This window comes from Pseudomonas putida, from assembly GCA_041879295.1.
Lineage (GTDB): Bacteria > Pseudomonadota > Gammaproteobacteria > Pseudomonadales > Pseudomonadaceae > Aquipseudomonas > Aquipseudomonas putida_Y.
Window position 1 is genome coordinate 312109 of sequence record CP047152.1, and the last position, 56350, is coordinate 368458.

General features: G+C 60.9%; 54 protein-coding genes, 2 tRNA genes and 1 pseudogene (2 of these 57 running past the window's edge). 24 read left to right on the plus strand and 33 right to left on the minus strand.

What is annotated here, in order from left to right:
- A protein-coding gene (rfbC, locus tag GST84_01395) for a dTDP-4-dehydrorhamnose 3,5-epimerase (protein XGB11083.1) crosses the window boundary here: on the minus strand, window positions 1-5 show its 5' portion. It extends 541 nt beyond the left edge of the window; the window shows 5 of its 546 coding nt (coding positions 1-5); the start codon lies at window positions 3-5; the stop codon falls past the left edge of the window.
- Window positions 6-282: 277 nt separating this feature from the next.
- On the opposite strand from rfbC, the gene aguA reads away from it, so the two are divergent.
- Window positions 283-1389 (plus strand): agmatine deiminase, encoded by a 1107-nt coding sequence (aguA, locus tag GST84_01400; protein XGB11084.1) that lies wholly within the window; start codon window positions 283-285, stop codon window positions 1387-1389.
- 518 nt (window positions 1390-1907) lie between these two features.
- Here aguA and GST84_01405 read toward each other — a convergent pair.
- Window positions 1908-2014: pseudogene (locus GST84_01405) on the minus strand (TonB-dependent siderophore receptor).
- A gap of 472 nt (window positions 2015-2486) precedes the next feature.
- Here GST84_01405 and GST84_01410 point away from each other — a divergent pair.
- Window positions 2487-3806: an outer membrane porin, OprD family gene (locus GST84_01410; GenBank protein XGB11085.1), complete on the plus strand. Its 1320-nt coding sequence runs from the start codon at window positions 2487-2489 to the stop codon at window positions 3804-3806.
- A 151-nt stretch (window positions 3807-3957) separates the two neighbouring features.
- On the opposite strand, the gene GST84_01415 is transcribed toward GST84_01410, so the two are convergent.
- From GST84_01415 to GST84_01425, 3 genes are all read right to left on the minus strand, one after another.
- The gene (locus GST84_01415; GenBank protein ID XGB11086.1) at window positions 3958-5628 is read right to left on the minus strand and encodes an FMN-binding glutamate synthase family protein; all 1671 of its coding nucleotides are present in this window, start codon (window positions 5626-5628) and stop codon (window positions 3958-3960) included.
- Window positions 5629-5735: 107 nt separating this feature from the next.
- Entirely contained in the window at window positions 5736-7103 is a 1368-nt protein-coding gene (locus GST84_01420) for a HAMP domain-containing protein (GenBank protein XGB11087.1), read from the minus strand.
- A 1-nt stretch (window position 7104) separates the two neighbouring features.
- Window positions 7105-7824: a response regulator gene (locus tag GST84_01425; GenBank protein XGB11088.1), complete on the minus strand. Its 720-nt coding sequence runs from the start codon at window positions 7822-7824 to the stop codon at window positions 7105-7107.
- A gap of 140 nt (window positions 7825-7964) precedes the next feature.
- Here GST84_01425 and GST84_01430 point away from each other — a divergent pair, with 140 nt between their 5' ends.
- Window positions 7965-10262, plus strand: coding sequence for a TonB-dependent siderophore receptor (locus GST84_01430; GenBank protein XGB11089.1), 2298 nt, complete (start codon window positions 7965-7967; stop codon window positions 10260-10262).
- A gap of 164 nt (window positions 10263-10426) precedes the next feature.
- Here GST84_01430 and GST84_01435 read toward each other — a convergent pair whose 3' ends face one another.
- On the minus strand, window positions 10427-10633 hold the full coding sequence (locus GST84_01435) for a DUF3079 domain-containing protein (GenBank protein ID XGB11090.1): 207 nt from the start codon (window positions 10631-10633) through the stop codon (window positions 10427-10429).
- A 157-nt stretch (window positions 10634-10790) separates the two neighbouring features.
- On the opposite strand from GST84_01435, the gene GST84_01440 reads away from it, so the two are divergent.
- Window positions 10791-11168 carry a type II toxin-antitoxin system HigB family toxin gene (locus GST84_01440; protein ID XGB15693.1) on the plus strand — a complete coding sequence of 126 codons (378 nt, stop codon included), beginning with the start codon at window positions 10791-10793 and terminating at the stop codon, window positions 11166-11168.
- A 41-nt stretch (window positions 11169-11209) separates the two neighbouring features.
- Window positions 11210-11683 carry a transcriptional regulator gene (locus GST84_01445; GenBank protein XGB11091.1) on the plus strand — a complete coding sequence of 158 codons (474 nt, stop codon included), beginning with the start codon at window positions 11210-11212 and terminating at the stop codon, window positions 11681-11683.
- On the opposite strand, the gene GST84_01450 is transcribed toward GST84_01445, so the two are convergent.
- Window positions 11664-11885: a hypothetical protein gene (locus GST84_01450; GenBank protein XGB11092.1), complete on the minus strand. Its 222-nt coding sequence runs from the start codon at window positions 11883-11885 to the stop codon at window positions 11664-11666. The genes GST84_01445 and GST84_01450 overlap by 20 nt on opposite strands.
- Window positions 11886-12103: 218 nt before the next feature.
- Between GST84_01450 and GST84_01455 the strand changes: the two genes are divergently transcribed.
- Complete coding sequence (locus GST84_01455; GenBank protein XGB11093.1) at window positions 12104-12319, plus strand: hypothetical protein; 216 nt, start codon at window positions 12104-12106, stop codon at window positions 12317-12319.
- Here GST84_01455 and GST84_01460 read toward each other — a convergent pair.
- The 3 genes from GST84_01460 to GST84_01470 form a co-directional block, all read right to left on the minus strand.
- Window positions 12316-12639, minus strand: coding sequence for an XRE family transcriptional regulator (locus tag GST84_01460; GenBank protein ID XGB11094.1), 324 nt, complete (start codon window positions 12637-12639; stop codon window positions 12316-12318). The two genes, GST84_01455 and GST84_01460, sit on opposite strands and share 4 nt — an antisense overlap.
- 281 nt (window positions 12640-12920) lie before the next feature.
- A tRNA-Thr gene (locus GST84_01465) sits at window positions 12921-12996 on the minus strand.
- Between the two features lie 98 nt (window positions 12997-13094).
- The gene (locus GST84_01470; GenBank protein XGB11095.1) at window positions 13095-13337 is read right to left on the minus strand and encodes a hypothetical protein; all 243 of its coding nucleotides are present in this window, start codon (window positions 13335-13337) and stop codon (window positions 13095-13097) included.
- A 525-nt stretch (window positions 13338-13862) separates the two neighbouring features.
- Between GST84_01470 and GST84_01475 the strand changes: the two genes are divergently transcribed.
- Window positions 13863-14153, plus strand: coding sequence for a DUF3077 domain-containing protein (locus GST84_01475; GenBank protein XGB11096.1), 291 nt, complete (start codon window positions 13863-13865; stop codon window positions 14151-14153).
- Window positions 14154-14446: 293 nt separating this feature from the next.
- Here GST84_01475 and GST84_01480 read toward each other — a convergent pair whose 3' ends face one another.
- The 5 genes from GST84_01480 to GST84_01500 form a co-directional block, all read right to left on the minus strand.
- A complete protein-coding gene (locus tag GST84_01480; protein XGB11097.1) occupies window positions 14447-15652 on the minus strand; it encodes a methyltransferase in 1206 nt (401 codons plus the stop codon).
- Between the two features lie 127 nt (window positions 15653-15779).
- On the minus strand, window positions 15780-16469 hold the full coding sequence (locus tag GST84_01485; GenBank protein XGB11098.1) for an ABC transporter permease subunit: 690 nt from the start codon (window positions 16467-16469) through the stop codon (window positions 15780-15782).
- On the minus strand, window positions 16469-17161 hold the full coding sequence (locus GST84_01490; GenBank protein ID XGB11099.1) for an ABC transporter permease subunit: 693 nt from the start codon (window positions 17159-17161) through the stop codon (window positions 16469-16471). The genes GST84_01485 and GST84_01490 overlap by 1 nt, the downstream gene beginning before the upstream one ends.
- A 54-nt stretch (window positions 17162-17215) precedes the next feature.
- Window positions 17216-17968: a transporter substrate-binding domain-containing protein gene (locus GST84_01495; protein ID XGB11100.1), complete on the minus strand. Its 753-nt coding sequence runs from the start codon at window positions 17966-17968 to the stop codon at window positions 17216-17218.
- Window positions 17969-17979: 11 nt separating this feature from the next.
- The gene (locus GST84_01500; GenBank protein ID XGB11101.1) at window positions 17980-18753 is read right to left on the minus strand and encodes an ATP-binding cassette domain-containing protein; all 774 of its coding nucleotides are present in this window, start codon (window positions 18751-18753) and stop codon (window positions 17980-17982) included.
- A gap of 631 nt (window positions 18754-19384) precedes the next feature.
- Between GST84_01500 and gabP the strand changes: the two genes are divergently transcribed.
- Window positions 19385-20770: a GABA permease gene (gene gabP / locus GST84_01505; protein XGB11102.1), complete on the plus strand. Its 1386-nt coding sequence runs from the start codon at window positions 19385-19387 to the stop codon at window positions 20768-20770.
- A gap of 113 nt (window positions 20771-20883) precedes the next feature.
- On the opposite strand, the gene GST84_01510 is transcribed toward gabP, so the two are convergent.
- From GST84_01510 to GST84_01535, 6 genes are all read right to left on the minus strand, one after another.
- Window positions 20884-21327: a hypothetical protein gene (locus tag GST84_01510; protein XGB11103.1), complete on the minus strand. Its 444-nt coding sequence runs from the start codon at window positions 21325-21327 to the stop codon at window positions 20884-20886.
- Window positions 21328-21448: 121 nt separating this feature from the next.
- Entirely contained in the window at window positions 21449-22429 is a 981-nt protein-coding gene (ppk2, locus tag GST84_01515; protein ID XGB11104.1) for a polyphosphate kinase 2, read from the minus strand.
- 169 nt (window positions 22430-22598) lie between these two features.
- A tRNA-Phe gene (locus GST84_01520) sits at window positions 22599-22674 on the minus strand.
- A gap of 90 nt (window positions 22675-22764) precedes the next feature.
- Window positions 22765-23037 carry an oxidative damage protection protein gene (locus GST84_01525; protein XGB11105.1) on the minus strand — a complete coding sequence of 91 codons (273 nt, stop codon included), beginning with the start codon at window positions 23035-23037 and terminating at the stop codon, window positions 22765-22767.
- Complete coding sequence (mutY, locus tag GST84_01530) at window positions 23034-24101, minus strand: A/G-specific adenine glycosylase (protein ID XGB11106.1); 1068 nt, start codon at window positions 24099-24101, stop codon at window positions 23034-23036. Before mutY ends, GST84_01525 begins: the two co-directional genes overlap by 4 nt.
- A complete protein-coding gene (locus tag GST84_01535) occupies window positions 24098-26344 on the minus strand; it encodes an AsmA family protein (GenBank protein XGB11107.1) in 2247 nt (748 codons plus the stop codon). The genes mutY and GST84_01535 overlap by 4 nt, the downstream gene beginning before the upstream one ends.
- 268 nt (window positions 26345-26612) lie before the next feature.
- On the opposite strand from GST84_01535, the gene GST84_01540 reads away from it, so the two are divergent.
- The 6 genes from GST84_01540 (at window position 26613) to hisF (ending at window position 31498) form a co-directional block, all read left to right on the plus strand.
- Window positions 26613-28274, plus strand: a complete 1662-nt coding sequence (locus tag GST84_01540) for an MFS transporter (GenBank protein ID XGB11108.1) — start codon at window positions 26613-26615, stop codon at window positions 28272-28274.
- 184 nt (window positions 28275-28458) lie between these two features.
- Window positions 28459-29052 carry an imidazoleglycerol-phosphate dehydratase HisB gene (gene hisB, locus GST84_01545; protein XGB11109.1) on the plus strand — a complete coding sequence of 198 codons (594 nt, stop codon included), beginning with the start codon at window positions 28459-28461 and terminating at the stop codon, window positions 29050-29052.
- Window positions 29053-29691 (plus strand): imidazole glycerol phosphate synthase subunit HisH, encoded by a 639-nt coding sequence (gene hisH, locus GST84_01550; protein ID XGB11110.1) that lies wholly within the window; start codon window positions 29053-29055, stop codon window positions 29689-29691. It abuts the gene before it with no gap.
- On the plus strand, window positions 29692-29952 hold the full coding sequence (locus tag GST84_01555) for a DUF2164 family protein (protein XGB11111.1): 261 nt from the start codon (window positions 29692-29694) through the stop codon (window positions 29950-29952).
- Window positions 29953-29979: 27 nt separating this feature from the next.
- Window positions 29980-30717: a 1-(5-phosphoribosyl)-5-[(5-phosphoribosylamino)methylideneamino]imidazole-4-carboxamide isomerase gene (gene hisA / locus GST84_01560; protein XGB11112.1), complete on the plus strand. Its 738-nt coding sequence runs from the start codon at window positions 29980-29982 to the stop codon at window positions 30715-30717.
- Between the two features lie 10 nt (window positions 30718-30727).
- Complete coding sequence (gene hisF / locus GST84_01565) at window positions 30728-31498, plus strand: imidazole glycerol phosphate synthase subunit HisF (protein XGB11113.1); 771 nt, start codon at window positions 30728-30730, stop codon at window positions 31496-31498.
- 117 nt (window positions 31499-31615) lie between these two features.
- On the opposite strand, the gene choV is transcribed toward hisF, so the two are convergent.
- The 3 genes from choV to choX (GST84_01580) all read right to left on the minus strand — a co-directional run bounded on the left by choV (window position 31616) and on the right by choX (GST84_01580) (window position 34668).
- Window positions 31616-32794, minus strand: coding sequence for a choline ABC transporter ATP-binding protein (choV, locus tag GST84_01570; protein ID XGB11114.1), 1179 nt, complete (start codon window positions 32792-32794; stop codon window positions 31616-31618).
- Window positions 32791-33636, minus strand: coding sequence for a choline ABC transporter permease subunit (gene choW / locus GST84_01575; protein ID XGB11115.1), 846 nt, complete (start codon window positions 33634-33636; stop codon window positions 32791-32793). The genes choV and choW overlap by 4 nt, the downstream gene beginning before the upstream one ends.
- 84 nt (window positions 33637-33720) lie before the next feature.
- The gene (gene choX / locus GST84_01580; GenBank protein XGB11116.1) at window positions 33721-34668 is read right to left on the minus strand and encodes a choline ABC transporter substrate-binding protein; all 948 of its coding nucleotides are present in this window, start codon (window positions 34666-34668) and stop codon (window positions 33721-33723) included.
- 452 nt (window positions 34669-35120) lie between these two features.
- Between choX (GST84_01580) and GST84_01585 the strand changes: the two genes are divergently transcribed.
- Both GST84_01585 and GST84_01590 read left to right on the plus strand, forming a co-directional pair.
- The gene (locus GST84_01585) at window positions 35121-36497 is read left to right on the plus strand and encodes an L-serine ammonia-lyase (protein XGB11117.1); all 1377 of its coding nucleotides are present in this window, start codon (window positions 35121-35123) and stop codon (window positions 36495-36497) included.
- A gap of 502 nt (window positions 36498-36999) precedes the next feature.
- Entirely contained in the window at window positions 37000-38106 is a 1107-nt protein-coding gene (locus GST84_01590) for a helix-turn-helix domain-containing protein (protein ID XGB11118.1), read from the plus strand.
- Between the two features lie 121 nt (window positions 38107-38227).
- Here GST84_01590 and GST84_01595 read toward each other — a convergent pair whose 3' ends face one another.
- Window positions 38228-38485, minus strand: coding sequence for a hypothetical protein (locus GST84_01595; GenBank protein ID XGB11119.1), 258 nt, complete (start codon window positions 38483-38485; stop codon window positions 38228-38230).
- Window positions 38486-38824: 339 nt separating this feature from the next.
- On the opposite strand from GST84_01595, the gene GST84_01600 reads away from it, so the two are divergent.
- A complete protein-coding gene (locus tag GST84_01600; GenBank protein ID XGB11120.1) occupies window positions 38825-39076 on the plus strand; it encodes a hypothetical protein in 252 nt (83 codons plus the stop codon).
- 219 nt (window positions 39077-39295) lie between these two features.
- Here GST84_01600 and GST84_01605 read toward each other — a convergent pair whose 3' ends face one another.
- The 4 genes from GST84_01605 to choX (GST84_01620) all read right to left on the minus strand — a co-directional run bounded on the left by GST84_01605 (window position 39296) and on the right by choX (GST84_01620) (window position 42861).
- On the minus strand, window positions 39296-39766 hold the full coding sequence (locus tag GST84_01605; protein XGB11121.1) for a thioesterase: 471 nt from the start codon (window positions 39764-39766) through the stop codon (window positions 39296-39298).
- 10 nt (window positions 39767-39776) lie between these two features.
- The gene (locus GST84_01610) at window positions 39777-40742 is read right to left on the minus strand and encodes an L-carnitine dehydrogenase (GenBank protein XGB11122.1); all 966 of its coding nucleotides are present in this window, start codon (window positions 40740-40742) and stop codon (window positions 39777-39779) included.
- A gap of 166 nt (window positions 40743-40908) precedes the next feature.
- Window positions 40909-41793 carry a 3-keto-5-aminohexanoate cleavage protein gene (locus tag GST84_01615; protein ID XGB11123.1) on the minus strand — a complete coding sequence of 295 codons (885 nt, stop codon included), beginning with the start codon at window positions 41791-41793 and terminating at the stop codon, window positions 40909-40911.
- Between the two features lie 123 nt (window positions 41794-41916).
- Window positions 41917-42861, minus strand: a complete 945-nt coding sequence (choX, locus tag GST84_01620) for a choline ABC transporter substrate-binding protein (GenBank protein XGB11124.1) — start codon at window positions 42859-42861, stop codon at window positions 41917-41919.
- Window positions 42862-43006: 145 nt separating this feature from the next.
- Here choX (GST84_01620) and GST84_01625 point away from each other — a divergent pair, with 145 nt between their 5' ends.
- Window positions 43007-43954 carry a helix-turn-helix domain-containing protein gene (locus tag GST84_01625; protein ID XGB11125.1) on the plus strand — a complete coding sequence of 316 codons (948 nt, stop codon included), beginning with the start codon at window positions 43007-43009 and terminating at the stop codon, window positions 43952-43954.
- A gap of 3 nt (window positions 43955-43957) precedes the next feature.
- Here the strand turns inward: GST84_01625 and GST84_01630 are convergent, their stop codons facing one another.
- From GST84_01630 to GST84_01640, 3 genes are all read right to left on the minus strand, one after another.
- Entirely contained in the window at window positions 43958-44575 is a 618-nt protein-coding gene (locus GST84_01630) for a hypothetical protein (protein ID XGB11126.1), read from the minus strand.
- A 73-nt stretch (window positions 44576-44648) separates the two neighbouring features.
- The gene (locus GST84_01635; protein ID XGB11127.1) at window positions 44649-45341 is read right to left on the minus strand and encodes a hypothetical protein; all 693 of its coding nucleotides are present in this window, start codon (window positions 45339-45341) and stop codon (window positions 44649-44651) included.
- A 138-nt stretch (window positions 45342-45479) separates the two neighbouring features.
- Entirely contained in the window at window positions 45480-45896 is a 417-nt protein-coding gene (locus GST84_01640; protein ID XGB11128.1) for a DUF1311 domain-containing protein, read from the minus strand.
- A 285-nt stretch (window positions 45897-46181) separates the two neighbouring features.
- Between GST84_01640 and GST84_01645 the strand changes: the two genes are divergently transcribed.
- The 6 genes from GST84_01645 (at window position 46182) to GST84_01670 (ending at window position 53987) form a co-directional block, all read left to right on the plus strand.
- Window positions 46182-47159, plus strand: coding sequence for a peptidase M19 (locus GST84_01645; GenBank protein ID XGB11129.1), 978 nt, complete (start codon window positions 46182-46184; stop codon window positions 47157-47159).
- 76 nt (window positions 47160-47235) lie between these two features.
- Window positions 47236-47766: a hydrocarbon binding protein gene (locus GST84_01650; protein ID XGB11130.1), complete on the plus strand. Its 531-nt coding sequence runs from the start codon at window positions 47236-47238 to the stop codon at window positions 47764-47766.
- Window positions 47767-47781: 15 nt separating this feature from the next.
- Window positions 47782-49842 (plus strand): dimethylglycine demethylation protein DgcA, encoded by a 2061-nt coding sequence (gene dgcA, locus GST84_01655; GenBank protein XGB11131.1) that lies wholly within the window; start codon window positions 47782-47784, stop codon window positions 49840-49842.
- Between the two features lie 179 nt (window positions 49843-50021).
- Window positions 50022-51974, plus strand: coding sequence for a dimethylglycine demethylation protein DgcB (gene dgcB / locus GST84_01660; GenBank protein ID XGB11132.1), 1953 nt, complete (start codon window positions 50022-50024; stop codon window positions 51972-51974).
- On the plus strand, window positions 51974-53206 hold the full coding sequence (locus GST84_01665) for an electron transfer flavoprotein subunit alpha/FixB family protein (GenBank protein ID XGB11133.1): 1233 nt from the start codon (window positions 51974-51976) through the stop codon (window positions 53204-53206). The genes dgcB and GST84_01665 overlap by 1 nt, the downstream gene beginning before the upstream one ends.
- 10 nt (window positions 53207-53216) lie before the next feature.
- Window positions 53217-53987, plus strand: a complete 771-nt coding sequence (locus GST84_01670) for an electron transfer flavoprotein subunit beta (protein XGB11134.1) — start codon at window positions 53217-53219, stop codon at window positions 53985-53987.
- Window positions 53988-55228: 1241 nt separating this feature from the next.
- Here the strand turns inward: GST84_01670 and gbcA are convergent.
- Window positions 55229-56350, minus strand: the 3' portion of a protein-coding gene (gene gbcA / locus GST84_01675) for a glycine-betaine demethylase subunit GbcA (protein ID XGB11135.1). It continues 171 nt past the right edge of the window; 1122 of the gene's 1293 nt are visible here — the last part of the coding sequence; the start codon falls outside the window, past its right edge — the gene reads right to left on this strand; its stop codon occupies window positions 55229-55231.

Consider the following 56350-nt stretch of genomic DNA (forward strand, 5'->3'; position numbering starts at 1 on the left):
TTCATAGCGGCTCGCTGGCCCGTCGCTCAAGTATTGACCCTAGTCGGCCTTGCCGGAAATTTCCGCGCGTAGCTGTAACAGGATGCATAAGGGATGGCTATGGTAGACGGCAGGCAGTTCCTTTAACCAGACCAGCCCTAACGATTGCCGATTGTTATCGATTTAAGTTCGCCGTGAGGCAGCAAATTCTTAGGATTCCAGGCTTTAAATATCGATATATATCGGTTATAAATTGACAAACGCCCCAGCACACCCGGCTCAGGGCCATCACAGAGGTCACCCATGAAAACCCTCAACTCCACGCCCCGTGCCGATGGTTTCCACATGCCCGCCGAGTGGGCCCCGCAAACTCAGGTATGGATGGTCTGGCCGGAGCGCCCGGACAACTGGCGCCTGGGCGGCAAGCCGGCGCAGGCTGCCCACGTAACCCTGGCCAAGGCCATTGCCCGTTTCGAACCTGTGACCGTCGCAGTCTCCGCCGGCCAGTACGAAAACGCTCGACGCCAACTCGACCAGCCGAACATTCGTGTGGTTGAAATCAGCAACGACGATGCGTGGGTGCGTGACACCGGCCCGACCTTCGTCATCAACGACCATGGCGAAGTGCGCGGTGTAGATTGGGGCTTCAATGCCTGGGGCGGCTTTGATGGTGGCCTGTACGCACCCTGGAACCGCGACGAGGAACTGGCCGCCAAGGTGCTGGAAATGGAGCGCTGCCAGCGCTACCAGACCGAAGGCTTTGTGCTTGAAGGTGGTTCGATCCACGTAGACGGTGAAGGCACCGTGATCACCACTGAGGAATGCCTGCTCAATCGCAACCGCAACCCGCACCTGAGCCGCGAGCAGATCGAAGCGGTGCTGCGCGATCACTTGGCAGTCGACACCGTGGTGTGGCTGCCGGATGGCTTGTACAACGACGAAACCGACGGCCATGTCGACAATTTCTGCTGTTACGTGCGCCCGGGTGAAGTGTTACTGGCCTGGACCGATGATTCCAACGACCCCAACTATGCGCGCTGCCACGCGGCCATGGATGTGCTGAAGAACACCCGCGACGCCAAGGGCCGCGAGTTCATCGTGCACAAGATGCCGATCCCGGGCCCGCTGTTCGCCACTGCCGAAGAGTGCGCCGGTGTCGACCAGGTCGCCGGCAGCCAGGAACGTGACCCTTCGGTGCGTCTGGCGGGTTCGTACGTGAACTTCCTGATCGTCAACGGTGGCATCATTGCCCCAAGCTTCGACGACCCGGCAGATGCCGAAGCCAGAGCGATCCTGGCAAGGATCTTCCCCGACCACGAGGTGGTGATGATCCCGGGCCGCGAGCTGCTTTTGGGTGGCGGCAACATTCACTGCCTGACCCAACAGCAGCCGGCGCCGATCAAGCGCTGAACGCGTGATGAATAAAGAGGCCCGTCGTATGACGGGCCTTTTTTTGCGCGGGCGACGCCCGGAGGCCGAGCTGGCATACGTTTTGTATTGTTTTTCAAACAGATAGCGAGGTTGCACGGCCAGGCCGCGCCTCGGATCTGTAACAATAACTACGTAAATTAGCCACTCACGGGCCAGGGAGTACGTGTAGACATGAACGCAGCAAGTGAGTCGGCTTTGCGCCCATCGGCAGTTGATCGCCAATCGCTCAGGCTTGTGGCGAAGTGGTTGAAACACCATGGAAGCATCAGGGTCAGGACGACCGACCCACGACGTCTGCTTGCCGGGCGATACCCCCAAGGTTTGATCAGCGAAGCAGAGATGCAGGCGCTGATGGCGGTGTGGCACTGATTGATTGCAGCTGTACCTGCCTCTTCGCGGGCATGCCCGCTCCCACAGATATTTCACAGGTTCTGAAACATGTGGTGATCATGGGGGAGCGGGCGTGCCCGCGAAGAGGCAGGTACAGCCAACAAACATCAGAAGCTGTAGCTACCTGTCACTATCAGGCTACGCGGCCCCCCACTTCAAACTGCGCCGCGCCGGTCACCGAGCTGTAATAGGTCTTGTCGGCAATGTTGCTCAATACCCCCCGATCAACCCCCGATCATCCCAGCCATGGGTCCGATACCGCGTCGGACACCGTCATCGGACCATTGTGCTGCCGGCCTGCGCTTCGATGGTCGAGCGGCGATCTTGCTCCGGAGCCTTGCTGACCCTGCCCTCAGGAAATTGTCCGTTCGATCAAAAGGCAATTTCCCACACAAGATAAATTATCTGCTGATAGCGCAAGCTTGCATGGAAATGCACCAGATAGGCCGGTAATTTTGGTCATATAAACCTGCATTTCACGACTTTTTGACATTTGTAATCGCGCGCGGCTAGGATTCGGCCAACGCCTGCTGGCCATGGTATTGGCCAGGCTGCTGCCGAGGGCCGCCGTGAGCTTACCGGTAGGCCCGCCCGGCTGGATCCGCATAGCGTCGAACCTACGAAGGGGCGTTGGTTCCTGGCGTCATATTGCAGCGCGTTTTTGATTAAGAAATAAGGAAAACAACATGTTGAAAACCAGGATCAGTCTGGTCGCCCTGGCGATGATCGCCGCGACCCAGGCTCAGGCCAATGACCAGGCTGACAGCAAGGGCTTCATTGAGGACAGCCACGCCAACGTCCTTCTGCGTAACGCCTACATCAACCGTGACAAGAAGCATGGCACCGACGACCAGATCGAATGGGGCCAGGCGTTCATTGCCAACTTCTCCTCCGGCTTCACCCAGGGCACCGTTGGCGTCGGTGTTGACGCATTTGGCCTGTACGCCGTGCGCCTGGATGGCGGCAAAGGTCACAACGGTGGCGGCGGCGTCGACTTCTTCAAACCGCACGAAACCACCAATGCCGAAGGCAACGCCAGCTCGCCGCACAACCTGGCCCGTGGTGGTGCTGCAGTGAAATTCCGCATTTCCAACACCGTGCTTAAGTACGGTGACCAGATGCCAGCACTGCCAGTGCTGCAGTACGACGATGCACGTCTGTTGCCAGAAAGCTTCACCGGTACCCTGATCACCTCCAAAGAGATCCAGGGTCTGGAACTGAACGCTGGTCGCTTCACCCAGGAAGCGCGCAAGAGCGCCGAGCGCCGTGATGGTGGTGGCCTGAAGTCGATCAACGTCTTCGGTGCCAGCTACAAGTTCACCGACAACTTCACCGCTTCGCTGTACACCGCCGACAACGAAGACGTTATGAAGAAGCACTACCTGGGCTTGAACTACGTCTTCCCGATCGCCAGCGACCAGTCCCTGACCCTGGACTTCAACGGCTACAAGTCGGACATCAACAACAAGCATGTCAAGGCTGCCGAGCTGACCGGTGACTCCAACACAATTTGGAGCCTGGCGGCCACTTACGCTTATGGCCCGCACTCGTTCACAATCGCCCACCAGCGCAGCACCGGTAGCACTGGCTATAACTACGGCGGGTATCAGAACGCAGGCCGTCAGGGTGACGGTGGTTCCACCATCTACCTGGCCAACTCGTACTGGTCCGACTTCAACGCCGAAGACGAGCGCTCCTGGCAGCTGGGCTACGGCCTGGACTTCGGTGCCTATGGCATTCCGGGCCTGACCTACAAGCTGGCCTACGTGGTGGGTGACAACATCAACACCCGTAACGTCGCCAACCCGCAAGGCTTCGGCGAAGGTAAAGAGCGCGAGATCTTCAACCAGATCCGTTACGTGGTGCAGGACGGCCCGGCCAAGGACCTGTCCATCAAACTGCGTAGCTCGTTCTTGCGTACCAACAACGCCGTGCAGCAGAACGGTTACAACGACGACGGCAACGAAGTCCGCGTATTCGTCGAGTACCCGATCAGCATCTTCTGATCCGCAGTTCTTTGCATGAAAGCTGGGGCCGCGCTGCGGCCCTTCGCGGGCTTGCCCGCTCCCACAGGTAAAGCGCCGCCTTCGATGGCGCTGCAAATTGTGGGAGCGGGCACGCCCGCGAAGGGCTGCAGGGCAGCCCCAGTCATGTTTGTCATGCAGGTTCAGTCTCTTCGTGGCGCAGTCTTGATGCCACAGTTCGTGTTGCAGTCTCCCCCGTCTCCGGTGCAAAGCTGTCGCTACGCGCCATCCGCCACATCCGTGCATAAAACTCGCTTTCGATCGAGCCACTGAGTAGCTCCCCCGGCTTGAGGAATGTGTGCAAGTCTGAAAACAACCCGATTTCGCTGGGGCTGATGCGCCGTGCCAGGTGCTTGGGCCTGAGCTCCGAAGGGTGCTCCAGGCCTGCGGCAGCCAACATCTCGGCCAGCGCGTGCAGTGTGTTGCGGTGGAAGCTGGCCACCCGCTCGGCTTTGTCTGGCACCACCAGGGCACGCTGGCGCAGAGGGTCTTGGGTGGCCACGCCGGTCGGGCACTTGTTGGTGTGGCAGCTCTGCGACTGAATGCAGCCAATGGCAAACATGAAACCGCGTGCCGAATTGACCCAGTCAGCGCCGATGGCCAAAACGCTGGCAATGTCGAAGGCGCTGACGATCTTGCCCGCCGCACCAATGCGGATGCTGGAGCGCAGGTTCAGGCCGACCAACGTGTTGTGCACGAACATCAGGCCTTCGCGCATTGGCACGCCCATGTTGTCGCTGAACTCGCGAGGTGCCGCGCCGGTGCCGCCTTCCTTGCCGTCGACAACGATGAAGTCAGGAGTGATGCCGGTGGCGAGCATAGCCTTGGCAATGCCCATGAACTCCCAGGGGTGGCCCAGGCAGAACTTGAAGCCCACGGGCTTGCCGCCTGAAAGCTCGCGCAGGCTGGCTACGAAATGCAGCAACTCCACTGGTGTGCGGAATGCGCTGTGCGCCGCCGGCGAGATGCAGTCCTCGCCGGCGCGTACGCCACGGGTCTCGGCAATTTCGGGGCTGACCTTGTGCCCCGGTAAAATGCCGCCGTGGCCAGGCTTGGCGCCCTGGCTGAGCTTGATCTCGATCATCTTCACCTGTGCCGAACGGGCCTGTTCGGCGAAGCGCTGTGGATCGAAACGACCGTCCTCGGTGCGGCAGCCGAAGTAGCCGCTGCCAATTTCCCAGATCAGGTCGCCGCCGTGTTCACGGTGGTACGGACTGATGCTGCCTTCGCCAGTGTCATGGGCAAACCGGCCCATGCGCGCGCCGCGGTTGAGTGCAGCGATGGCGTTGGCGCTGAGGGCGCCGAAACTCATCGCCGAGATGTTGAAGATCGAGGCCGAGTAGGGCATTCGGCATTGCGGCCCGCCGATGGCAATGCGGAACGAGGCAGGGTCCGGCGTGGCCACCGGTAGCATGGAGTGGCTGATGAACTCGAAACCAGGTTTGTAGGCGTCGTTGAGTGTGCCGAACGCTTTCTCGGCGCTTTCGTTCTTGGCGCGGGCGTAGACCAGCGAGCGTTGCGAACGGGAGAACGGCAGCTTGTCGTCGTCACCTTCGATCAGGTACTGGCGGATTTCCGGGCGGATGGTTTCGATCAGGTAACGGATATTGCCCAGGATCGGGTAGTTGCGTCGCACCGCATGGTGGCTTTGACGCAGGTCATTAAGGCCGACCAGGCTGAGCAGCGCGGTGATCAGCGTTACCGGCCACAGCCAGGCATGCTGGGACAGCAGGGGCAGGCTGGCGAAGGTGAAGACAAGGCAGAGTACGAAGCAGGCGTAGCGGCTGGGAAGAGAGTGTTTCATGGGTCCATCGCAGGCAGGATGACCGGGCATAGGATAGGCAAACACAGGGGACGGAAAACCTGGGTAATCGGTAAAAGACTGTTACACGCCGGCCCCTGGATCAGCCTTTAGACGGGGAGCTGCAGGCTGACCCGTAACCCGCCGCCTGCTCGGTTCGCCAGCATCAGCTCACCCCCATGGCTGGTGGCGATCCGCTGGGCAATGCTCAGCCCCAGCCCATATCCGCCGGATGCCTGGTTACGCGATCCCTCACCGCGCACGAACGGGTCGGTGATGGTCGGCAGCAGCGCTGGCGAAATCCCTGGCCCGCGGTCGTCGATGTGGATGAACACTCCTGTGGTGGTCCGCTCCAGCGTGACAGAAACATCCTTGGCATAACGCAACGCATTGACCAACAAGTTCTGAAGACAGCGCTGCAGCAGCAGGGCATCCCCCCGCAAGCTGTTCACCCGGCCGTGCACCGGCAGTGGTTCCTGGTCAGTCGCCAGGTCCGCACACTGGCGCGTCACCAGCCGGTCCAGGTCCACCTGCTGCAAGTTCTGCTGCTCTCCGGCACGCAGGTAATCCAGAACCTGACCGATCATATCGTCCATCTGCGTGATGTTCTGCTGCAGGCGCTGGCGGTGTTCGTCATCGGGTAAGCGCTCCAGTCGCAGGCGCATGCGGGTCAGTGGGGTACGCAGGTCGTGGGACACGGCGGCCAGGAAGTAGGCCTTGTCGTTGACCATGGCAATCAGCCGCTGCTGCATCGCGTTGAACGCCTGCGCCGCCTGGCGTACTTCTTCCGGCCCATCCAGTGCCAGGGGAGGCTGTTCGAGGTTACTGCCCAGCCCGCGCGCAGCATCGGCCAGGCGATGCAACGGGCGCAGGCACAGGCGCACGGCAATCAGGCACACCAGCAACACGGCGACAATACGCAGCGCATACACCCGCAGCAGGTAATCGCTGATCAGCACCCAGGCCGACTCGCCGCTCCAGCCCTGCAGTTCCTGGCCCGCAATGGTCAGCCAGTGCCCATCGGCCAGCGGCAGCGCGAACTGGATATGCGCCTGGGCCGTGCGCAGGCCGAACAGGCTGCGCCAGACGATCGGTTGGCCCAGTTCGTCGGTGAGTTGCACGTTCATAAGGCGCACGTCCTGGGCATGCCCCAGTTCGTACTTCAGGGCCTGCTGCAGCAACAGCTCGACCCGCCTGCGCCCAGGGCGCTCGTCATGCTCTTGCCCAGGCAGGCTTTCGACGCAGCGAAGCTGGTAGTGGGCTGGCGCCTGCAATGTACCGCCGTGGCAGTCGATCTGGGCAATCAGGGGGGCGCTGCGTGCAGCAACCAGTCGCACGGGCACCTCTAGCGCCTGGGCGAAACGCACATCGAACCAGATGCTGCTCGACATCAACTGGATCACCAGCGTGCCACTGACCATGATCAGCAGCAGTTGACCAAACAAGGTGCGTGGCCACAGCCGGTGAAACCAGCGCATGTCAGGCCCCGGCCGTGAGGCTGGCGATACTCAGCAGGTAGCCTTCGTTGCGGATGGTCAGGATTTGCGCGGCCCCCGCCGGTGCCCGGCGCAGTTGCTGGCGCAGGCGGCTGACGCACATGTCCACCGAACGGTCGTCGGGCAGGTGGTCGCGGCCGAACGCGCTGCGGGTCAGTTGGTCACGGGAGACCACACGGTTGTTGGCTTCCAGCAGTTCGCGCAGCACGCGGTAGTCGGAGCGCGGCAGGGTCAGGGTCTCGCCATCCGGGCGGGTGAGCAGGCGCTTGACGTGTTCCAGACGAAAGCCTGCGAACAGCTGGGCGTCCACCACGGGTTCTTCGGCACAGGTGCCCAGGCGTTGCGGACGACGCAGTACGGCTTTGATCCGGGCGATCAGTTCGCGTGGTTCGAAGGGCTTGGCCAGATAGTCGTCGGCACCCACTTCAAGGCCGATGATGCGGTCCAGCGTGCTGCCCTTGGCTGACAGCATGATCACCGCCAACCCGGGTGTGGCCTGCAACTGCCTACACAGACTAAGGCCGTCCTCACCCGGCAACATCAGGTCGAGCACCACCAGCTCAACTTTGTGCCGGGCCAGCTGGTCGCGCATCTGTTCACCGTCGGCTGCGGCCAGCACGTTGTAGCCGGCATCGGTCAGGTAATCACAAAGAAGTTCGCGGATCTCGTCGTCATCATCGACAACCAGCAGGGTCGTGCTCATGCAGAAAAACACCTGTTAGGTGAGGGCCGGTGGCGCTCGTTACGTTCAATTACATCCCCGTACATGTCGGGGCTGGAGCCCGGAGGGCTGATCCCTAGAATCCTAACAAAAAATCATCTGCAAATACGAAGCCTTCCCAAATGAATCCCAAGAGCATCCCGACAGCGTTCACCCCCTTCAGTCAAAGTGGCAGTCGCCTAAAGCCGCTGGCCTTCTGCGTTGCCGTCGCCATCAGCGGTGGGGCAATGGCTGCCGACGGCAAACCCCTTGTACTGGACGCCACGCAGATCGAAGACAGCGCATTACTGCCTGCCGACGAGGCCGGCCAGTTGGGCTACACGGTCGAGAGCACCCGTAGCTCTACAGGCCTGGCACTGACACCACGGCAGACGCCGCAATCGGTTACCACCATCACCCGCCAGCAGATGGATGACCGCGACATCCACACCATCGAGCAGGCACTGGGAACCACCCCAGGCGTAACGGCCAACAAGTCCGAGGTGGGTGGGCGTACCGACTACCGCGCGCGTGGTTACTCGATCAGCAACTGGAAGGTCGATGGCCTGCAGACCCAGGGCGGTTCCGATTTCAGTGGCAGCGGCAATGCGCTGAACATGGACCTGTACGAACGCATCGACATCGTGCGCGGCGCCAACGGCCTGCTGGGCGGCACCGGCGACCCCTCGGCCACCGTCAACCTGATCCGCAAGGCACCGACCAAAACCTTCGGCGGCAGTGCTTATGCCACTTACGGCAGTTGGGACAAGCGTCGTCTGGGGGCTGACTTGAACTTGCCTTTGTCCGAAGATGGCCGCCTGCGTTCGCGTTTCGTGATGACCCAGCAGGATGCCAACTCCTTCCGCGACAACCAGTCCGAGCGCTCCCGCGCCGCCTTGGCCAATTTCGAGTTCGACCTGGACGACGCCACTACCTTGGGCGCCGGTTACCAATATGAGTACAACAAGGTTGTGGGCGGCGGCTGGGGCGCGAATATCCCGATCTGGTACCGCGACGGCAGCAAGACCGACTTGCCGCGCAGCACCAACCTGGTACCCAGCTGGAGCTTTGGCGAATACACCACCCGCACTGCGTTCGGTTCGCTAGAGCACCGCTTCGACAACGACTGGACCCTGGACCTGAAAGCCGCCCAGGCCACCACCGAAGCCCTGAACCACCGGGGCCTTGCCAAGGTAAACTCGGCAGGGCGCGGCAGCTACGGCGGCTATTGGGACCAGGACGGCAGCGGCGCTGTACTGAATGGTTTGCACAGCTCCAGCGACACCACCCAGCAGTCGGCGCAGATCGACCTGTCCGGCCCGTTCCAGCTGTTCGGCCGCACTCACCAGGCCATGGTCGGCTACAACGACAGCCGCACCGTCGGCTGGTCGCCCCAGTACACCTGCACCATGGTCGGCGACGGCATGGCCAGCGCGCCTGCACTGGGTTGCCAGTTCCGCGCCAACAACGGCTTCCCGGTGACCGACTGGCACAATGGCGTGGATGACGACTACGACCTCATCGCCTCGCGCACCGGCCTTCACAGCAAGACCACCACCCGCCTGCAGGGCATGTACGCCGCCACCCGCCTGAGCATCACCGACCCGTTGTCGGTGATCGTTGGCGTGCGCACCAGCAACTATTCCTCGGTCACCCGCAGCGTGGCCGGCGAGCGCAGCAGCCAGGAAGAAAACGGCATCGTCACCCCCTACCTGGGCGCGGTGTATGACCTCAATGACAACTACTCGGTATACGCCAGCTACACCGACATCTTTACCCCGCAAACCTCTGAAACCAGCAGCGGCAGCAAGGTCGAACCGATTCGTGGGCAGAGCTACGAAACCGGTATCAAGGGTGAGTGGTTCGATGGCCGCCTGAACGCCTCGGCGGCGTACTTCCGCACCAAGCAGGAAAACAAGGCCGTGCTGGACGGCGACCTGACCACCCCGACCGGCGGCAGCGCCTATAAGGCCGGTTCCGGGCAGGAAACCGACGGTATCGACCTGGAAGTCGCAGGCGCCCTGACCCCCAACTGGAACGTCTACGCCGGTTACACCTACCTGCACTTCCGCCGCGTCGACAGCGACGGCCGCAGCGACCCGTCGCACTTGTTCAAGGCCTCCACCACCTACCGCCTGAGCGGCCCGCTCGACCGCCTGACCCTGGGCGCCGGCGTGACTGCGCAGAGCAACATCCGCGCCATCTCCAGCCCGGCTGGCCAGCCCACCAACGGCGTGAGCAATGGCGCCACTGACGTGAACTGGTCCGGTTATGCCATCTGGAATGCCATGGCCAAGTACCAGTTGACCGATGAGACCAGCGTCAGCCTCAACGCCAACAACCTGTTCGACAAGCACTACTACAGCCAGTACGGGTTCTATGCCGGGGCGATTTATGGTGACCCGCGTAACCTGTCGTTGACGGTAAGCACCGCGTTCTGATCAGCTCTTCCACAAGGCCTGGCGCTGTACCTGTAGGAGCGGGTTCACCCGCGAACACCGGCGCAGCCGGTGCCTGCAACCGCATCGCCAGCGTCGCGGGCACGCCCGCACACGGAACCAGCGCTGGGTTCAAGGCCTGCGCTGGGCCGCCAAGCGGCCCTTTCTTACCTGGGCTCTGCCGCTTGCCTTGGATCAACCGGCTTCTCCAACTGGCCCTCGAAGCTATCCCAATCCTCGCCAAAAAGCTCCACCGGATGCATGGTCCGGTCTGCGCCATTACCACAGGCTAGCGCCTTGGCAGGGCAGTACAGGTCGCAACCCCAGCAGATACGCTCGGGGTGGCGAGGGTTTGTGGGGAATCTCTTGGCCATGTTCATCCTCCCTCAGGGCTGCCTGTTCTGAACGTAAACTCCTCGCCCAGCCCGTCGTTTGACGGGCATCAATCCATTGGCGATCGCCAGGTCACCGTACATCGCGCATCCAGATATCTGTTTGACAGATATCTGGATAAGAGATATTTTCCACCCTATGTTGGTGCGCCGGGACAACACAATGCGGGTCATAACGAAAGCGGCGGTAACCAAGGCGATTGAAGCCCACGGCCAGTGGAAAGCGCCCCTAAGCCTGTGGCTGACGACCTTCGACAGGGCGACGCTGCGGTTTGAATCTTTTGAACAGTTAAGGCAGACGTGGGTCACTGTGTCTGGCTGGAATGTTGATCGCATCCCCCACTCAAAACTTAGGCCCGCCAGCCGCAAAGGGCCGCTTGATATCTACGTGTTCGATATCAAGAAAAACGAATGCCGCCTGATCGCGTGGCTCAATGCGCGAACGGGCACTCTCTACATCAAGGCCATTCTGTCGCACGCCGAGTACGACAAATGGTGCAGAAGCGATATCAGGTAGCAACCTGGGCCGCGCGATATTTCAATTCGACAGGTGACAACATGAAGCGGGATAAAATCGAAGCCAATGGACTAGATGCCTTCATCGCTAATATTTCACCCATGCTCGATGGCCTGAACACTCAGATGGCAACCATGGCCCAGCTTCTAGCCGCCTGCCATGACCCCATCAAGGACGATGCCGAGCTTGAGGCACGCATGGCATTGATCGACGAGCTCTACTCCCATGCGGACAGCGAAGGCCACGCTGCGGCACGCTTTGCCGAGATGGTAGCGGACCGCGTCTACGAGTATGAGAGTGAGTCTGTATTGGTGCCGTTCGCGAGCCAGGCCGAAGCGTTGGCCTTTCTGCTGTCGGACAGGGGCGTGAAGCAGAAGGACCTGTCGGCGATAGCGACCCAGAGCGCGGTATCCGAGATTCTGAACAACAAGCGGAAGATGACGGTTGCCCAGATAAAGGGCTTTGCTGAGTTTTTCAGCGTACCGGTTGAGTTCTTCATGCATGGGGTGATTTGACAGGCTCGATAGCCGTCTCCGACCACAACCCAGGGTCGACCAGCGCACTGCATGCCATGGCTCGGAACCCGTGGCCGCAGATGTCCGCCTTGGTGTCGTAGCCATCGTCCTGAGTGCGGCAACCCCCGCGAACACCAAGTCGAATTTGCCAGTGATCGCGTAGATCTGCCCAAGCAAGGCCACTGCATGCGGCGGGGTACAACGTGAATGTAGCCGGCCCCAAATGAGGTCGAACTGATTTCAGCGGGCGAGAGAAACACGATATTTCAGGGTATACCGCGAAACATTTCTAATTCCGCCAACTGCAAGCCACTGCGCTAGATTCGCTCCTCTTGGCATCCATGCCGTCACCAATACTGCATCTCGCCGTGGCTGCGACGCATCCAGTATGGCCAGGACCCAGAGCGGCCGATCAAGTCGTTGACCGAGTCGGTAGGGGCGGGTGCGATTGAGCTCATCATCAACGGCAGCCCTGCATTCCGATGTGTGTATGTGGCCAAATTTGCAGACATGGTCGTCGTGTTGCATTCGTTCGTAAAAACGACCAACAGGTCCGACCGGCACGCGATGCAGGTCGCCGAACAGCGGATGAAGGAGTTGAAGCAAGAACTGAGAAAAATGGGATACAGGGTTTAGCTGCCAGGCGTTTGGGTGATCACGATCTGGGGCGGTGAACCGGCATCGTTCGAGGGCAGGGTCAGGGTTGTGCGAAAGCCGAGCTTGTCCAGCATGTCCATCATGGCGTCCAAGGTGAATTTCTCGATCTTGCCATTTGCAAGTTCGGATATGCGGGATTGGGTGACGTTCAGCTTGGCTGCGGCATCATGCTGTTTGAGGCCCATTTTTTTGATGCAGTCAGTGATGAAAATGGACAAGTCCATTTTCAAGGCCATTTTGCTGGCGGTATCTGCGTCGTGGGTGGCGTGGAAAGGGCTTTCGTGGAATTGAAGCGCCATCGGCTTGCCTCGGCAGAAATATCTAAAATTTGCGATAAGTCGTAGTGGGGATTGGTTGGCGAGTCAAAGCGTTTGTGTTGGAGGGAGTGTCTGTTTTTGAGCTGGGCTGTGATCAGAGAATTGCATCTGCTTGGGGGGCTGCTGCGCAGCCCATCGCAGGCAAGCCAGCTCCTACACCGATCGCGGTGGTTTCAGGGCATCTGTAAGGCAGGGGATTGGGGGCTGCGGGGGGGAAAACAAAAAAGGCCCACCTTTCGGTGAGCCTTTCTTGATACTGCGTATGGTGCCGGCACCAGGAATCGAACCCGGGACCTACTGATTACAAGTCAGTTGCTCTACCATCTGAGCTATACCGGCAATGGGGCGTCATTATAGCGATCGTTTGGCGCCTGTAAACCACTTCCTTGCGAATGTTCGCAAAAGACCTAAGTCACCGGCCCAAAAGAAGAATTTTCCTACCAGCCGCGGTGCATGGTGGTGACGCTAGGCTCGCTTTTGCCCGGGTTGAAGAACAGCTTGTCGTTGTCGCAGCCGCGCTTGCGGCAGGGGCTTTCGGTGCGCAGGGGCAGGCCGTTGTCGCCGCCCAGTTGCATGCCGGGGTGGTTCCAGTCCAGGTTGCTGCTGGGGTTGGGCGAGGTGCCGCCGGCACAGCCGGTCAGGGCGAAGGTCAACAGGGCGAGGAGTTTGGCTCGGGTCACGATGGTCAGGTCCGTTGGTCCATTGTCGGTTCTGGCGCAACGCCAGAAGGCCGCGGGGCTGGCGGGCAGCGCGCGACGTCACTTTTTAATGATTTGGGGGGTGGATGATACACCGTTGCGGCGGTGGAGCATTAGCCTTGTGTTGCCTGGCATGGCCTCTTCGCGGGTGAACCCGCTCCTACAGGGGGCCGGGTAAGCCGGGTTATCTGTGTAAGGCAATTCTGAACCATGGGGTCAAAAGCTTCAGGGTTTGGATGCTTCGGAAGTATCCTACGCGCGCCGCCGAAGTAACGCTGTTGTCGGGGAAGTGGCTCACGGATACCGTTTGCGGGTCGCTCTGGCGACCGGGTGTGAGAACCCGACTTTGAACGTATCGGCTGCGTAATGGCGACTGTGCGCGGGCAGACCTTGGTCTGGCCGAGCTTCCTACGTTCACTCGGTTTCTCACCTCGTGCACGGTTGCCGCCTTTGTTCCGTGAGAAAGAATGAACACGGCAACTCCTTTTGAACTAGGGAGTTTGAAAAGTGAAAACGATCGATTCTGATCCCAACACCCCCAAACCAATCACAACCGCAGGCGTGGAAACCTTCCTCGCAGCCGGTAACCCGTCCCTCAATCTGCTGCGCGTAGAGCCCGGCGTCCCCATCGATGCTGCCTACGAGCATGTCTCGATCCTGATGGGCTACATCAAGCACCTGGTGCGCGAGGGGGATATGGAGGACGACCATAAATTCCTGGGTGCAGCCGATTACCTGTGCGACATGGCCAAGGCGCTGATGAACGATATCGAGATCGCCAAGGGTAAGGCGAATTGAAAAAGTCAGACCGCCGGGGCTGCTTTGCATCCCTTTAGCGACGCAAGGGCCGCTCCCACAAGCGACCGTGCAAACAGCGCTTGCGCTAACCACAAGAAATCTTTATGCACAAGTGGCATCAGGGGCCTGAGCGAAAGGCATGCCGGATCGCTACGCCGCTGGTCTTTGCGCAAACGCCTGTTTTTACTGGGTTGCAGCTGCAAGGAGGAATAAGCCAAGCGCTTGAAATAGCGCTTGGATCCAACAGGTAATCACAAGCTTGTTCACAGACTTATCCACAGGTTGTGCTGCGGCTAACCGTCGCGTTCCGCGAGAATGAGCAGGTTGCGCGGGGTCAGTGGGTAATCGCAAAACAGGCCCAGGCGCACGTCATAGCCTTGTTCTTCGAGGAACAGGGCGCGATCGAGTACCAGCCACAGCTCCAGTGGCCGACGGAACAGGTTGCGTACGCGCTCCAGGTTCCGAACCTCGGCCAGGCGTTGCCAGCCCGCAGCTTCCAGCATTGCCCAGTCCGGGTTGCCGCTCACTGGCAATTGCTTCAGTTCAGCCAAGTCACGGCAGTATTGTTCGAAGGGCTTCTCCAGCCAGGCCACCGGCAGGGAAGGCGTCGGCAGGTATTCATCGGTCTGGCGCTGCTGGCGTTGCAGCAGGTCGAAGCCCAGGCGCCGGGCCATCGAGGTGTCGCGCTGGCGCCGCACGCGGGCGCCGGCAGTGACGGTTTCGCTCAAGGGCAGGCCCAGGTCGTCCAGCGACAGCTGCAGGCTCGACGCCTGCGCGGCTGTGGATAACGCCTGGTATTGCTGCACGGCGATGCGGTTGTAGCAGCAGGGGGCTACGGCCAGTTGCCGGCAACCTTGCTGGCTGGCCAGTTGCATCAGGCGTACATGCAAATCGCCACAGGCATGCAGGGCAACCACGCTTTTATCGTCAGCCAGGTGGCGAGCGCTGTCTGTGGCCATCACGTCCTGGTGTACGTGCTGTGCCGGTAGGTGATGGTGCGTGCTCAGGGCCTGGCCTGCGGTGACCAGTTCTGCGTCGTACTCCAGGCAGGTCAACTGCTGGCCGGGTTGTAGCAGGCGGCGGCCGAGGTGGCCTTTGCCAGAGCACCAGTCCAGCCAGTGGTGGGGCCGGGCACGGAATGCCAGGTGGCTGGCGAAGGCTTCGATCTGCTGCCATTTGCGGCCGGGGACGGCGACGTCCAGGCGGTGGGCGGCAGGTGGCAGGTCGGTTTGCGGAAGGCTGCCGAGCGTAACGAGCTGTCGGGCTTGCTCGGCCAGTTGCGGGAATGGGGCAGGCAAGCGGTCAGTGGCGCTGTCGGCTTCGGCGTCTGCCAGTGAACATTGGCGCAGGTGGGCGGCAAGCGCTGGGTGGGTGGTTTCCCAGGCCAGTTGCAGGGTGGTGAAGGGGCGGGGTTTCCACAGCCGTTGGTGCTCGATCAGGAACTGGTCGAGGGCCTGGAAGCGGGTGCTTAGGTGGTGGCTGTGGAGGTGGTTGGGCATGGGTAGACATGTGTTGGTTTTCGGGGCCTCTTCGCGGGCGCGCCCGCTCCCACAGGTATAGTGCACAGGCTAAGCACTGTGCAGTACTTGTGGGAGCGGGCGTGCCCGCGAAGAAGGCCAGGAGATGTCAGCGCCCTTGGCACGCATCCACGCGCAACCAGCGCTCCAGCAGCTTGAAACCTTGCACCAGCATGAACGAGATCACCAGGTAGAACACGCCTGCAGCGAAGAAGATTTCCACCGGCAGGTAGGTGCGGGCAATGATGGTACGGGCCATGCCGGTCAGCTCCAGCAGGGTCACGGTACTGGCCAGGGCACTGGCCTTGAGCATCAGGATCACTTCGTTGCTGTACGCCGGCAGGCCGATGCGTGCGGCGCGTGGCAGCATGATGTAGAACAGCGCCTTGCCCCGCGACATGCCCAGCGCCCGCGCCGCTTCGATCTCACCTTTGGGGATCGACTGCAGTGCGCCGCGCAGGATCTCGGCGATGTACGCGGCGGTGTGCAGGGTCATGGTCAGCACCGTGCACCAGAACGGGTCGCGCAGGTACGGCCACAGCGAGCTGGAACGAACTGCATCGAATTGCGCCAGGCCGTAATAGACCAGGAACAGTTGCACCAGCAGTGGCGTGCCGCGGAAGAAGAAGATGTAGCTGAACGGCACGGCGCGCACGTACCAGTGGCGCGAGGAACGGGCGATGCCCAGCGGGATGGCCAGGATCAACCCGGCAACCACGGCAATGGCCACCAGTTCCAGAGTAAGGACCGCACCCTCGGCCAGGCGTGGCAGCCATTTGAAGATGACTTCCCAATTCATTATTCAGCCCTCGCAAAGCCGCGAGCGGCGCGTTTTTCCATGAAATGCATACCGGTCATGGCAATGACGGTCAGGCCCAGGTAGATGCAGGCTGCAACCATGTAGAAAGTGAACGGCTCTTTGGTCACGGTCACGCCGATTTGTGCGTGGCGCATGATTTCTTCGAGGCCGATTACCGACACCAGGGCGGTGTCCTTCATCAGGATCATGAACAGGTTGCCAAGGCCGGGCAGGGCGATGCGCCACATCTGCGGCAGGATGATCCGCGAGAGGATGCGGCCCTTGGACAGGCCCAGCGCTAGGCCAGCTTCACGGTGGCCTTTGGGGATCGCCAGGATGGCGCCACGGAACACTTCGGTGGCGTAGGCACCAAAGCACAGGCCCAGGGCGATCACGCCCGCGGCAAAGGCGCTGAGCTCAAGGCCGGGCATGTTCAGGGCTTCGCCGAGGCTGCTCATGAGCCCGACGGTACCGAAATAGATAAGCAGCACCCACAGCAGTTCGGGCACGCCGCGAACCAGGGTCGAGTAGAAGCCGCCAAGCCATTGCAGCGGCTTGAGCGGAGAGGTCTTGGCCAGGGCGCCGAGCAGGCCCAGGACCAGCCCCAGCAGCAAGGCGCAAAGCGCCAGTTTTACGGTCATCAGGGTGCCGGCCATCATGGCCGGACCGAATCCGTGCAGGTCGATATTCATGGGCAGGTCATTTTAGGGACTGGCGCGCCGCAAGGGCGCGCCGGTCAGGGCGGATCATTCGATGCTGAACGGGAAGTACTTGTCGTTGATTTTCTTGTACGTACCGTCGGCTTTGATTTCTGCCAGGGCTTTGTTCAGGTCGTCGCGCAGCTTGGTGTCACCTTTGCGCACGGCAATGCCGATCTTGTCGCTGTCCATCACCGGCTCACCCTTGAACTCGAAGTTCGAGCCGTCTTTGCTTTTCAGCCACTCGTACTGCACGTACTTGTCGGCCAGGATGCCGTCGATACGACCGGAGACCAGGTCGAGGTAGGCGTTTTCCTGGGTGTCGTAAAGTTTGATATCGACATCCGGGTAGTTGTCTTCAAGGTAGGTGCCGGCCAGGGTGGCGCGCTGGGTGCCGATGACCTTGCCCTTCAGCGACGCTTTGTCGGTCTTGAAGTCGACGTTTTTCGGCGCGATGAACTGCAGCTTGTTGGAGTAGTACGGATCGGTGAAGTCCACAGCCTGCTTGCGCTCGTCGGTGATCGACAGCGACGACACCAGGAAGTCGAACTTCTTGGCGTTAAGGGCCGGGATGATGCCGTCCCAGTCGGAGGTAACGACCGAGCACTCGACTTTCATCTTGGCGCACAGGGCGTCGCCGATGTCTTTGTCGAAGCCAACCACGTTACCGCTGGCATCCTTGTTGTTGAACGGTGGGTAGGCGGCTTCGATGCCCATGCGCAGTTTTTCTGCGGCCATGGCGTTTGCCGACATCACCAGCGTGGCAGCAGCTGCCAGGAGAAACTTCTTGTAGGTGTGCATGTATTGCTCCGTTAGCGGTGGCTGGACATGAATTGCTTGCAACGCGCCGAGGTCGGGTTTTCGAAGACCTGCTGCGGCGATCCCTGCTCTTCGACCAGGCCCTGGTGCAGGAAGACGACTTCACTGGACACATGGCGGGCAAAGCTCATCTCGTGCGTCACCAGCAGCATGGTACGGCCTTCTTCGGCCAATGCGCGGATAACGTTAAGCACTTCCTGGACCATTTCCGGATCGAGGGCCGAAGTGGGCTCGTCGAACAGGATCACTTTAGGCTTCATGGCCAGGGTACGGGCAATGGCGGCGCGCTGTTGCTGGCCACCGGAAAGCTGGGCGGGGTAGCTGTGGCGTTTGTCGTAGATGCCGACCTTGTTCAGCAGCGCTTCGGCGGCTTCGATGGCTTCGGCCTTGCTTTGGCCGAGCACGCGGCGTGGCGCCTCGATGATGTTGTCGAGGATCGACATGTGTGGCCACAGGTTGAAATTCTGGAAGACAAAGCCGATTTCGCTGCGCAGGCGATTGATCTGGCGGTTGTCGGCTGCAATCAGGTCGCCATTCTTGGCGGCCTTGAGCTTGAGGGCTTCACCGGCGACCAGGATTTCGCCTTGGTGCGGGTTCTCGAGCAGGTTGATGCAGCGCAGCAGGGTGGACTTGCCGGAGCCGGACGACCCCAGGATGGAGATCACGTCACCGTCGCGAGCGGTCAGCGAAATGCCCTTGAGAATTTCCTGCTCGCCGTAGCGTTTGTGCAAATTGCGGATTTCCAGCGCGGGCGTGGCCTGAGCCATGTGCGGTCCTCATGTGTTCGGGTGCGTTCCCAGCTGTTGGCGGCCTTCCTGGCGTGCGCCAAGCTAGCATAGCGGCATTATGACGGCCAACAGGGTCGCCGGGGACTGGGGGCGCTGGTGGGGCAGTTTGTCGCATCGCTACAGCGTAACGTCGCGCAGATGTCCGCGAAGGTGTCGCCCAGCACCAGAGCCTTGATGAAAAAAGGCGCGATGGTGCCAGCTTTGGCCGGCTCATGGAAGCTGTTTTGGCCCATTGGAGGAGTAAACCCTACCTTTTACCTGTGGGAGCGGGTTACCCCGCGAATGCTTCGTTGGGGTCATAAGGTTGTACCCATGGGTTGCACTTCTCGGCATTGCAGTGGTGCAAAGGTGTTACCGAGGAGCACCTTTGGTGCATTTGTAAGTGGGTATTTCAGTAATCCGCCTATTTGGTGCCCTTTCGGTCAAGGAATGGCCGAAAGCCCTCCGGGCCGCATCCTAAAAGGCCTGCAGAGTTTTCTGATGAATGTATTCAGCACCTGGCGCGCTTATTGCCAGTAGGAAACCGCCGATTGCAGCGACGCCTAGGTCAACCCCTGGCGCGCTCTGTATCCGCAGTCGGCGTGGTCCACTCCTTACAAAGGTAGTTTCAATGAGCGGTAACAATTCCAATGACCTCGCTCAGGGGCTCAAACAACGGCATGTAACCATGCTGTCCATCGCTGGCGTCATCGGTGCCGGCCTGTTCGTAGGCTCCGGCCACGCCATCGCAGCTGCCGGCCCTGCCGTGCTGCTGGCTTACGCTGCCGCTGGTACGCTGGTCGTGCTGGTGATGCGTATGCTGGGTGAAATGGCAGTCGCCTCGCCTGACACCGGTTCGTTCTCTACGTATGCCGACCGCGCCATCGGGCGCTGGGCCGGGTTCACCATTGGCTGGCTGTACTGGTGGTTCTGGGTGCTGGTGATTCCGCTGGAGGCCAACGCGGCCGCGGCCATTCTGCATGCCTGGTTCCCCGCAGTTGATCTGTGGGCGTTCTCCCTCATCATTACCCTGGCACTGACACTTACCAACCTGTGCAGCGTGAAGAACTACGGTGAGTTCGAGTTCTGGTTTGCCTTGCTCAAAGTGCTGGCGATCATCGGCTTCATCGCCGTGGGCTGTGCTGCTTTGTTCGGCTTTGTACCGAATAGCCAGGTGAGCGGTGCCAGCCACCTGTTCGATACCCAGGGCTTCATGCCCAACGGTCTGGGCGCAGTGCTGGCCGCGATGCTGACCACCATGTTCTCGTTCATGGGTACTGAAATCGTCACCATCGCCGCTGCCGAGTCGAAGGACCCGGGCAAGCAGATCAGCCGTGCCACAAACTCGGTAATCTGGCGTATCTGCCTGTTCTACCTGGTGTCGATCTTCCTGGTCGTGGCCCTGGTGCCGTGGAACGACCCGGCCTTGGCCGAGGCTGGCTCCTACCAGACCGTGCTGAGCCGTATCGGTGTGCCGAACGCCAAGCTGATCGTCGACATCGTCGTGCTTGTTGCAGTAACCAGCTGCCTGAACTCGGCGCTATACACTTCTTCGCGCATGTTGTTCTCGCTGAGCAAGCGTGGCGACGCTCCGGCCATCGCCCAGCGCACCACCAAGGCGGCGACCCCGCACGTGGCGGTACTGCTGTCCACTGCGGCGGCGTTTCTCTGCGTGTTCGCCAACTTCGTGGCACCGGCCCAGGTATTTGAGTTCCTGCTGGCCAGCTCTGGCGCCATTGCGCTGCTGGTGTATCTGGTGATCGCCGTGTCGCAACTGCGCATGCGCGCCCAGCGTGAAGCCCGTGGCGAAAAGATCACCTTCAAGATGTGGCTGTTCCCGGGGCTGACCTGGGCGACCATTGCCTTCATCGTTGCCATTCTGGTAGTCATGGCGCTGCGTGAGGATCACCGTGTAGAGATCATTGCGACTGCGCTGCTGAGTATTGCTGTGGTGGCGGCTGGCTTGCTGGTTCATCGCAAGCGCGAGGCTGCCGGGCGGGTGGCGCTGGACAGCTGACCCGCGCTGGCTTAAATGAAAAGGCCGCGCCCTGTGAAGGGTGCGGCCTTTTCTGTCGCCTGTGATGGCCCTTTCGCGGGCAAGCCCGCTCTCACAGGTTCACCACAGGCCTGTCAGCCAAACTGCTTCTGCTGTTGCTGCTGCTTGGCCACGAGTTCGGAAGCTGCGATATAGGCTTCCTGGAATTCATCACTCTCCAGCCAGGCCATGGTGGTCTCTTCGTCAGCGCCGTCCAGCCATTTGCGGTAGGCGTTGAACACCAGCACGATGTAGTCGGTGGCGTGTTCTTCCTTGTGCCCCTTGAGCACGAGGGCGAGTAGCGGGTCCACCAGGAACACCGAGATCATTGGCACCAGGCCGCCTTCCTGGGCTTCCTTCATCTTGTTGAACATCGCGTCGTAGCTGCCCGACTCCATGGCCTTGTTGTACACCTGCTCGACGCTGGCGCTGTCGCCGGCGCTGGCCTTGACCGCTTGGCCGCTGCGTACCATGCGGTTCTGCTTGGCCTTGCTGGCGGCGCGCTTGGCGCGTTTCTGTTGCTTGGTAGGGGTGGCCATGGGCAAATCCTTGGGTGTGTCTGAAAGTGCGCGTATTGAAGCGCAATTGCCCGATAAACCCAAGCAGTGCTCCCGAGCGCTGCAGTGGAGAGGTCTGCGGGATGGTAGGCATGCCGAGCCTTCAGGTGGCTGGCTGCGGAGTCTCATCTTCTTCGAAGCCGCGTGAAGCTCGGCCTACCAGCAGAGGGTCGGGTGCATACGCCACCCGAGGGTCTTTACCCGGGTAGTCCAGCGAATGCAGGAAATGCCGGATGCAGTTGATCCGCGCCCGCTTCTTGTCATCGGACTTGATCACCGTCCACGGCGCATCGGCTGTATCGGTATGGAAGAACATCGCCTCCTTGGCCGAGGTGTAGTCCTCCCACTTGTCTAGCGACTTAATGTCGATGGGTGACAGCTTCCAATGCTTGAGCGGGTCGTCCCGGCGCGAAATGAAACGGCGCAGCTGCTCTTCGCGGTTCACCGAAAACCAGTACTTGAACAGCAGGATGCCACTGTTGCACAGCATGCGCTCCAAGTCTGGCGTCTGACGCATGAATTCCAGGTACTGCAGTGGCGTGCAAAAATCCATCACCTTCTCGACTCCGGCCCGGTTGTACCAGGAACGGTCGAAGAACACCATTTCACCCTCCGTGGGCAGGTGCTGGATGTAGCGCTGGAAGTACCACTGGCCTTTCTCCTGCTCGGAAGGCTTCTCCAGAGCGACGATGCGCGCACCGCGTGGGTTGAGGTGCTCCATGAAGCGCTTGATGGTGCCGCCCTTGCCTGCGGCATCGCGCCCTTCGAACAGGATCACCACCCGCTGGCCGGTTTCCTTCACCCAGCTCTGTACCTTCAGTAGCTCGATCTGTAACGCATGCTTGGCCTTATCGTAGTCCTGGCGTCGCAGGCGGGTACGGTAAGGGTAGTTGGCCGGCAGGCGCGCCGAGGTGCTGTCTTCGTTGCTGCCCTTGGGGGCGGTGGCAACCTCCAGCGCTGCGGGTTGCTGGCTGATGCTGGTTATTGTCGGCTCCGGCTTGCGCTGGCGTGGGCGGCGGGTGCGGATCGGTGTGAGTGCGGATTCGCTGGGGGAGGGGAGCAGGAGGGGTGATTCTTCGCTCATGGAGGTCCTTGCTGGTCGATACGGATGTCCGTATTCGATTATGAAGGTGAGCGAATAATGGCTATTTGATGCTGATCAATGAGAAAAATTACAGACAACAAAAAACCCGCACTAGGCGGGTTTCTTGTTGTCGCTTCGGGTAACTTTGCAACCACCAGAAGCTTGAAGGTGGTGCCCAGAGACGGAGTCGAACCGCCGACACGAGGATTTTCAATCCTCTGCTCTACCGACTGAGCTATCTGGGCGACGAGGTGAATTAAATAGATTTCCGGACCGCTCGTCAACGACTTTTTGAAAAAATTTTAAATTAATTCCGTCGCTTACGATTTTTGGGGTCATTCGGCCGGTGGAACGTAGCCTTCGGCCTGGGCGTATTCTTCGCCGGCGAAAAACTTGTCCATTTCGGCCTGGAGGAATTTGCGGTCCTCGGCGTTCATCATGTTCAGGCGTTTTTCGTTGATCAGCATGGTCTGGTGCTTCTGCCAGTCGGCCCAGGCTTTCTGCGAGATGTGTTCGAAGATGTCCTGGCCCTTGGCGCCGGGGTAGGGCGGGCGTTCCAGGCCTGGTAGTTCTTCTTGGTACTTGCGGCACATCACGGTGCGGGTCATCGGGCGTCTCCTGCAATCAGTTCGTCGGTCGCGCGTTCAAGCAGTTTTTTCACCGGGGCGGCGAGGCCCAGACGCGGCGGGGTGGCGAGGTTATACCAGAGCCAGTCGGCCTCGGCCACGTGCTCGCCGACCGGGTCGACGCGTACTAGCCAGGGTTCGATCGCCAGCTGGAAGTGGCTGAAGGTATGGGTCAGGCCGTCCATGGCGTGGCGGCCAGCCAGGCGCAGGCCGTGCTGATAGGCCAGGTCGTCGAGCTGGGTGATGTCGTCCAGTTCCGGGAGGCTCCACAAACCACCCCACAGGCCGCTGGAAGGGCGTCGGTAAAGCAGGATGGCGCCTTCGTGGTTGGCCAGCAGAGGCATCAGTGTGCGCCGTTGCGGCAGCGCCTTGCGCGGTTTGGGCTCGGGGTAGCGGGTTTCTTCGCCGTGCAGGTGCGCTTCGCAGCCACGCTGCAACGGGCAGATCAGGCAGCTGGGCTTGCTGCGCGTGCACAGCGTGGCGCCCATGTCCATCATCGCCTGGGTGTAGTGGTTGGCGCGTTGTTGCGGGGTGAAACGCTCGGCAGTGGCCCATAGCTGGTTGGCAACCTTGGGTTCGCCTGGGTAGCCCGCCTGGGCGGTGTAGCGTGCCAGCACGCGCTTGACGTTGCCGTCGAGGATCGGTGCGCGGATGCCCATGCTGATGCTGGCGATCGCGCCGGCAGTGGAGCGGCCGATGCCGGGCAGCTCGGTAAGCTGCTCGACACTGCGCGGGAATTCGCCGCCATGTTGCTCGACGACGACCTTGGCGGCCTTTTGCAGGTTGCGTGCGCGGGTGTAGTAGCCCAGGCCCGTCCACAGGTGCAGCACTTCGTCCTCCGGTGCCTCGGCCAGGGCTTGCACGGTTGGCAGGGCCTGCATGAAGCGGTCGAAGTAGTTGAGCACGGTGCTGACCTGGGTCTGCTGCAACATGATTTCCGACACCCACACGCGGTACGGGGTGATGCCCTGTTGCCAGGGCAGGTCGTGCCGGCCGTGCTCGTCATACCAGTCCAGCACAGCGCTGGAGAACTGCTCGGGGCTCATCGCTTGAATAGCCCCTTGAGCGCGTCTTTCAGTTCCGGGCTCACTTTGTCTCCAAGTTTTTCATCAAGCTTTTCATCGATCTTGTCTTTCAGGCGGTTGCCGGCCAGCTTGGCGGCAACCTTGCCCAGGCCGTTCTGGTCGAGGCGGCAGGCCTTTGCGCCGAGTTCCAGCGGGCCACGGCAGCGTAGGGGTACTTCAACACCCACATAACGTTCGTTGACCTGGCAGGCCGGGTCTGGCATGGCACGCTGGTCGCCTTCGACGATTACGCCGATGTTGTAGTCCATGCCCAGCACGCGCAGGTCGAGGTCACCATGGCCGTTGACGGTCAGGCCCGGGATGCGCGCCTTGAGGTCCGGGTTGCTGGCGACGCCATTGCGTATGACCAGGCTGCCGCGCAGTTCCTGGAACGGGGTGTCCTTGCCGCGTGGTTCGCTGCTCAGCGTCTTGCGATTGAGCGTGGCGATGGCCTGGCACAGTTGCTGTTCCAGGTTGGCATTGACCAGCACGCCATCGTTGATGGCGAAGTTTGCGCTGCCGTTCAGGGTGTCGACCAGTGCCTTCTGGCTGTTACCGGTGGCTGTCAGATCACTGGTCAGGGTCAGCAGGCCCTTGACTGGTGGCGTCTGTTCCTTGCCTTCGGCCTTGATGAAGTGCTCCACCGGCACCCGCTGGATGTTGGTGTTCACACCCAGCTGCGGCACGGCAGGGCGCACGTCGACCGTGCCCTTGGCTTCGAAGGTGCCGTTGTACAGCTCTCCGCGCAGGGTTTGCAGGGTCAGCAGGCCGCCTTGGCCAACGGCCTTTAGCTGGGCGTTTTCGATCGGCAGCTTATCCAGGGTCAACGAGCCGAAGGCCAGGTCGGCCTGCAGATCGAGGGCGCGCAAACGGTCGACCGGCAGCAGCTTGTCGTCGCTCCATGCCACTTGTGTCGGGGCACTGGGCAGTGGTGTGGAGCCGGCACTGGCTACGGCGCTGGCCTCTTGTTGCTTGACCTCGGCCTGGCGCGCAGCGGTGGCGCCCTTGGCCTCTTCGCTCTTGGCCGGCAGGTAGCGGTCGGCGTCGAAGGTGTCGCCCTTAAGCTGCAGGCGCAGGGCCTGTCTGGCGAAATCTTCGACGGCCACGCGGCCGCTGAAGGTGCTGTCGTCCAGCTTCACCGCCAGGTCTTCCAGGGCCAGGCTGTCAGGCGTGCCCTTCAGGCGAGTTACCAGTTCCAGTTTGGCGAAGGCGGCCGGGTCGTTGGTGGCCGGCAGCGGGCGGCCGATGCTTTCAAGGAAGGTGCGCAGGTTGAACTGGGCGATGGACAGGCCGCCGCTCAGCTGGGGTGCCTTGTCCAGATCACGCAGGTTCAGCTCACCGAGGGCGCGCAGTTGGTTGGCCGAAACTTTCAGGCCGTTCCACGTGGCGACATTGGCGGCCAGGTCGACCAGCAGTTGGCCTTGGGCGGCGAAAGTCACGGTCTTGCCGCCAGTTGGCTCACCCGAGGTCTCGCCCGACAGGCGCATGTCTTCGAAGTTGTAGCGCTTGAGCTTGCGGTCGAAGCGCAATTCGCCGGCCAGTTCGGTACGGGCCTTGATGTTCGGCTGGCTGGCGCTGATGAAGGCGCTGGCCTTGAGCGGGATGTTTGCGCCTTCATGGACCGGGCCGGTGCTCAGCTGGATGCTCTCGGCGCTGTAGCTGTGACCGGTCTTGGCATCGGTGTACTGCACGCGGGCGTTGTTCACGGTCAGGCTGTCGATGTCCAGCTTGATGGCGCGCTCGTTGCTGTCGACGGTCGCAGGCTTCTGCTCGGCAGGTGCCTGTGCCGGTGCATTGGTACTTGCGCCATTCTCCGCGGGCAGCGGCTTGCCGATGTCCTCCCAGTTGCCATGGCCCTGTTCGTCGCGCGTCAGGGTCAGGTTCAGGCCTTCGACACGTACGTCGCTCATTTGTACTTCGCGACGCAGCAGCGGCAGCACACGGACTGAAAGGCCAAGCATCTGCAGATCGGCGAACGGCTCCTTGGGTTTGTTCAAGGTAGCGATGCTGGCTTCGTGCAGCTCCAGGCCCAGCCACGGGAACAGGCTCCAGCCGATGTCACCGTTGAGGGTCAGTTCGATGTGAGCCTTGTCGCGTGCCAACTGGCGAATCTCGTCTTTGTAGTCGTTGGGATCAAAGAGGTGGGTCAGGGCGAAGCCCAGCGCCACGATGATCAGCAGTAACCCGAGAAGCCCCAGTCCCAGGATTTTGCCGAACGCTTTCATGGGCGAGTCCTTTTAGTCCGTTAGTGAGTTCAGGCGGCAGAGTATAACGCTGTAGCGGTTCCCCCTGCTTGTACGACTAGAGATGTAGGAAATTCCTACGCCTGTATCAGATGGTACGGCTTTCGACAGCTTAATATTGAGCTTGTGCCGGAACCATGACCGTTTCAGTCGGGCAGAATTGAACGATGGCAGATTGCTTTCATCCTGCTTGATGCTGCTACCCTTGCGCCGCTTCGCGAGCACCTTCCCAATAACAAGGATCAGATCCATGACCAGTACTGTCGCGACGGGAACCTCGGCCAGTGCGCCAGGTTTCCTGTCGAAGGAACGCATAATTGCCCGCCCAGGCTTCAACCGCTGGCTGGTTCCGCCAGCCGCCCTGGCTATTCACCTGTGCATCGGTATGGCCTACGGCTTCTCGGTATTCTGGCTGCCTTTGTCGCAAGCCCTTGGGATCACCGCCCCCGTCGCCTGTGCAGCAGACATGGGCTTCATGGCCCGAATGTTCAGCGCCGAATGCGACTGGCCAATCTCGATGCTGAGCTGGATCTACACCCTGTTCTTCGTATTCCTCGGCTGCTCGGCGGCGGTGCTGGGCGGCTGGCTGGAGCACGCCGGCCCGCGCAAGGCTGGCCTGGTGTCGGCGTTGTGCTGGTGCGGTGGCATGCTGCTTTCGGCGATAGGTGTGAAAACCCATCAGCTGTGGCTGATGTGGCTTGGCTCCGGCGTGATCGGCGGTATCGGCCTGGGCCTGGGCTACATCTCGCCGGTGTCGACCTTGATCAAGTGGTTCCCGGACAAACGCGGCATGGCCACCGGTATGGCGATCATGGGCTTTGGCGGCGGGGCCATGGTAGGGGCACCGCTGGCCACCGCGCTTATGGGGCATTTTGGCAATGAGCACGAAGTTGGGGTATGGCAGAGCTTTGTCGCCATGGCGGCGATCTACTTCGTGTTCATGACCGCTGGCGCCTTGGCGTATCGCGTACCACCGACCGGCTGGAAGCCTGAAGGCTGGGCTGCGCCGTTGAAGAATGCCAGTAACGCCATGGTCACCGACCGTCACGTGCACGTCAGTGTGGCCTGGAAGACCCCGCAGTTCGCGCTGATCTGGCTGGTGCTGTGCCTGAACGTGTCGGCGGGCATCGGCATTATCGGTATGGCTTCGCCGCTGCTGCAGGAAGTGTTCGCCGGTAAATTACTGGGCAACGAACTGACCTTCAGCCAGCTGAGCACTGCGCAGTTGGCGCAAATTGCCGCGATCGCCGCCGGCTTTACCGGCCTGCTGAGCCTCTTCAACATTGGCGGCCGGTTCTTCTGGGCATCGTTCTCCGACTACATCGGCCGCAAGAACACCTACTTTGCCTTCTTCGCTTTGGGTGTGGGCTTGTACAGCCTGGTACCGAACATGGGGCACCTGGGCAACGTGGCACTTTTCGTGGCCGCGTTCTGCATCATTCTGTCGATGTATGGCGGTGGCTTTGCAACGGTGCCGGCCTACCTGGCCGACCTGTTCGGCACGCAGATGGTGGGTGCCATTCATGGCCGCCTGCTGACCGCTTGGGCGGCAGCCGGGGTGCTGGGGCCGGTGCTGATCACCTACCTGCGCGAGTATCAACTGGCGGCGGGCGTGGAGCGGGCGGCGGCTTATGACATGACCTTGTACATCCTCGCGGGTCTGCTGGTGCTGGGCTTTATCTGCAACATGCTGGTGCGTCCGGTGGCCGACAAGCACTTCATGAGTGATGCCGAACTGACGGCCGAGCGCGCGTTGAGCCATGACAAGGGCGCCGATGGGGCGCGGTCGCTGGAGTGGAAAGCGGCGCCAGGCAGCCTGCCACTGGTGCTGCTGGCCTGGGCGGTGGTGGTTGTGCCGTTGGCCTGGGGTGTCTTGGTGACCTTGCAGAAGACCGCTGTGCTGTTCCATTGATCAGCAGGGGGCGCGTTGCGCCCCTTTCGCAGATGCAGGAGCGGGCCATTGTGGTTGTATAGACCTGTAGCGGTATTCAGTCCGTGTAAATCCTGGCTTTGCCATATGTCATCCGCGTTTCAAGCTGGCGCGTTCTGGGCCTATAATGAAACCCTTTTCGCCCAATGATTTTGCGGAGCTGGTGATGGTTGAACGTAAGGCTTCCGTCGAGCGCAATACCCTGGAAACCCAGGTCAAGTGCTCGATCAACCTCGATGGCAGTGGCAAGGCCCGATTCGATATCGGTGTGCCCTTCCTTGAACACATGCTGGACCAGATCGCCCGCCATGGGCTGATCGATCTGGATATCGAGTGCAAGGGTGACACGCATATCGACGATCACCATACCGTCGAAGACGTCGGCATCACCCTGGGCATGGCATTCGCCCAAGCCATCGGTGACAAGAAAGGTATCTTCCGCTACGGCCACGCCTACGTGCCGCTGGACGAAGCGCTGTCACGCGTGGTCATCGACTTCTCTGGCCGCCCAGGCCTGCAGATGCACGTGCCGTATACCCGTGCCAGCGTTGGTGGCTTCGATGTCGACCTGTTCCAGGAGTTTTTCCAGGGCTTCGTCAACCATGCCCTGGTAACCCTGCACATCGATAACCTGCGTGGTCACAACACCCACCACCAGATCGAAACCGTATTCAAGGCTTTCGGCCGCGCCCTGCGCATGGCCATCACTCTCGACGAGCGTATGGCCGGGCAGATGCCTTCCACCAAAGGGTGCCTGTAAATGCAAACGGTAGCCGTAATCGACTATGGCATGGGTAACCTGCACTCGGTGGCCAAGGCGCTTGAGCACGTAGGTGCCGGTAAAGTGCTGGTTACCAGCGATGCCTCAGTGATCCGCGAGGCCGACCGTGTGGTGTTCCCGGGCGTGGGCGCGATTCGCGACTGCATGGCCGAGATCCGCCGCCTTGGCTTCGACAGCCTGGTGCGCGAAGTCAGCCAGGACCGCCCGTTCCTTGGCATCTGCGTCGGTATGCAGGCGCTGCTCGAACACAGTGAGGAAAACACCGGCGTCGACTGCATCGGCCTGTTCCCTGGCCAGGTGCGCTTTTTCGGCAAAGACCTGCAAGAAGACGGCGAGCACCTTAAGGTGCCGCACATGGGCTGGAACGAAGTCGTCCAGACCATCGATCACCCGCTGTGGCACGACATCCCTGACCGCGCACGTTTCTACTTCGTGCACAGCTACTACATCAATGCCGGCAAACCAGGCCAGGTGGTGGGGCGCGGTCACTATGGCGTCGACTTCGCCGCAGCGCTGGCCGACGGTTCGCGTTTTGCCGTGCAGTTCCACCCGGAGAAGAGCCATACCCATGGCCTGCAGTTGCTGCAGAACTTCATCGCCTGGGACGGGCGCTGGTAAATGAGCAGGTCGAAGACCAAGGCCCCGAGCATCACCCTTGCCCCCGAACAGGAGCGCGAAGCGCTCGATACCTTGAAGCGCTTCCTCGAAGACCGCTTCGAGCTGCAGTTGGGGTCATTCGAGGTGGCCGAGGTCCTCGAGCTGTTCAGCAAAGAGATTGCACCCCATTACTACAACAGGGCGATTGCCGATGTTCAGCTGCACCTCAAGGAGCGGTTCGAGAGCATCGAAAGCGACCTGTGGGCACTCGAGAAGCCCTGAAACCCAACAAATAGACAGGTTCCCAAGATGCTGATTATCCCCGCTATCGATCTGAAGGACGGTGCTTGCGTGCGCCTGCGCCAGGGCCGCATGGAAGACTCTACGGTATTTTCCGACGACCCGGTGAGCATGGCCGCCAAGTGGGTCGAGGGTGGCTGCCGCCGCCTGCACCTGGTCGACCTCAACGGCGCCTTCGAAGGCCAGCCGGTCAATGGTGAAGTGGTTACCGCCATCGCCAAGCGCTACCCGAACCTGCCGATCCAGATCGGCGGCGGTATCCGTTCGCTGGAAACCATCGAACACTACGTCAAGGCTGGCGTCAGCTACGTGATCATCGGCACCAAGGCAGTCAAGCAGCCCGAGTTCGTCGCTGAAGCGTGCAAAGCCTTCCCGGGCAAGGTCATCGTCGGCCTGGACGCCAAGGACGGTTTCGTCGCCACCGACGGTTGGGCCGAAGTCAGCTCGGTGCAGGTCATCGACCTGGCCAAGCGTTTCGAGGCCGATGGCGTCTCGGCGATCGTCTACACCGACATTGCAAAGGACGGCATGATGCAGGGCTGCAACGTGCCCTTCACCAAGGCACTGGCTGAAGCCACCCGTATCCCGGTGATCGCCTCGGGTGGCATTCACAACCTGGGCGACATCAAGGCCCTGCTGGACGCCAAGGCCCCGGGCATCATCGGCGCCATCACTGGCCGTGCCATCTACGAAGGCACCCTGGATGTCGCTGAGGCCCAGGCCTTCTGTGACAACTACCAAGGCTGAGGACTGAACCATGGCACTGGCCAAGCGCATTATCCCTTGCCTGGACGTGGACAACGGCCGGGTGGTCAAGGGCGTCAAGTTCGAGAACATCCGTGACGCCGGCGACCCGGTGGAAATCGCCCGTCGATACGACGAGCAAGGTGCCGACGAAATCACCTTTCTCGACATCACCGCCAGCGTCGATGGCCGCGACACCACGCTGCATACCGTCGAGCGCATGGCCAGCCAGGTGTTCATCCCGCTGACGGTCGGTGGTGGCGTGCGTACCGTGCAGGACATCCGCAACCTGCTCAACGCCGGTGCCGACAAGGTCTCGATCAACACCGCCGCGGTGTTCAACCCGGAGTTTGTCGGCGAGGCGGCGGACCGTTTCGGTTCGCAGTGCATCGTTGTCGCCATCGATGCCAAGAAAGTGTCCGGGCCAGGTGAAGAGCCGCGTTGGGAGATTTTCACTCACGGCGGGCGCAAGCCGACCGGGCTGGATGCAGTCGAGTGGGCGAAGAAGATGGAAGGCCTGGGCGCTGGCGAGATCCTGCTGACCAGCATGGACCAGGACGGCATGAAGAACGGCTTCGACCTGGGAGTCACCCGCGCTATCAGTGATGCGCTGGGCATTCCGGTGATTGCCTCGGGGGGCGTGGGTAACCTGCAGCACCTGGCAGACGGCATTCTGGAAGGGCACGCCAGCGCGGTGCTGGCGGCCAGCATCTTCCACTTTGGCGAGTACACAGTGCCGGAGGCCAAGGCCTACATGGCTTCGCGCGGGATTGTCGTTCGCTGATCCATTGATCGGGGCTGCTTTGCAGCCCTTCGCGGGCACGCCCGCTCCCACAGAGATCTCAGCAAACCTGTGGGAGCGGGCGTGCCCGCGAAGGGCCGCGAAGCGGCCCCAATTGCCTCAACCGAGGTTCTTGCCGAGCAGCGCGTGGTAAAGCTCGGTATCCCCGAGAATCCCCACCACCTTGTCGTTATCCTGCAGCACCAGCTTGTTGCCGGTCTGATAACGAATCTGCAGTGCGTCACGCATGCCAATATCGGCGTGCACCACAGTCGGCCTGCGCTCCAGCAACTCCACATCTTGCCCCGGTGCCCATTTCTGCATGTCCAGACCGTTCTGGCCCTGGCGTGCACGCTTTAGCGCGCCGCCTTCGCCAAGGTCCAGCCACGAGTCGATACCTGGGTCCAGGCACACCGAGCCATTGACCCGTTTGCAGTTGTCCAGGCTGCGCATCAGGCTGCGGCCGCACAGCACGTTCAGCGGGTTGGTATGGGCGACGAAGGTGCGCACGTATTCGTCGGCCGGGTTCAGCACGATCTCCTCCGGTTTGCTGTACTGGATGATCCGCCCGTCTTTCATGATCGCAATGCGGGTACCCAGTTTCAGCGCTTCGTCCAGGTCGTGGCTGACGAACACGATGGTTTTGCTCAGCTTGGCCTGCAGGCCAAGCAGCTCATCTTGCAGGCCCTGGCGGATCAGGGGATCCAGCGCCGAGAACGGTTCGTCCATCAGCAAGATGTCGGCATCCATCGCCAGCGCCCGGGCCAGGCCCACGCGCTGTTGCATGCCGCCAGAAAGCTCATCCGGCTTCTTGTTGCGCCACTGGGTCAGGCCCACCAGCTCAAGCTTCTCGTCGACCAGCTTGCGCCGTTCCTTTTCCGGACGACCCTGCATCTCCAGGCCAAAGCTGATGTTCTCGCGCACCGTCAGCCAGGGCATCAGGGCAAACTTCTGGAACACCATCGCAATGCGCTTGGTGCGCATCATCTTCAGTTCGGCCGCGGAGCAGTTGGCAATGTCGATGTGCCTGCCTTCATGTTCGACGAACAACTTGCCGCGGCTGACGGTGTTGAGGCCGTTGATGCAGCGCAGCAGGCTCGACTTGCCCGAGCCGGACAAGCCCATCAGCACGCAGATCTCGCCTTTGTTGATATCGAGGTTGGCCTTTTCGACACCCACCACCAGGCCGGTCTGCTTGAGGATCTGCTCGCGGGTCTGGCCTTGGTCCAGCAGCGACAGTGCCTCGCGCGGCTTGTTGGAGAAGATGACGTCGACGTCTTCGAAACGAATGATGCTCATGCCTCACCCCTTACCGGCAGTTCCGGTTGCTTGCAGATACGGTCGAGCATGATTGCCAGCAGCACGATCGCCAGGCCCGCTTCGAAGCCCAGGGAGATATCGGCGGTGTTCAGTGCGTTGACCACAGGTTTGCCCAGGCCGTCAGCGCCGACCAGGGCGGCAATTACCACCATCGACAGCGACAGCATGATGCATTGAGTGACACCGGCGGCGATGCTTGGCATCGCGTGCGGAAGTTCGATACGGGTAAGCAGTTGCCGACGCGAGCAGCCAAAGGCCTTGCCGGCGTCCATCAACTCTTGGGGCACGTCGCAGATGCCCAGGTAGGTCAGGCGAATGGGCGCTGCGATGGCGAACACCACGGTGGAGATCAGCCCCGGTACCACGCCCAGGCCGAACAGGGTCAGGGTAGGGATCAGGTAGACGAAGGTGGGCACCGTCTGCATCAGGTCGAGCACCGGGCGCATGGCGGTATAGAACATCGGTTTGTGCGCGGCGAGGATGCCCAGTGGTACGCCGATCAACACACATACCACCGTGGCGAAGGTGACCTGCGCCAGGGTTTCCATGGTTTCCTGCCAGTAACCCAGGTTGAGGATCAGCAGGAACGACAGGGCAACGAACGCGGTAAGCGCCCACTTGCGCTGGATCAGGTGCGCCAGGGCGGCGAACAGGGCGATGAGAACGAGCGGGTTGAACCAGGTAAGGATACTGGTAACCCCGTAGATCATGAACTCCAGGCCTTGCGCGATGGCGTCGAAGTAATTCGCGCCATGCTGGGTCAGCCATTCGACGAACGACGCGATGTACTGGCCCAAAGGTATTTTCTGATCGATAAGCATGATAGCGAGCTTCCACCTGCATAGATTGAAATCAACCCGGAGCAGGCACGGTCCTGCCCCGAGGTAGCGCTACTGCGTAGTTCGTTATTGCGTAAGCTTGGCCTTGGCCGCCTCCAGGCCGGGTTTGCCATCAACGGTAGTTACGCCGGCCAGCCAGGCATCCAGCTTGCCTGGGTTGTCCTTGATCCATTTTCTGGCGGCGGCTTCGGGTTTCATCTTGTCGTCCAGGACATAGCCCATCATGGTGCTTTCATCCTTGAGCTCGAACGACAGGTTTTTAAGCAGTTGGCCAACGTTGCTGCATTCCTGCGTATACCCCTTGCGGGTGTTGGTCAGCACGGTGGCCTTGCCGAAGTCGGGGCCGAAGAATTCGTCCCCGCCGGTCAGGTACTGCATCTTGAAGCGAGTGTTCATCGGGTGTGGCTCCCAGCCCAGGAACACCATTGCCTCGCCGCGTTTCTGCGCGCGATCAACCTGCGACAGCATGCCCGCCTCGCTGGACTGCACGATCTTGAAACCGGCGTCCTTCAAGCCAAAGGCGTTCTTGTCGATCATGCTCTGGATGGTGCGGTTGCCGTCGTTACCCGGTTCGATGCCGTAGATCTTGCCGTTCAGTTCTTTCTTGAACTTGGGAATGTCGCTGAAATCTTTCAGGCCCTTGTCATACAGCGCCTGGGGGACTGCCAGGGTGTACTTGGCGTTTTCCAGGTTGGCGCGCACGGTTTCTACCGTGCCGGCGTCGCGGTATTGCTTGATGTCGTTCTCCATGGTCGGCATCCAGTTGCCGAGAAACACGTCCAGGTCCTTGCCGGTGGCCAGCGACTTGTAGGTCACCGGTACCGAGATCATGGTGGTGTGGGTCTTGTAACCCAGTGCTTCGAGCACAACGCTGGTGGTCGCGGTCGTGACTGTGATGTCGGTCCAGCCGACATCGGAGAAGCGTACAGTCTGACACTGCTCGGGTTCGGCTGCCTGGGCCAGCAATGGCGCGGACAGCAACGCAACCAGCAACAGCGAGGGTGAACCTTTCATGGATGGACTCCTGAGATATTGTCTTCGGGTTCGCGTGGGTCGCCGGGCTTTCTGAGGGTCCGGTCGACCAGGCCTGCAGAGGGCAGGATGCGTGGCCGTGCTTTACGAGTCGCTTTCGATAATCCTCCAGCGCCGGGCAATCGCCTACTGGTGGGGTCGTATCCAGTACGGAACGGGTCGTATCCAGTATGGGCGATGTCGCTTATGGATTTTTCCACCTCCTCACACGCATTTTTGCGTCATCAGGCCGCTGGAAAACGGCGTGGTGGGCGCAGTTCCTCGTTAAAAACAGCGCGGCGCTGCTGGACAAAAGTACGTCGGTTGCAGACGGCGAGGTGGGCGGTAAAAGCCCGATGATGCTGGCATTCAAGGCGGCCCGCTGTTTGAGCCTAGCAGCTACTCCGCCCTGCGCATGGCGCGCAGAGACAAGCCCAGCAAGAGGTGATTCGACAATGGCCATCAGCGTGTTCGACCTGTTCAAGATCGGTGTCGGGCCCTCCAGCTCCCACACCGTCGGCCCCATGCGTGCTGGCGCCCTGTTCGTTCAGGGCCTGCGCGAACGCGGCGAGCTGGAACGTGTAAAACGGATCGAAGTGCGCCTGTATGGCTCGCTGTCGGCCACCGGTATTGGTCATGGCACCGACAACGCCACCATCATGGGCCTGATGGGCGAGTGGCCTGACGCCATTGACCCGACCCAGATCGTGCCGCGTATCGCCGACCTGCGCGAAACCAACACCCTGCAGCTGGATAGCCGCTTGCCCATCGAGTTCGTCTGGGCCCGCGACATGCTGCTGCTGGACGAGAACCTGCCGTATCACCCCAACGCCATGACCCTGATTGCCGAAGGCGAGCAGGGCGAGTTGCACCGCGACACCTATTACTCGGTGGGTGGCGGCTTTGTAGTCGATGCAGCCCAAGCCGCCAGCGGTGTGCTGGATGCTGACCAGACGGTGTTGCCGTACGACTTCAACAGCGCCGCCGAACTGCTGCGCCTGTGCAAGCAAAACGACCTCAGCGTGTCGCAATTGATGATGGCCAACGAGAAGGTCTGGCGCAGCGAGGAAGACATCCGCGCTGGCCTGCACAAGCTCTGGGAAGCCATGCAGGAATGCGTCAACAACGGCCTCAAGTACGAGGGCACGCTACCGGGCGGGCTGAACGTGCGCCGCCGCGCCGCCAAGCTGCACCGCAGCCTGCAGGAAATCGGCAAGCCCAACGTGATCGGCTCGACCATGAGCGCCATGGAATGGGTCAACCTGTTCGCCTTGGCGGTCAATGAAGAAAACGCCGCCGGCGGGCGCATGGTGACCGCACCGACCAACGGCGCGGCGGGCATCATCCCGGCGGTGCTGCATTACTACATGCGTTTCAGTGATGAGGTTGATGAGTCCAGCGTTGTCGATTACTTCCTGGCCGCCGCCGCCGTGGGCATCCTGTGCAAGAAGAACGCCTCGATCTCTGGTGCCGAAGTAGGTTGCCAGGGAGAAGTCGGCTCGGCCTGCGCGATGGCCGCAGCAGGCCTTGCCGAAGTACTCGGCGCCACTCCCGCACAGGTTGAGAACGCCGCTGAAATTGCCCTGGAACATAACCTTGGCCTGACCTGCGACCCGGTTGGCGGGTTGGTGCAAGTGCCCTGCATCGAGCGCAACGCGATTGCTGCGGTGAAGGCCATCAACGCGGTGCAGATGGCGTTACGCGGTGATGGTGAGCACTTCATTTCCCTCGATCAGGTAATCCGCACCATGCGCGATACCGGGGCCGATATGCACGACAAGTACAAAGAGACCTCGCGCGGTGGCCTGGCGGTCAGCGCTATCGAGTGCTGATTTGCTGATCTGACCTCCAGGGCGTCTTCGCGGGCAAGCCCGCTCCTACAGGAACTGTGCAAATCCCTGTAGGAGCGGGCTTGCCCGCGAAGAGGCCCTTGAGGCTGATGCAGGTGCAACACAACCGCCTATGCCTCTTTATGGTGCGGTGATTTGCGGCCCGCCTACCGATCGTCGGATGTCGCGATCAGTGTAGGCGTTGTCGGTGACACTTAAAGGTGTCGCTTCTGGGAAACCCACGCGGCACGTGTCACTAAACTGCTCAACCGTTACAGGCAACGCGCTAGCTCGCCTGTTTTGGACGACTGGCCAACACGATGCAAGTACTTGAAATGCCCAATAAAGGCGTCGTTTTCAGGTTTTTTTGGATGGCCGTTCAAGTTTAGGCACGGCGTTTGCGTTGAGATTGGCAAGCCTACCCCCGGAAAATGACCGAGGGGTCATAACAAGAAGTAAGTGCCCGCCTGAGGCACACCCTGCATTTGTGTGAGGAGAAATCGCGATGACGTCGTACAACTCCGGGAATCCAACCCAGAACCGCACAACACCCCAGTCCATCGGGTTTCTTCTATTGGACAATTTCACCCTGATTTCCCTGGCATCGGCGGTCGAGCCGCTGCGCATGGCCAACCAGCTGTCTGGCCGTGAGCTGTATCGGTGGCACACGCTGACGATCGATGGCGGTCAGGTGTGGGCCAGCGATGGTCTGCAAATCACACCGGATGCGGCAATCAGCAATGCTCCGCCCATCGACACCGTGATTGTCTGTGGTGGTGTTGGCATCCAGCGTTCCGTCACCCGTGAACACGTCACCTGGTTGCAAGCCCAGGCCCGTCAGTCGCGCAGGTTGGGTGCCGTGTGCACCGGCAGTTGGGCACTGGCCTGCGCTGGCCTGCTCGACGGCTTCGATTGCAGCGTGCACTGGGAATGCCTGGCCGCAATGCAGGAAGCCTTCCCGCGGGTGAACATGAGCACCCGCCTGTTCACCCTTGACCGCAACCGCTTCACCAGCTCCGGTGGTACCGCGCCGCTGGACATGATGCTGCACCTGATCAGCCGTGATCACGGCCGTGAGCTGTCGGCGGCGATTTCCGAGATGTTCGTCTACGAGCGTATTCGCAACGAGCAGGACCACCAGCGTGTGCCGCTCAAACACATGCTTGGCACCAACCAGCCGAAGTTGCAGGAAATCGTCGCGTTGATGGAGGCCAATCTGGAGGAGCCGATCGACCTGGACGAACTGGCGGTGTATGTATCGGTTTCGCGACGCCAGCTTGAGCGCCTGTTCCAGAAGTACCTGCACTGCTCGCCGTCGCGCTACTACCTGAAGTTGCGCCTGATCCGTGCGCGGCAGCTGCTGAAGCAGACGCCAATGTCGATCATCGAAGTGGCATCGGTGTGCGGATTCGTGTCGACCCCGCACTTCTCCAAGTGCTATCGCGAGTACTTTGGCATTCCGCCGCGTGACGAGCGCGTGGGCTCCAACACCGCGCAGCAGGTGGCCATGATGCCGATTCCGCAGGCCATGACCCTGTCGCCGCACAGCGGGCCGATGGCGGCCCTTAGCCAGGCGCGCAACGAGTCGACATTTGCCAGTGTAAGGCTCTGAGACCGCGCCGGCCTCTTCGCGGGCACGCCCGCTCCCACAGGTCACACCCGCTGAGCTTGAGCCAGCGGTGACCTGTGGGGGCGGGCATGTTCCGCGAAGAGGCCGGTCCTGGGTAAATGAATTACGCGCGTTTGTTGAACTGCGCCAATGCCGGCAACAGTTGCTTGTCGATGGCCTGGCGCACCGCAGGTAGGATCGTCGCACTACCGGTGTACATCTGCTCCACCATCCCCTTCAGCGCTCGCGCATTGGGCTCGTTCAGCCCGCGAACCACCGCTTCACAAGCCTGTTCGGCACTGGCTCCGGCAGGAATATCGAAACCGCGCGCGCGCAAGTGGCCGGCGAGGTCGTCCTGATCAATCAAATCCGCATGCATCATGGCTGTTGTCCCTTTTATCGCTAAGAGAGTGCTGCTGTGATTTACGACCGATTCTGTGACGTGCGCGACAGCCTCGCAAGGACAGAATGTCGCCATGGCTGCTTTGGCTAAGAACAGGTCGTTTACGACTAAATCCCCTACCAGGCAAGCACGCACACTGAAGCCATTCACGGTACAGAGGGTTTGGTCACCCTCGCTCACGCACAGTGGATGTTGCTCGCTCTTGGCCCCGGTAGCTCACGGCTTTCCGGGGTTATTTTTTTTGCAACTGTTATTTATATTGGTTTTTGGGAATCGATGTCCGTGGACGAGTAAGGCTCCGATATCTGGAGCATGAACATGGACCGGGAAAAATTAAAGTTTGGCTTGTTAGGTGCTGTGTTTATTTTTGCAGGGTGTACAGCCTCGGAGCATTCGAATTATCTCGAAGGTTTAGCCGGCACGCTATTTCAGATTAAATCTGATCAGCGCCGTGAAGCACTTGAAAGTGTTAGCAAGGATAATTATGTCGATCCCGTGCGGGCTGAGGTAAAGACTTCGACAGTGGATTACCCCGAGCAAGTTATGTCCGTCAACATTTTTACATGGTAAAGAGCTGTTAGGCGGAAAAATAACTTTTCTGGGGCATAACCACGGATGTACATTTTGGCGGTGGTAAACCAGAAGTGTTCAGATTTACAAGAAGACTGACCGGGCCAGTATATAGAGCGTTCGCTATGGTTGTCCGCTTCTGTACTGTCTGATTGTTGCGAGTGAAGGCGCCAGGGTGCTTCGTATCTATGGAGACCTTGGCGCCGGCTCCCTGGTCATTCAAGAAGGAAGTTTTAAGGTGCGCCCGATGTATTGCGGCGCCGGCGCCCCCTCCTGTTGCTCTGCCAAGTGGTTCAATTGGTAAACAGTGGTGTGCCCAAAAGGCGCTGACTGCGGCCCCGCCAGGTCCACGTGCAGTAACATCTGCTCGCTAGCCGCCAGGACGTCGTCGAACCCTGCCCGGTGCAGGCTGTGATACACGTGAAGACGCTTGTGGTCGAACCCGATGATCTGCGTCTGCACCCACACCTCGGTGCCCAGCTTCACCTCGTGCAGATAATTGATGTGCGCCTCCAGCGTGAACAGCGAATTTCCGCTTTGCCCACGGCTGTCGGCGTCCAGGCCAATGCGCTCCATCAGGGCGTCGGTCGCGTAGCTGAAGATCAGCAGGTAGAAGGCATCGCGCAGGTGCCCGTTGTAATCGACCCAGTCCTCCTGGACCGTGGTGCGGTAAGTGATCAAAGCAGGCATCTTGGTCTCCTTAATCGCCGAACGACATGCCGTGGCTGGCCTTGCTGGACTTCACCGCTTCCAGTACCGCCAGCAAGGTGTCGTCACGGTAGCGCTCCAGTGCAGCGATGCTGCGCTCGCCCTGTTGCTCAGCGGTGCCGCTCACCACATCGTCGATCAGCTTGTCGGTCAGTTCCGGTGCTGGCAGGTACGTCCAGGGCAGCTTCAGGGCAGGGCCGAACTGTGACATGAAGTGGCGCATGCCGGCATCGCCACCGGCCAGGGTATAGGTCAGAAACGTGCCCATGAACGACCAGCGCAAGCCTGCGCCGAAACGGATCGCGTCGTCGATTTCGCCCGTGGTGGCAACCCCGTCGTTGACCAGGTGCAGAGCCTCGCGCCATAGCGCCTCGAGCAGGCGGTCGGCGATGAAGCCTGGCACTTCCTTGCGCACATGCAGCGGGCGCATGCCGAGTGCGGTGTAGATGGTTTTGGCAGCTTCAATGGCCTCGGGTGAGGTGCGGCTGCCGCCGACGATCTCGACCAGCGGCAGCAGGTACACCGGGTTGAACGGGTGGCCGACGACGCAGCGTTCAGGGTGAGTGGACGACTCGTAGAACTCGCTGGGCAGCAGGCCCGAAGTGCTTGAACCGATGATTGCGTCAGGCTTGGCTGCGGCGCTGATTTTGGCGTGCAGGTCGAGCTTGAGGTCCAGGCGCTCTGGTGCGCTTTCCTGGATGAAATCGGCGTTACGTACGCATTCCTCGATGGTCGCCACGAACTTCAGGCGGTCTTGCGATGCGCCGGGTGCCAGGCCCTGTTTTTCTAGCGCCGGCCAGGCGTTGGCGATCCGTTTGCGCAGTGCCTGTTCGGCGCCGGGCGCCGGGTCCCAGGCCACCACGTCCAGGCCGTGGGCCAGGGCGCGGGCAACCCAGCCGCTGCCGATCACGCCGCTACCCAGGGCGGCGAAGGTTTTGATTTCAGTGATAAAGGGCATAGCTAGTCCTCAGGGTAAAACACAGTCATCAGGGTTACTGCCTAACCCTGTGGGAGCGGGCATGCCCGCGAACACCGGCGCGGCCGGTGCCATCCATCGCGTTGCCTGCTTCACGGGCACGCCCGCTCCCACAGGGTCTTCGGTGCATTTGCGATCGTTGAAAGGATCAGCAGCGCTTGAGGTTCATTTTTTCTCGGCCTTCTGCCGGGCTGAGCACGCGGCCACCCATGCGGGTGATGATCTCGCTTGCGCGTTCCACCAGTTGGCCATTGCTGGCCAGCACGCCACGGTCCAGATACAGGTTGTCCTCCAGACCTACCCGCACATTGCCGCCGAGCAACACAGCCTGAGCAGCCATAGGCATCTGCATGCGGCCGATGCCGAAGCCGGCCCAGGTGACGTTGGCTGGCAGGTTGTCGACCATGGCCTTCATGGTGGTGGTGTCGGCCGGTGCGCCCCACGGGATGCCCAGGCACAGCTGGAACAACGGGTCTTCGAGCAGGCCTTCCTTCATCATTTGCTTGGCGAACCACAGGTGGCCGGTGTCGAAGATTTCCAGCTCGGCCTTCACCCCCAGCTCGGTGATGCGCTTGGCGCCGGCGCGCAGTTGGGCCGGGGTGGACACATAGATCGAGTTGCCGTCACCAAAGTTGAGGGTGCCGCAATCGAGGGTGCAGATTTCCGGCAACAGTGCTTCGACATGGGCCAGGCGCTCCAGCGGGCCGATCAGGTCGGTGCCCGGGCCGAACTCCAGCGGCGTTTCACCCGGGCCGATTTCCAGGTCGCCGCCCATGCCGGCGGTGAGGTTGACGATGATGTCCACGTCAGCTTCGCGGATGCGTTCCATGACTTCGCGGTAGAGGTTTACATCACGGCTGAAACGGCCGGTCTGCGGGTCGCGGACGTGGCAGTGGACCACGGTGGCACCTGCTTTGGCGGCTTCCACGGCGGATTCGGCGATCTGTTTGGGCGTGACCGGGACCAGGTGGCTTTTCGAGGCGGTGTCGCCTGCGCCGGTGAGGGCACAGGTGATTATGACGTCGTGGTTCATGGTGCAGTTCCTTGTGATGTCGGTGTTGGCTTTTTCGCGGGCATGCCCGCTCCCACAGGATCAATGTGATCCCGAGTGTGGCGCTGTACCTGTGGGAGCGGGCGTGCCCGCGAAAGGGCCCTGTCAGTTGGCGGTAAGCTTGAGGTTGTCCGCAGCCGGCTTGCCATCGAAGGTGGTCACACCCTCAAGCCAGCGCGCCTTGTCATCGGGGTGGTCCTTGAGCCACTGGCGGGCTGATTCCAGCGCGTCCTTGTGGTCGAGCAGTGGCTGCATCATGCGGCTCTCGTCCTCGGCGCTGAACTTAAGGTTGGCCAGCAGGCGGTGGGCATTGGGGCAGCGTTCGGCGTAGTCCGGCGCCGTCACTGTCCACACCGTCGCACGGCCTTCGTCAGGGCCGAGCGCATCCCGGCTGTCACCTAGGTAGGCCATGTCGATGTTCACGTTCATCGGGTGCGGCGCCCAGCCGAAGAACACCACGGCCTCCTTGCGCCGCACCGCGCGGTCGACGGCGGCGAGCATGCCGGCCTCGCTGGACTCGACCAGCTGGAACTTGCCCAGGTCGAACTGGTTCTTGGTGATCATTGCCTTGATCTGGGTGTTGGCGCCGGAACCCGGTTCAATGCCATAGATCTTGCCGCCCAGCTCTTTCTCGAACTTGTGGATGTCGGCGAAGGTCTTCAGGCCCTTGTCGTAGAGGTATTTCGGCACGGCCAAGGTGGCGCGCGCGTCTTCCAGGCTTGGCTTGTCCAGCACTTTGACCTGGTTGGCATCGATGAACGGGGTAATGGTCTGAGTCATGATCGGGTTCCAGTACCCCAGGAACATGTCCAGGCGCTTGTCGCGGATGCCGGCGAAGATGATCTGTTGCGAGGCACTGGTCTGTTTGGTCTGGTACCCCAGGCCGTCGAGCAGCACCTGGGCCATGGCGCTGGTGGCAATGACGTCGGTCCAGTTGACCACACCAAGGCGCACGTTTTTGCAGACGGCGGGCTCGGCGGCGAAAAGCGGGGTGGCAACGATGCTGCTCAGGGCAAGTGACAACAGGCTGCGGCGGATCAAGCTGTGCATGGTGGCTCTCCATCGGCAGTGCGTATTGTTATTGAGGGCGGCCTCTGCGGACCGTGTGAATACGCTACGCTGGCGCTACCTTGCCCAAGCGCACGCTAGCGACAGGAATTAGCACCTGGGCGACCAGTTTTCTGTGGAGGAGGGGATGATGGAGACGATAGCCTTTCTGTTGGTGCCCGGGTTTTCCGCCATGGGGTTCATTTCGGCGGTGGAGCCACTGCGGGTGGCCAATCGTTTTGGTGGGCAGTTGTACCGGTGGCAGGTGCTAAGCCTGGATGGTGAGGCGGTGCTGGCGAGCAATGGCATGTCGATCAATGCCGATGCCGCCTTGGGGGAGGGGGAGCCGGCCAACATCCTGCTGGTGGTTGCGGGCTTCGAGCCACTGGCCAATGTCGCACCCAAACTGCTGCATGCGCTGCGCCGGCTCAACCACGAAGCTGTCATGCTCGGTGGTATCGACACGGGCGCGATGGTGCTGGCCGAGGCAGGGCTGCTCGAGGGCTACCGGGCGACATTGCATTGGGAGGCGCTTGAGGCATTCAAGGAACGCTATCCAGGCCTTCAAGCCACCCAGGAACTGTTCGAGATTGACCGCAGCCGCATCACCTGTGCCGGCGGAACGGCCTCGATCGATTTGATGCTGCACCTGATTGCCCAGTCTCACGGCAGCGAACTGGCGGTCAAGGTGTCCGAGCAGTTCGTGCTGGGTCGCATCCGTCAGCGCCAGGACCACCAGCGCATGCAGATCGGTGCGCGTTATGGCATCAGCAACAAGAAGCTGATCCATGCCATTGGCGAAATGGAAAAACACATAGAGCCACCACTGAGCACGCTGGATCTGGCTGCCGCGATCAGGGTAACAAGGCGTCAATTGGAGCGTTTGTTTCGCATGCACCTTGATGCCACACCGAGCAGTTTCTATCTCGCGTTACGGCTGGACAAGGCGCGCCAGCTGCTGGCCCAGACCGACATGTCGGTGACTGAAGTCAGCCTTGCCTGTGGCTTTGAACTGCCATCGTATTTCACGCGGCGCTACAAGCTCAGGTTTGGAAGGTGCCCGCGGGAGGAGCGTCGGCCTGGGGGTACAAAGTGAGCTTCAATCCAGCTCGCGCTCGAGAATCGCCCTCAGTTTTTCACGATTCCTTGCTTGCAGATCCTTGCGAAGCGAGGCAAAACCCGCTGCATTGAAGCGTGCACCCAGATGGTCGAATATCAGGTTCAACTTTCTGGTGGGCTCGACCGGGTCGGTAATGCAGTAGGTGTAAAACAGGATCGCAACCGGAACCTGGTCCCCTTCATGGTCCATTTCGATGCTTAGATGTGAAGAGGCGTTCATTACGGTGAAAGTATGCGTACCTGCCGACTGCAGAGCGGCTTGAACATTTTCTTCAAGGCTCTTGAACCAAGGCCCTTTCTCGCGGGGCGGGGGTAGATAGCCACTGTACACATCGCTCAATGCAAGCAGGTGCGGCTCATACACAATGGTTTTATGTGTATGTTCGAACAGGGTGAATTTCAATGATTGCAAGGTGGCGAGAGCGACAGCGAACCATTGCTGAGGCTGGGTCTCCATCGAGTATTTTTCATTGGCCATCGCTTGTGAATAACGCAGGCACAGCTGCAAATCTTCCCATGTCTCGAGTGTCAGCCAGGGCGCAGGCTTGATTCTTAGCCGCTCCTCGAATATTCGGGTGTCCAGGCTTGTATCGCCCATGTGGCATTGCTCCTCGATGGATGCATATGACCAGAACCGGGTACCAGCGCGCTCTGGTACCCGGCCTCGCTAATCAGATAGCGAGAAACGCGGCGATGTCGCCTTTGATCTTCTCGTTCACAAGATCACGTGCAGCGTCGAAGTGACGAACGCTGAACGTGCCCTGCTGCGACGCGCGATAGACGCGGGTAGAGGTTTTGTCGACCTTGCGGGTCAGGGCGCCTTCACGCTCGACTTTCGAGTCGTAGCTGGCCTGGAAGCTGGTCATGTGCATCGCCGGCAGGCCTTGTGGCGTCATTTCGCACTGGGCGACCACGAAGTTGCTCGATTTGCCGGATTCGCTGTGGCTGTGCTTTTCCAGATGCGCCTTGACTTCCGGTTTCTGCACGACAATTTGCAGAACACGCCTGGCGCAGGCGGCGCGACGAGGGTCCGCAGAGACACTGATGGTGACGGACTTGGTGATCAGCTCTGCCAAGGTCAGGTTGTCCTCATCAATGGCATCTTCGGCATGTGCTGCACCCGTCATGGTCCAGCCGAACTTGATCAGGCCATCGTTGTAGAAGTTGTACCACTCGCGCTGCTGGGTTTCCTTGTCGAACTTCTTGTTGGCCAGTTCGGTCATCAAGCGCATGCCGGCCAGGATGTCTTCTGCAATGTTGGCAGGGACATTGTCAGCGAAGACGCAGATGGTCTGGCCGGTAGCGGCTACGCGCTCTTGACCCTCTTTGCGGATTTTTTCCATTTCAACTTTGATGTCAGCCACTTTGTAATTCCTTGATAGTTGTGAGTTCCAAGACACACATGGTGAGCACGTGGTCTGAGGGCACTATCGAGTAATTACGCAGGGGACATCAGCGGCATGTTGTTCCTCTGGAGTTGATCGTTCACTCGCGCGTACTGATCAATCTTCGGGTGCCAGCTCGTCACCGTTTTGCAGGCCCAGGCTGCGCAAGTACTCCGCTCGCTCATCGCTGTGCTGTGCAATGCAGCTGTTCCAGGCGATCTGGTAGGCCTTGCTGCCTGGTTGTTCAGCATGGGTTTCGACCTTGCAGTCTGCATCGCGCAGTTGGCTCCAGACTTGCTCGGCTGCCTCTAATCGCGACATCAGGCCGGCCTCGTCGCCAAACTGATCACGCATGCGCGCGACCAGGTCGTCGTAGGCCGACTGCAGCTCACGCTCGGCGATCTGCTTGTTGAATGCTGCGCAGGCGAAGGTCTGCTGGTCGGTCTCCACATTGTCGCAAGGTGTGCTTTCTTCCTCGCTGGCCTGGGCCCCGCTCACGATGGCCAGCAGCACCAGCCATGCCATTGATTTCATCCGCTTTCTCCTCAACAGGCTGTCGAATCGCAGGGATTCTCGCTCAGCCTGAGGCCAGGTGGTAGCTCCCTGACCAAATGTTCATGCAGCGGTCGCAAATGGCGTTATCGAGACTGCCTCTCATCGCCGAAAGACGCGCCAGACGTGCTCATGTCGCGCATTGACGCTTTCGGCAAACCCCCTGTCGTTTTTGCACCGGGGCGCCTCGGGGCACAGGCATATGCTGGCCTCAAAGCGCCGGCAGAAGGTTTGGCGCGACCCAACTCTATAAAAGGGGACAGCCTGATGAGCCCAGCCGAATTACACGCCGACAGCATCGTCATCGATGGCCTGATCATCGCCAAATGGAACCGCGAGCTGTTCGAAGACATGCGCAAAGGCGGTCTCACTGCGGCCAACTGCACGGTGTCGGTCTGGGAAGGGTTCAAGGCTACCGTCGACAACATCGCGTCCAGCCAGAAACTGATCCGCGACAACAGCGACCTGGTGATGCCGGTGCGCACCACCGCCGACATCCGCAAGGCCAAGGAGCTGGGCAAGACCGGCATCCTCTTCGGCTTCCAGAACGCCCATGCGTTCGAGGACCAGATCGCTTATGTGGACGTGTTCAAGCAGCTGGGCGTGGGCATCGTGCAGATGTGCTACAACACCCAGAACCTGGTTGGCACCGGCTGCTACGAGCGTGATGGCGGGCTGTCCGGCTTCGGCCGCGAGATCGTTGCCGAGATGAACCGTGTCGGCATCATGTGCGACCTGTCCCACGTCGGTTCCAAGACTTCCGAAGAAGTCATCCTCGAATCGAAAAAGCCGGTGTGCTACTCGCACTGCCTGCCCTCGGGCCTGAAAGAGCACCCGCGCAACAAGTCGGACGAAGAGCTGAAGTTCATCGCCGATCACGGCGGTTTCGTTGGCGTCACCATGTTCGCGCCGTTCCTGGCCAAAGGCATTGACTCGACCATCGATGACTACGCCGAAGCCATCGAATACACCATGAATATCGTCGGTGAAGACGCCATCGGTATCGGTACCGACTTCACCCAGGGTCACGGCCAGGACTTTTTCGAATACCTGACCCATGACAAGGGCTACGCCCGCCGTCTGACCAACTTCGGCAAGATCATCAACCCACTGGGCATTCGCACTGTCGGCGAATTCCCCAACCTCACCGAGACCTTGCTCAAGCGCGGCCACTCCGAGCGTGTGGTACGCAAGATCATGGGCGAGAACTGGGTAAACGTCCTCAAGGATGTCTGGGGCGAGTAAGCCGCTCTCCAAGCCTGATAGCCCCTGCCAGCAACGCCGGGGCACCCACAAAAAATTTTTATGGAGTTGAGTTTCCATGGCCAAAATCGCCCCGCAATTGCCAATCGAAGTCGACAGCGAGACCGGTGTCTGGACCAGCGACGCCTTGCCGATGCTGTATGTACCTCGGCATTTCTTCGTCAATAACCATATGGGCATCGAGGAAGTGCTGGGCGCCGACGCCTATGCCGAAATCCTCTACAAGGCTGGCTACAAATCCGCTTGGCACTGGTGTGAAAAAGAGGCCGAGTGCCATGGCCTGGAAGGCGTAGCGGTGTTCGAGCACTACATGAAGCGTCTGAGCCAGCGTGGCTGGGGCCTGTTCGAGATCCAGGATATCGACCTGGATAAAGGTACCTGCAGTGTCAAGCTCAAGCACTCTGCATTCGTGTACGTCTATGGCAAGTGCGGCCGCAAGGTCGACTACATGTTCACCGGCTGGTTCGCTGGCGCGATGGACCAGATTCTCGCTGCCCGCGGCAGCAAGATCCGCACCGTGGCCGAGCAGGTCTATGGCGGGTCGGAAGAAGGCCACGAAGATGGCCTGTTCATTACAAAGCCGTTGTAAGCCGGAGATAGCGTCATGGCATTCGAAGCAATGTTCCAGCCGATCCAGATCGGCAAACTGACCATCCGCAACCGTGTGCTCAGCACTGCGCACGCCGAGGTCTACGCCACTGACGGCGGCATGACGACCGACCGCTATGTGAAGTACTACGAAGAGAAGGCCAAGGGCGGCATCGGCCTGGCCATCTGTGGCGGCTCGTCGGTGGTGGCCATCGACAGCCCGCAGGAGTGGTGGGCATCGGTCAACTTGTCGACCGACCGCATCATCCCGCACTTCCAGAATCTTGCCGACGCCATGCACAAGCATGGCGCCAAGATCATGATCCAGATTACCCACATGGGCCGTCGCTCGCGTTGGGACGGCTTCAACTGGCCGACGCTGATGTCGCCATCGGGCATTCGCGAACCTGTGCACCGCGCCACCTGCAAAACCATCGAGGTGGAGGAGATCTGGCGGGTAATCGGCAACTACGCGCAGGCTGCGCGTCGCGCCAAAGAGGGTGGCCTGGACGGCGTGGAATTGTCGGCGGTGCACCAGCACATGATCGACCAGTTCTGGAGCCCGCGGGTCAACAAGCGTACCGACGAATGGGGCGGCACCTTTGAAGGCCGCATGAAATTCGGCCTGGAAGTGCTGAAAGCCGTGCGTGCCGAAGTGGGTGACGACTTCTGCGTGGGCATGCGTATCTGTGGTGACGAGTTCCATCCCGATGGCCTCAGCCACGAAGACATGAAGCAGATCGCCGCCTACTACGACGCCACCGGCATGCTCGACTTCATCGGTGTGGTCGGTTCGGGTTGCGATACTCACAACACCCTGGCCAACGTCATCCCCAACATGAGCTACCCGCCGGAGCCGTTCCTGCACCTGGCGGCCGGTATCAAGGAAGTGGTCAAGGTCCCGGTGCTGCACGCGCAGAACATCAAAGACCCGAACCAGGCCACGCGCATCCTTGAAGGCGGCTACGTGGACATGGTCGGCATGACCCGTGCGCACATGGCAGACCCGCACCTGATCGCCAAGATCAAGATGGGCCAGATCGACCAGATCAAGCAGTGTGTCGGTGCCAACTACTGCATCGACCGCCAGTACCAGGGCCTGGATGTGCTGTGCATCCAGAACGCCGCGACTTCCCGTGAATACATGGGTGTGCCGCACATCATCGAGAAGACCACTGGCGTCAAGCGCAAGGTGGTGGTGGTTGGCGCAGGCCCTGCCGGGATGGAAGCTGCCCGCGTGGCGGCTGAACGCGGCCACGACGTGACCCTGTTCGAGAAGAGGGACCAGATCGGCGGGCAGATCACCATCGCCGCCAAGGCCCCGCAGCGTGACCAGATTGCCGGTATCACCCGCTGGTACCAGCTTGAACTGGCTCGTCTGAAAGTCGACTTGCGCCTGGGCACTGCCGCTGATGTGGCCGCCATTCAGGACCTGCGCCCGGACGTCATCGTGCTGGCGGTAGGTGGGCACTCGTTCCTGGAGCAGAACGAGCACTGGGGCGCTGCTGAAGGGCTGGTGGTCAGCAGCTGGGATGTGCTCGATGGCAAGGTAGCGCCGGGCAAGAACGTGCTGGTGTACGACACCATCTGCGAATTCACCGGTATGTCGGTAGCCGACTTCATCGCCGACAAAGGCAGCCAGGTCGAGATCGTCACCGACGACATCAAGCCAGGCGTGGCCATGGGTGGTACCACCTTCCCCACCTACTACCGCAGCATGTACCCCAAAGAAGTGATCATGACCGGCGACATGATGCTGGAAAAGGTCTACCGCGAAGGCGACAAGCTGGTGGCGGTACTGGAGAACGAATACACCGGCGCCAAGGAAGAGCGCGTGGTTGATCAGGTAGTGGTCGAGAACGGCGTGCGCCCTGACGAAGAGCTGTACTACGCGCTCAAGGAAGGTTCGCGCAACAAGGGCCAGATCGACGTGGAGGCGCTGTTCGCCATCAAGCCACAGCCGATCCTGAGCCAGCCGGGCGAAGGCTACCTGCTGTACCGCATCGGCGACTGCGTGGCCCAGCGCAACGTGCATGCGGCGATCTACGACGCCTTGCGCCTCTGCAAGGACTTCTGATCGTTAACAGTCGCCGCCATCGGGCGCGATCCCTGTAGGAGCGGGTTCACCCGCGAATGCGTCAGCACTGACAACACTGTTGCCTGACCGGATGCATTCGCGGGTGGACCCGCTCCTACATGGGGCCAGTCTCGCCCTCTGGTCGGCGCAAGAATCCAGCTGTTTGTGGGGAGTCTCCCATGTTGAACACCCTTCTACCCATTCTGCTGTTCGCTGCCCTTGGCCTGGCAGTGCTCGGTGCCTTGCGCCGGGTACGCATGTGGCGCCGTGGCCGGCCGTCCAAGGTCAACCTGATCGGCGGCCTGCTGGCCATGCCGCGCCGCTACCTGGTGGACCTGCACCACGTGGTTGAGCGCGACAAATACATGTCCAAGACCCACGTGGCCACTGCGGGCGGCTTTGTGCTATCCGCTGCCCTGGCGATTCTGGTGCATGGTTTTGGCCTGCAGAGCAAGATCCTCGGCTATGCGCTGCTGGTAGCCACGGTGATCATGTTCACCGGCGCCATCTTTGTCTTCAAACGCCGCCTCAACCCGCCCTCTCGCCTGTCCAAGGGCCCGTGGATGCGCCTGCCGAAGAGTTTGCTGGCGTTCGCCGTGAGCTTCTTCATTGCCACCCTGCCGGTCGCCGGTATCCTGCCGGCCAACACCGGTGGCTGGGTGATGGTCGCCATTCTGGGCCTGGGCGTGCTGTGGGGTGTATCGGAGCTGTTCTTTGGCATGACCTGGGGCGGCCCGATGAAGCACGCCTTCGCCGGTGCCTTGCACCTGGCCTGGCACCGCCGTGCCGATCGCTTCGGCGGCGGCCGCTCCACCGGCCTAAAGCCGCTGGATCTGGAAGACCCGAACGCCCCCCTGGGTGTGGAAAAACCGGTGGACTTCACCTGGAACCAGCTGCTGGGCTTCGATGCCTGCGTGCAGTGCGGTAAATGTGAAGCCATGTGCCCGGCCTTTGCCGCTGGCCAGCCGCTGAACCCGAAAAAACTCATTCAGGACATGGTCATCGGCCTTGCCGGTGGCACGGACGCGCAATTTGCCGGTAGCCCGTACCCTGGCAAACCGATCGGCGAACACGGCGGCAATCCGCATCAGCCGATCGTCAATGGCCTGGTCGACGCCGAAACGCTGTGGTCCTGCACCACCTGCCGTGCCTGCGTCGAGGAGTGCCCGATGATGATCGAGCACGTCGATGCCATCGTCGACATGCGCCGCCACCTCACCCTGGAAAAGGGCGCTACCCCGAACAAGGGCGCCGAGGTGCTGGACAACCTGATCGCTACCGACAACCCTGGCGGCTTCGCCCCCGGCGGGCGCATGAACTGGGCTGCCGACCTTAACCTGCAACTGCTGTCTGAAGTCAAAGCGACCGAAGTGTTGTTCTGGGTTGGCGATGGTGCCTTCGACATGCGTAACCAGCGCACTTTGCGTTCGTTTGTCAAAGTGTTGAAAGCCTCGGGCGTGGACTTCGCCGTACTCGGCCTGGAAGAGCGCGACAGCGGCGACGTGGCGCGCCGTCTGGGCGATGAGGCTACCTTCCAGCAACTGGCCAAACGCAACATCCAGACCCTGGCCAAGTACAAGTTCCAGCGCATCGTCACCTGCGATCCGCACAGCTTCCATGTGCTGAAGAACGAATACGGCGCCCTGGGCGGTGATTACCAGGTGCAGCACCACAGCACCTACATCGCCGAACTGATCGCGGCCAAGAAGCTCAACCTCGGTCAGCACAAGGGTGGTAGCGTCACCTACCACGATCCGTGCTACCTGGGCCGCTACAACGGCGAGTACGAAGCCCCGCGCGAAGTGCTCAAGGCGCTGGGTATCGAAGTGCGCGAGATGCAGCGCTCGGGCTTCCGTTCCCGTTGCTGCGGTGGTGGCGGCGGTGCGCCGATCACTGATATCCCTGGCAAGCAGCGTATTCCCGATATGCGCATGGACGACATCCGTGAAACCGAGGCCGAGCTGGTAGCTGTGGGTTGCCCGCAGTGCACTGCCATGCTTGAAGGCGTGGTCGAACCGCGCCCGCAGATCAAGGACTTGGCTGAACTGGTAGCCGACGTGCTGATCGAGGAGGACGGCTCCACTGTCCCAAAGCCGCAAACGGCTAAACGTGAACCTGCGGAGGTGCACTGATGAGCGACATTATCCGCCGCGATCCACGCGCCGAGTGGATCGCCCGTAACCGTCTGCACCCGCTGCATGCCGCGATGCAGACGCAGCAGACCAGCTGGATGGGGCCTAACGGCATCATCCGCAAGAATCCGCATGCGATTGCCGCGGGCTTTGTCGGCCCGGCCGGCATCAAGCGTATCGACCGCAGCGGCGCCCAGCAGGGCACCGGTGCGGGCGGGCGACGCACGGCGGCGGTCGAGGTCAAGTTGCCACTGCACCAGGTGCCGGAGCCGGCGTTCTACATTGCCGTCGTGCCGGACATGGTTGGTGGCCGCCTGAGCAGCCACGACCGCGACCTGCTCGGCCTGGCCCACAGCCTGGCCGGCAGCGACGGGGCGGTGCTGGCAGTGGTGTTCAACGAGCACAAGGAAAGCAACTTTTCCACAGCCGGTGTCGACCGCCTGCTGGTTATCGAAGGCGAGGCCTTTGAAGGTTATGCACCGGAGCAACTGGTGCAAGGCCTGCGGACTGTGGATAACCAGTTCACGCCGCGCCACTGGTTGCTGCCCGACAGCCGCACCGGTGGCGGTGAACTGGGTCGGCGCCTGGGCGCAGCGCTGGGCGAGCGCCCGGCAACGCGGGTATGGCAGGTCAAGGACGGCCAGTGCATCGGCCGCGCCGGTGCCGGCCAGCAAGACCTGCAACGCGCCGTGCCGCGCCTGATCCTGGCGGCAGCCGAGTGCGCCGAGCCGGTCAGCGAGACTCGTCACGAAGCGCTGCCCGTGGAGTTGTCCACAAGTGTGGTGCGCAGCCTGCCGCGCATCGAAGACCTTGGCTCGGTGGCCGTCGACCCGGCCACCATTGCCATGGCTGAAGCCGAGTTCATCGTCTCGGGCGGCAACGGTGTCAAGGACTGGGACCTGTACCACAAGGCCACCGCAGCCCTCGGCGCTACCGAAGGTGCCTCGCGGGTGGCAGTGGACGACGGCTTCATGCCGCGCAACCGCCAAGTGGGGGCTACCGGCACCTGGGTTACCGCGCGTGTCTACGTGGCTGTGGGTATCTCGGGCGCGATCCAGCACCTGCAGGGTATCGGTGCCTGCGACAAGGTGGTGGCGATCAACATGGATCCGGGCTGCGACATGATCAAACGGGCTGACCTGTCGGTGATTGGCGACAGCTCGGCGATTCTCAAGGCGTTGATCGAGGCTGTGGAAAACTTCCGCAGCGGCGGCCAGCGCGACGCGGCATAAGGGCACGAGCATGAGTACGAAAGTGATCAGCCTGGTTTCCATTGGTGCCCACCCCAGCTCCGGCCGCGCCCGCCGCGCCGAGCAGGATGCCCGCGCCGTGGAGCTGGGTTTGCAGCTGGCTGGGGATAACTTGCAGGTGGTGCATGCGGGCGATCCACAGGAAGAGGCCTTGCGCGCTTACCTGGGCATGGGCCTGGACCACCTCGACGTGCTGGAGCAACCGGCCGGGGCCGATGTGCTGGGCGTGCTGGGTGATTATCTGCGCGACGCCGGTGCCCAGCTGGTGCTGACCGGCAGCCAGGCCGAGACTGGCGAGGGTTCGGGCATGTTGCCGTTCCTGCTGGCCGAAAAGCTCGGCTGGCCACTGATTGTCGGGTTGGCCGAAGTGGAATCGATCGACAACGGCACCGCCCAGGTGTTGCAGGCTTTGCCGCGAGGTCAGCGGCGTCGGCTGAAGGTACGTCTGCCATTGCTGGCGACTGTGGATAACGCTGCGCCCAAGCCGCGCCAGAGCGCTTTTGGGCCTGCGCGCCGGGGAGTATTGGCGGCGCGTAACGTGGCCATTGTCGAAGATGAGCTGTTGGCTGAAGCCGAGTTGCAACCGGCCCGTCCAAGGCCCAAGCGCTTGATGGTGATCAAGGCCAAGAGTGGCGCCGACCGCATGAAGGCCGCGACGGCCAAGGCCAGTGGCGGTGGTGGCAAGGTGCTGAAGGACGTTTCGCCGCAGGAAGGCGCTGAGGCGATCCTCAAGCTGCTGGTGGAAGAGGGCGTCCTGCGCTGAGCAGGGCTAGAGGTCTCTTTATGGGAGCGTCCCGGCAAGGCCGCTCCCTCATTCAATACTCAGCATTGACCGAGCGCTTTTGCCCACCAAAACTGTTCGCCAAGGTGTGGATAAAGTGTTTGTGCATGTCTACAGGCCTTTTGTGACGGGCTCTCCAGGTTTTTGATCAAAAAACGTTCAGGCACTCTTCCAGTCTTTGCAGGCGCGTATGTCAGCACTTTCCTGATTTTGCCCACAATCCCTGTTAGCCGGTCTGTGGATAATCTGTTCGGTTACGGCTGCAGGCTGCGTAGTTAAAGGTGTTGATAGGTTTGTTCAAAAAATGATCAATCCCGTTTGAATCTTGCTCGATCCCTGATAATCAGGTCTTTGAACCGCTTATCCACAACCCGGTTCCACACAATTCATCGGTTGCTCACAAAGTCTGTTGGTGTCTCTGTGGACAAGGTGTATGAACCCCGCTGTAACCCAGTGCTAATGAGGGCTTGGCTAATATGATCAAATAATGATCAGCGCCCTGCCTGGCAGTGTTGCCAGTCCGCAAAACTCCAGCCAGCCATTATCGTGTCCACAGGGCTTCATGTTTGTGGGTAACTCATGGCGTCAGTTTGCGACCCCCGTGCTTATACGCCTTACGGCGTCATCACGCAGCTCTGGCTCCTGGGCTGGCTTTTTGTGGACAGTATCGGGATCCAGTAACTTCACGAGGCTTGGGGATGGCGTCGAATGGGCCGACCTTGGGGTACAACTTCCTGGGGCCTTCGCCTACCGATCGTCTGGGGCTTAACGCTGCGTGAATGAGTACATTCGGTTCACTCTTGAGCTTGGGAAGCGCTGCGGCGCAATTTGCAGGAGTGGAGGGTGCAATTTTGGGGGCGAACGCCGGGGCGATGATAAGCCTGACGGCACTGGCGCACGCGCGATCAACGCTGCACTTGGCCCAAGAAGCAGTCCTCTAAGGCAGGTCGGGAAAAATTTCGATTTATTGACAGGCGGAGTTCCGGCTGAGGTTGCTCCGGAAATTGCTTTGGAAGGCGTACAGAGCTCACTTCAGCGTGGTCTGCCGGTGCGGCAATCTGTAGTCAACCGTCCTGCTCATGAAGTGGGCCGAGCAAGCCCCTTAGAGAGGGCTTCGGATTCATGGGCTTTTCAGAACGATACGATGATGCTTAGACAAAGACGACCTTCGAGGTGAATTGGAGGGGCCATGTTTCAGCCCCTCCACACCTCAGTGCAGTCGCTTATTGCGCCTGCACTTCTTTCAGATAAGCCGCCGGCTCTGCTCCCAGGTTGTTCAGCATCCGCCCGCTGTACCAGTCAATGAAGTTCACCACACCAAACTCGTAAGTCTTCGAATACGGGCCAGGCTGGTACGCGGTGGAGTTGATTCCACGCTGGTTCTCTTCGGCCAGACGACGGTCCTGGTCGTTGGTGGCGTCCCACACCTTGCGCATGTTCTCTGGGTTGTAGTCCACGCCTTCCACGGCATCCTTGTGCACCAGCCACTTGGTGGTGACCATGGTTTCCTGCGCGCTGATCGGCCACACGGTGAACACGATCATGTGGTCGCCCATGCAGTGGTTCCACGAGTGCGGCAGGTGCAGGATGCGCATCGAGCCAAGGTCCGGGTTCTTGATGCGACCCATCAGCTTCTGGCAGGCCTGCTTGCCATCCATGGTCATCGACACGGTGCCCTTGAGCAGCGGCATGCGCACGATACGGTTACGCAGGCCGTGGCTCTTGTGCAGGTAAGGGATCTTCTCGGCTTCCCAGGCTGCAGCGGAGGCGGCCACGTGGTCCTTGAATTCCTGGCTGGCGCGCGGGTCGTTGGTGTCGTCCCACTCCAGCAGGGTTTGCAGCAGTTCCGGGTGCGAACCGTTGCAGTGGTAGCACTCGCGGTTGTTTTCCAGCACCAGCTTCCAGTTGGCCTTTTCCATCAAGGTGGTTTGCACCGCCACCTTGGTGTTCTCCATGTCGTACGGTTCCATGTAATGGTCCAGGGTGGCCAGGAACTCGTCGATGGCAGGCGGGTTTTCCGCCAGGCTGATGAAGATGTAGCCCCCGGCAACCTTCACGTTCACCGGCTTGAGGCCATACTGGTTCATATCGAAGTCAGCACCCATCTCGGTGCCGGCGAACAGCAGGCGGCCGTCCAGCTCGTAAGTCCACTGGTGATATGGGCACACCAGTTTGGCCACCTTGCCTTTCTCGCTGACGCACAGGCGCGAACCGCGGTGGCGGCAGACGTTGTGGAACGCATGTACCTTGCCTTCGGCACCGCGCACCACAATGATCGGGTTCTTGCCGATCTGCAGGGTGATGTAGTTGCCCTTGGCCGGGATCTCGCAGGTCATGCCGGCGAT

What these genes read in the sequence shown, in the direction of transcription:
- dgcA (XGB11131.1), top strand. Translation starts at nt 47,782, where the DNA reads ATGGCATTCGAAGCAATGTTCCAGCCGATCCAGATCGGCAAACTGACC.
- aguA (XGB11084.1), top strand. Translation starts at nt 283, where the DNA reads ATGAAAACCCTCAACTCCACGCCCCGTGCCGATGGTTTCCACATGCCC.
- GST84_01585 (XGB11117.1), top strand. Translation starts at nt 35,121, where the DNA reads ATGGCCATCAGCGTGTTCGACCTGTTCAAGATCGGTGTCGGGCCCTCC.
- GST84_01640 (XGB11128.1), bottom strand. Translation starts at nt 45,896, where the DNA reads ATGAAATCAATGGCATGGCTGGTGCTGCTGGCCATCGTGAGCGGGGCC.
- choW (XGB11115.1), bottom strand. Translation starts at nt 33,636, where the DNA reads ATGCTTATCGATCAGAAAATACCTTTGGGCCAGTACATCGCGTCGTTC.
- choX (XGB11116.1), bottom strand. Translation starts at nt 34,668, where the DNA reads ATGAAAGGTTCACCCTCGCTGTTGCTGGTTGCGTTGCTGTCCGCGCCA.
- GST84_01645 (XGB11129.1), top strand. Translation starts at nt 46,182, where the DNA reads ATGAGCCCAGCCGAATTACACGCCGACAGCATCGTCATCGATGGCCTG.
- GST84_01490 (XGB11099.1), bottom strand. Translation starts at nt 17,161, where the DNA reads ATGAATATCGACCTGCACGGATTCGGTCCGGCCATGATGGCCGGCACC.
- GST84_01510 (XGB11103.1), bottom strand. Translation starts at nt 21,327, where the DNA reads ATGGCCACCCCTACCAAGCAACAGAAACGCGCCAAGCGCGCCGCCAGC.
- choX (XGB11124.1), bottom strand. Translation starts at nt 42,861, where the DNA reads ATGCACAGCTTGATCCGCCGCAGCCTGTTGTCACTTGCCCTGAGCAGC.
- GST84_01625 (XGB11125.1), top strand. Translation starts at nt 43,007, where the DNA reads ATGATGGAGACGATAGCCTTTCTGTTGGTGCCCGGGTTTTCCGCCATG.
- ppk2 (XGB11104.1), bottom strand. Translation starts at nt 22,429, where the DNA reads ATGAGCGAAGAATCACCCCTCCTGCTCCCCTCCCCCAGCGAATCCGCA.
- GST84_01420 (XGB11087.1), bottom strand. Translation starts at nt 7,103, where the DNA reads ATGCGCTGGTTTCACCGGCTGTGGCCACGCACCTTGTTTGGTCAACTG.
- dgcB (XGB11132.1), top strand. Translation starts at nt 50,022, where the DNA reads ATGTTGAACACCCTTCTACCCATTCTGCTGTTCGCTGCCCTTGGCCTG.
- GST84_01610 (XGB11122.1), bottom strand. Translation starts at nt 40,742, where the DNA reads ATGCCCTTTATCACTGAAATCAAAACCTTCGCCGCCCTGGGTAGCGGC.
- GST84_01485 (XGB11098.1), bottom strand. Translation starts at nt 16,469, where the DNA reads ATGAATTGGGAAGTCATCTTCAAATGGCTGCCACGCCTGGCCGAGGGT.
- GST84_01670 (XGB11134.1), top strand. Translation starts at nt 53,217, where the DNA reads ATGAGTACGAAAGTGATCAGCCTGGTTTCCATTGGTGCCCACCCCAGC.
- GST84_01555 (XGB11111.1), top strand. Translation starts at nt 29,692, where the DNA reads ATGAGCAGGTCGAAGACCAAGGCCCCGAGCATCACCCTTGCCCCCGAA.
- hisH (XGB11110.1), top strand. Translation starts at nt 29,053, where the DNA reads ATGCAAACGGTAGCCGTAATCGACTATGGCATGGGTAACCTGCACTCG.
- GST84_01650 (XGB11130.1), top strand. Translation starts at nt 47,236, where the DNA reads ATGGCCAAAATCGCCCCGCAATTGCCAATCGAAGTCGACAGCGAGACC.
- GST84_01665 (XGB11133.1), top strand. Translation starts at nt 51,974, where the DNA reads ATGAGCGACATTATCCGCCGCGATCCACGCGCCGAGTGGATCGCCCGT.
- GST84_01415 (XGB11086.1), bottom strand. Translation starts at nt 5,628, where the DNA reads ATGAAACACTCTCTTCCCAGCCGCTACGCCTGCTTCGTACTCTGCCTT.
- GST84_01495 (XGB11100.1), bottom strand. Translation starts at nt 17,968, where the DNA reads ATGCACACCTACAAGAAGTTTCTCCTGGCAGCTGCTGCCACGCTGGTG.
- GST84_01435 (XGB11090.1), bottom strand. Translation starts at nt 10,633, where the DNA reads ATGGCCAAGAGATTCCCCACAAACCCTCGCCACCCCGAGCGTATCTGC.
- mutY (XGB11106.1), bottom strand. Translation starts at nt 24,101, where the DNA reads ATGAGCCCCGAGCAGTTCTCCAGCGCTGTGCTGGACTGGTATGACGAG.
- hisA (XGB11112.1), top strand. Translation starts at nt 29,980, where the DNA reads ATGCTGATTATCCCCGCTATCGATCTGAAGGACGGTGCTTGCGTGCGC.
- GST84_01480 (XGB11097.1), bottom strand. Translation starts at nt 15,652, where the DNA reads ATGCCCAACCACCTCCACAGCCACCACCTAAGCACCCGCTTCCAGGCC.
- GST84_01445 (XGB11091.1), top strand. Translation starts at nt 11,210, where the DNA reads ATGAAGCGGGATAAAATCGAAGCCAATGGACTAGATGCCTTCATCGCT.
- GST84_01425 (XGB11088.1), bottom strand. Translation starts at nt 7,824, where the DNA reads ATGAGCACGACCCTGCTGGTTGTCGATGATGACGACGAGATCCGCGAA.
- GST84_01525 (XGB11105.1), bottom strand. Translation starts at nt 23,037, where the DNA reads ATGACCCGCACCGTGATGTGCCGCAAGTACCAAGAAGAACTACCAGGC.
- hisB (XGB11109.1), top strand. Translation starts at nt 28,459, where the DNA reads ATGGTTGAACGTAAGGCTTCCGTCGAGCGCAATACCCTGGAAACCCAG.
- GST84_01600 (XGB11120.1), top strand. Translation starts at nt 38,825, where the DNA reads ATGGACCGGGAAAAATTAAAGTTTGGCTTGTTAGGTGCTGTGTTTATT.
- choV (XGB11114.1), bottom strand. Translation starts at nt 32,794, where the DNA reads ATGAGCATCATTCGTTTCGAAGACGTCGACGTCATCTTCTCCAACAAG.
- GST84_01460 (XGB11094.1), bottom strand. Translation starts at nt 12,639, where the DNA reads ATGGCGCTTCAATTCCACGAAAGCCCTTTCCACGCCACCCACGACGCA.
- GST84_01535 (XGB11107.1), bottom strand. Translation starts at nt 26,344, where the DNA reads ATGAAAGCGTTCGGCAAAATCCTGGGACTGGGGCTTCTCGGGTTACTG.
- GST84_01595 (XGB11119.1), bottom strand. Translation starts at nt 38,485, where the DNA reads ATGATGCATGCGGATTTGATTGATCAGGACGACCTCGCCGGCCACTTG.
- GST84_01500 (XGB11101.1), bottom strand. Translation starts at nt 18,753, where the DNA reads ATGGCTCAGGCCACGCCCGCGCTGGAAATCCGCAATTTGCACAAACGC.
- gabP (XGB11102.1), top strand. Translation starts at nt 19,385, where the DNA reads ATGAGCGGTAACAATTCCAATGACCTCGCTCAGGGGCTCAAACAACGG.
- GST84_01430 (XGB11089.1), top strand. Translation starts at nt 7,965, where the DNA reads ATGAATCCCAAGAGCATCCCGACAGCGTTCACCCCCTTCAGTCAAAGT.
- GST84_01615 (XGB11123.1), bottom strand. Translation starts at nt 41,793, where the DNA reads ATGAACCACGACGTCATAATCACCTGTGCCCTCACCGGCGCAGGCGAC.
- GST84_01605 (XGB11121.1), bottom strand. Translation starts at nt 39,766, where the DNA reads ATGCCTGCTTTGATCACTTACCGCACCACGGTCCAGGAGGACTGGGTC.
- GST84_01590 (XGB11118.1), top strand. Translation starts at nt 37,000, where the DNA reads ATGACGTCGTACAACTCCGGGAATCCAACCCAGAACCGCACAACACCC.
- GST84_01540 (XGB11108.1), top strand. Translation starts at nt 26,613, where the DNA reads ATGACCAGTACTGTCGCGACGGGAACCTCGGCCAGTGCGCCAGGTTTC.
- hisF (XGB11113.1), top strand. Translation starts at nt 30,728, where the DNA reads ATGGCACTGGCCAAGCGCATTATCCCTTGCCTGGACGTGGACAACGGC.
- GST84_01410 (XGB11085.1), top strand. Translation starts at nt 2,487, where the DNA reads ATGTTGAAAACCAGGATCAGTCTGGTCGCCCTGGCGATGATCGCCGCG.
- GST84_01630 (XGB11126.1), bottom strand. Translation starts at nt 44,575, where the DNA reads ATGGGCGATACAAGCCTGGACACCCGAATATTCGAGGAGCGGCTAAGA.
- GST84_01440 (XGB15693.1), top strand. Translation starts at nt 10,791, where the DNA reads ATGTTGGTGCGCCGGGACAACACAATGCGGGTCATAACGAAAGCGGCG.